Here is a 55309-nt window from a genome sequence, read left to right as displayed (position 1 = left end):
ATCCGAGGGTCTGCGGAAAGAGGTGAAACCCTACAATATCCGTACCACGGTGATCTCGCCGGGCGCTGTCAGCACAGAGTTGCTCGAGCATATCAGCGAGAAGGATATCCAGCAGGGGACCAGGGACTTCGTGAGCAAGATCGCCGTGGGGCCAGATACGTTTGCCCGAACGGTCGCCTTCGCGATCAACGAGCCCGACGACGTCGATATCAACGAGATCTTGTTCCGGCCGACCGCCCAGCCGGTTTGACTTGGAAGGGGTTATGCTTCGGTATCTTAAGGCGCGGCTCCGCCATTTCCGGGTCGGCTAGACCTTCTTCAGCCCCGCCCTGAACCGCCTGCCGTTTGCCACATAATGCGCGGCCGAGGCGCGCAGCCTGGCGACTGCGTCCTCGTCGAGCATCCTGACGACGCGCGCGGGCGAGCCGACGATCAGCGAATTGTCGGGAAATTGCTTGCCTTCGGTGACCAGCGCGCCGGCACCGACCAGCGAGTTGTTGCCGATCTTCGCCCCATTCAGCACGATGGCGCCCATGCCGATCAGGCTGTTGTCGCCGATCGTGCATCCGTGCAGCAAGGCACGGTGGCCGATCGTGCAGCCTTGGCCGACGGTCAGCGGAAAGCCGGCGTCGGTGTGCATGATTGTGTGCTCCTGCACGTTTGTGTCGGCGCCGACGACGATCGGCTCGTCGTCGCCGCGGACGACGACGCCGAACCAGAAGCCGGCATTGCGGCCGATCCTGATATTGCCGATCAGGGTGGCATCGGGCGCGATCCAGTTGCTGTCGGCGTCCTCGAAGGCGGGCGCTTTTCCGTCAATCGCGTAGATCGGCATTGCTGTCTCCAGATTGTCTCACACCGACAAGCTGCCAGACCCTAGAAGCGAAGCCGCCCAGGACGCAATGGCGATCACCACCATCCCCAGCGCCAGCGCCCAGATGGTCGCCGTACAGCCGCAGGAGATCAGCCCCAGCACCGAGATGCGACGCTCGCGCCAGGCGTCCAGCGCCTCGTTGGCGAACATCAGCGGCCCGGCGCAAGCCGTCGCGGCGAGTGAGCGCAGCATGTGCTTCGACGATACATAGGGCTGGACGAAGGCAAGCCTGCGGCCGGCGATCAGCTCCATCGCCGATCCGGCCAGGCCGCAAGCCGTCAGCCCAGCCATAAAACTGAATATGATTTGTTCGACCGGGCCCATCTTTACCCTCCGTTTACCATGAAATCGCACAGTCGCCCGCAAAGCTGCGAAGCAAGAGCCGTGCCGCGTCGAGATGTGCCGTTCAGGCACACCCGTTGGACGGCAAACGAGGGTCGCGATGAAGCAGGCAGCCACTGAGGGCCCGCAACTCAGCGTCGTCGATTCGACGCTGATGAGGCGGGTGTTTTATGCATTCGCGACGCTGGCGCTGCTTTCGGTGGCGATCAGCCTCGGCGGCAAATGGTTCGGCCGCTCGATCGCCATGGCCGGGTACACCGACGACACCACGGTCCACAGGGTCGTCATCGGCAACAACGTCATCGCCGTGCCGGCCAATGTCATCCGCTTTGCCCAGGCCCGGCGCGACGGCATCGCCTCGCGACTCGACCTCTATCTGCGCTATCCCGAGATGGACGGCTACAGCGAGGCTGCCCGCAACGACTTCAACCACACCGGACCCAGCAAGGACATCGTCTTCCTGTCGTTCGAGCCGCAGCTGATGTCGCGCGACATGAGCGGCCGCTTCGCGCCGATCTACAGCGCACTGATCGCCAAGCCGGGTACGCCCGGCCCTGGCGGCACCACGCTTTACGCCTTCAGCGAAAAATCAGGCTATCTCAACGAAGTGCTGGCGGTCGCCGATCGCCCCGGCAAGGATCCGTTCGTCGCACGCTGCCTGAGCGGCCCGAGCGCGGACGAATCGCTGGCGCCCTGCGAACGCGACATCCTAGTCGGCGACAATCTCAGCCTCACCTACCGCTTCCCCCGGGAATTCCTGGGCGACTGGCAGGGGCTCGACGCGGCGATTTCGGGCGAGGCGGCACGTGTGCAGAAGACCGGGCGATAAGCAACGAAACGAGCCGTTCCGTAGCGATCCTTCGCGCCCCTCTCCGTCCTACCGGACATCTCCCCCACGAGGGGGGAGATCGGCCGTCATCTTGGCTTTCGCCAATCTCCAATGTTGCAGGAAGAGCGCAGCGCCGAGGCTGCCAATCTCCCCCTTCGTGGGGGAGATGGCCGGCAGGCCAGAGGGGGGCGCTGTCCCACCGGCGTCCTGCAAGGTTCCGTATCGCCGCAGCACTTGAGGCGTAGCGGCCAGCTAAACTCCCAGCTCAGGCCAGATCGATGTCGAGGATCGCCATCGAGAAATTATAGTCCCCATCGTCCTCGTCCTTGAAGACGATGCCGAGGAACTCGTCGCCGACATAGACCTCGGCCGAATCTTCCTTGCGCGGCCGCGCCTTCACTTCGAGTTTAGGGTTCTGGAAGGTGCGCTTGAAATAGGCGTCCAGCTTTCTGATTTCGTCCGGCTTCAACAGTCTTCTCCGATCGTCGGCTTCTTCGTTTGAGCGCGCTTCTGGCACGTCGACAATGGCCATGTAAAGGCAAGCCGGCGAGAGAACACGGGCAATCGCCTCAGGTTTGCGCTGCGGCGCCGACATCGATAGTTGGTCCGACGTGACAAGCCCCTGCCCGAGCACTCAGATGTCGAAGCTGACGACGTGGTCCATCGTCTGCGATGGCAACAGCTGGTCCATCTGCCGCGAAGGCTGGTCGCAGCCGGTCTCGCCGACGACGCGGGCCGGCACGCCGGCAACCGTCTTGTTGTGCGGTACCGGCGACAGCACCACCGAGCCGGCCGCGATCTTCGAGCAATGGCCGATCTCGATGTTGCCGAGGATCTTGGCGCCGGCGCCGATCAGCACGCCGTAGCGGATCTTGGGATGGCGGTCGCCGCCGGCTTTGCCGGTGCCGCCCAGCGTCACGCCGTGCAGGATTGACACGTCGTCCTCGATCACCGCCGTCTGGCCGACGACGAGGCCGGTGGCGTGGTCGAGGAAGATGCCCTTGCCGATGCGGGCAGCCGGATTGATGTCGGTCTGGAACACCGAGGACGACCGGCTCTGCAAATACAGCGCGAAGTCCTGACGGCCCTGGTTCCACAGCCAATGCGCCAGCCGGTGCGTCTGGATGGCGTGAAAACCCTTGAAGTAGAGCACCGGCATGATGAAGCGGTCGCATGCCGGATCACGGTCGTAATAGGCCTGGATATCGACGCGCACCGTCGTCGACCAGTCCTTGTCGTCGGCCGCCATCGCCTTGAACGTCTGGCGGATGAGGTCGGAGCCGATGTCCTGGTGGGCGAGGCGCTCGGCCAGCCGGTGAATGACCGCTTCTTCCAGGTTTTCCTGATTGAGGATGGTCGAATAGAGGAACGCCGCCAGCAGCGGATCGCGGTTGACCGCTTCCATCGCTTCGTCGCGGATCGAACGCCAGATCGGATCTACCGGCTGCACCCTGGTGGGACGGGAAATCGTAACGCTGTTCATCTGATGTCTCCGGCCATCCAATGTCTCGGCCATCCAATGTCTCGGTTGGCGGCTTGCCTATTCTCCGGCCGCACCTATAAGCCAGATCATAGCACGGGTGAACTCAATTTTCCTTAGTGCTTGGTGAAATGGATTTGGTTGGCGGAATTTCAAGCAGCCATGGAAAACGCAACCTTGATGGACGAGACCCTGAAGCGCGAGCTTTCCGCGCTCTATGAGGCCGAAGATCGCCACTACCACGACCTTGGCCACATCGAGGCGATGCTGGCACTGGCCAATGATTACAAGGCGTTGCTGCATGATCCTGAAGCAGTCGAGGCAGCGATCTGGTTTCACGACGCGATCTACGACAGCCGCGCCAACGACAATGAGGCGAGGAGTGCCGCACTTGCCGAGGAAAAGCTCGCCGGTCGCGCCGATGCACAACGCCTCGGCCACATCGCGGCGATGATCACTGCCACCGCCGGCCACGAATTGCCGCCCCTTGGCGACCAGCATTCGGTTCGCGACGCGGCGCTGTTCCTCGACATGGACCTGGCGATCCTGGGTGCTGCGCCCGACGTGTTCGACGCCTACGAGCAGGCGGTCCGCCGCGAATATCAGTGGGTCGATGAGCCGATGTGGCGGGCCGGCCGTGCCGCAGTGCTAGAGGGCCTCCTCGCGCGTCCGCATATCTTCCACAGCGAGGAATTCCGCCGGCGCTTCGAAACCCAGGCCCGGCATAACATGGCGCGCTCGCTCAGGGCGTTGGGGCACAGCCCGCGCCGATCGTAGCCCGACGCGTCGGCCACTTGCGTCCGGAAGATTTGCCCGAAATCACGTAAACGCGCCTATGGTCGATGCCATGGCCCACAGCATAAACACCCCGGCGGCAAGCGACGCGCCGTTGACCACGATGCCAGCCAGGCCGAGCAAACGATTGTCGTTTGGACGACCCAGCGCCATCAGCCCGAAGACCGCGCCGGTAAGATGCGCCAATGGCCCGACCAGGAAAAATACCGCCATGAAGAAGCCCGTCACACTGTGCTGGATAAGCACGGACGCGTCGCTCGGCATTGCCATCAACGCGGTGATCGCTATCGCGCCTGCCACCAATGCAGCCAGCCCTAGCGTGGCGGGTTTGAACCGATCCACACGTCACGCTTAGTTACCCCCGTATCGTTGCAAAACCGCTAAGAACCCCAGCTTCAGGCCCGATGGCCGCTTTTTGGGGAGCCATCCATCAGAGCGGATGCTCGGCATAAAACTCCAGCACACGCTGCTTGAAGGTCTTGTCGCCGACCGCCAGCATGTGGTCGCGACCTTCGATGTGAAACGCCCTGGCGCTCGGCATCAAGGCGGCGAGCTCATCCGGCGAGCCGCCGATGTCGTCCTTGGTGCCGACGGCGATCAGCGTCGGCTGGGCAATGCGGGCAAGATCGGCCTCGCTCAGCAATTCGCGGGAGGTGGCGATGCAGGCAGCGAGCGCCCGGCGATCGCTGCGGGTCTGATCGGCGAAGGCACGGAACGAGCGGCCGCGCGGATCGCTGGTGCCTGCCGGATCGTCGGCCAGAAGGGCGTCGGCTATCGGATCCCAGTCGCCGACGCCGTCGACCATGCCGATGCCGAGGCCGCCGAAGACCAGCGTCGCCACCTTGTCCGGGTCGGAGAGCGCCAGGAAGGCCGATATGCGCGCGCCCATCGAGTAACCCATGACATGAGCGCGTTCGATGCCGAGATGGTTCAAAAGCGCTGCCGCGTCCGACGCCATTTTTGCCGGCGTGTAGTCGGCTTCGTCATAGCTCTTCGACGACGAGCCATGGCCGCGATTGTCAAAGGCGATGGCACGGTAGCCGGCATCGTTCAGCGTCTTGAACCAGCCGGGCGACACCCAGTTGACGTAGTGGCTCGAGGCAAAGCCGTGGATCATCAGCACCGGATCGCCCTGCCCCGATGCCGGCTGGCGGTCAAGGAAAGCAAGGTCGAAACCGTCATGGGAGAAGAACTGCATCGGCCGAAGATCCTGCCCGTTCAGTCGGAATCGACATTCGGCGCATCGCCCTTGTCGGGCGGCGGCATGGCCGGCCCCGGCGCCGTGCCGATGGCCGGATGGCGCAGCAGGTCGCCGTCCTCAATGCCCTTTTTGGCGGCCGTGCCCGCCTTGAGCTCGAGCACGAAGCGCACCGGTTCGTCCGGCGAGATGATCGCCTCCGACTGCGGCTCGCCTTGCCTGATCGCCCGGATCCGGCCGTCCTGGCCGACGAAGATCAGGTCGAGCGGCATCGGCGTGTTCTTCATCCAGAAACTCACATCCTGCGGCGCGCCGAACACGAACAGCATGCCGTGATTGTCGGCCATGTGGCGGCGGAACATCAGGCCGGCTTCGCGCTCGGCGGGCGTGTCGGCGATTTCCACGGAAAAAGAACGCTCGCCGGCCTTCGTCACCGCGACCAGCGGCGCCGGGTCGACGGGAAGGATCATCGCCTTGCCGTCGGCGGAACTCGGTTGCTGAAAATAGAAGAAGGCGCTTGCGGCGACGATGAGGAAAATCCCGGCGCAGAGCGCGCCCGCCGTCAGCCGGTTCCTGTGAGCCATATGAAATCCTCGGCCGGAACTAATGCGAGACCGGCAAGGTACCCATATCGGGGTGAATTTCGGCAGCCATAAGGCCTTTGTCGCCGCGTCCGAAGCGGACCAGCACCACCTGGCCCGGCCGGAGTTCGGTGATGCCGTAGCGGCGCAGCGTCTCCATGTGGACGAAAATGTCCTCGGTGCCCTCGCCCCGGGTCAGAAAGCCGAACCCCTTGGTGCGGTTGAACCATTTGACCAGCGCCCGTTCGAGGCCGCTTTCCGGCGTCACCGCGACATGGGTGCGCTGCTCCTGCATCTCCGCCGGATGCACCGCCGTGGTGACATCCATCGAGAGCACGCGGAAGGCCTGCAGCCCGCGCTCGCCCTGCTTGACCAGGCAGACGACACGGGCGCCTTCCAGGGCGGTCTGAAAACCGTCCTTTCGAAGGCATGTCACATGGAGGAGGATGTCGCCCGAAGTACCATCATCGGGAAGGATGAAACCGTAGCCCTTGGCCACGTCGAACCATTTGATGGCGCCGGCGATTTCGACGAGATCGGCCGTATCGGCGCTCTCATCCCGCTTCAACGCATCGTTACCGGCCCCGTCCCGCCCCATGAAAGAGGCCTTTTCCCCCATAAGAACGCCCCCTTTTTCAACAAACACCGCAACTGATTCTTGGTATCAGATTAACACCGCGGCTTCCGGTGTGTGCAAGACCTGACGTGCCTTTTTTCACGGTTCCGTACAGGAATAGCGGATTTGCCGTTTGCCGGCGCCGGCAAGCGTGGCCAATTGCCCTTTGGCCGGGCCGCCCCTATGTTGCGCCGCAACGCAACATAAGGAGGAAATCATGCGCTATCTGCACACCATGGTCCGCGTCGCCGACATCGATGCTTCGCTCGATTTCTACTGCAACAAGCTTGGCCTCAAGGAGGTGCGCCGCCATGAAAACGAGCAAGGCCGCTACACGCTGATCTTCCTCGCCGCCCCCGAAGACGAGCAGAGCGGCATCAGCGAGAAAGCGCCGCTGGTCGAGCTGACCTACAATTGGGACCCGGAAGACTACAAGGGCGGCCGCAATTTCGGCCATCTCGCCTATGAGGTCGACGATATCTACGCCACCTGTCAGCGGCTGATGGACAATGGCGTTACCATCAACCGGCCGCCGCGCGACGGCAACATGGCGTTCGTCAAATCGCCGGACGGCATCTCGATCGAGCTGTTGCAGAAAGGTCCGGCCAAGCCGAAGGCCGAGCCGTGGGCGTCGATGCCGAACACCGGCAGCTGGTAACCGATCACGCCATCTTGAACGGACGCAGGCGGGCCCTGGTTCGGTTTTCGCGTCCGCATTCCCAAGGAGAATTCATTCATGCCGGCCAGCCATGTCGACGTCGCCACCGAACATGCCAGCCGCTATCTGCAGCAGCTGTGCAAACATTGGGCGCACAAGTTTCCCGTCGAATTCGACCCGAACCACGGCACCATCGATCTGACGCTCGGCCGCACGGTTCTCGATGCCGACCCGGCTGCGCTGCACATTGCAGTGACGACCGATGAAGCCGGCTCGCTCGAGCGCCTGGAAACGGTCGTCGCCGAGCACATCAAGCGCTTCGCCTTCCGTGAAGAGCTGGCATTCGACTGGAAACGCGCTCCGACCGCGTAGACGACCTGTCAACCGCCGGCCTTCGCCATGTCCAGCAGCATCAGCACGGTGCGCCAATTGCGCGCCGTGCCCGGCACCTTCAGAACGCGCGGAATTTGATTGGCAAACACGGATTTGCCGAGCCCGTCAGGCGCATGCAGGTAGAGCACGTCGCCCTTGATCTCGAAGCGTTCTGGCCCGGTGCATTTTTCCGCCAGCCGGGCGACCTCCTCGGCGGTCGGCCGGCGCTCCAGCGCATAGGCATGCAGCTTGGTCGGCTCGCCGGCCACTTCCGGATAGGGATTGTCGGCCGCCAGCCGCTCGAGCCAGCCGATATCGCGCACCATGATGCGTGAATGGAACCCCCATTTCTTCTCGAATTCCGCTTCCAACCGCTTGGTCAGCGTCGCCGTATCGCCATCTGGCGACCGGAACACGGCGTTGCCGCTCTGCACATAGGTGGCGACATCGGAGAAGCCGAGCTGCTCCAAAAATGACCTGAGTTCCGCCATCTTGACGATGCGGTTGCCGCCGACATTGATGCCGGAAAACAGCGCGATAAAAACCTTCGCCGGAGCGTTCGGAAGATCGTTGCTGCTCATATGATGAACCCGGCGAGCGTCTCGTTGTCTGTGATGTCCTGGTAATGGACGCTCTCGGCGTCGAAATTCGCCTTGAGCAGGTCGAAATTGCGGCGGTCCTTGGTTTCGATGCCGATCAGCACCGAACCGAAATTGCGCGCCGATTTCTTCAGATATTCGAAGCGGGCGATGTCGTCGTCGGGACCCAGCAATTCGAGGAAATCGCGCAGCGCGCCGGGCCGTTGCGGAAAGCGGATGATGAAGTATTTCTTCAAGCCCTCGAAGCGCAGCGCCCGTTCCTTCACATCCGGCAGCCGCTCGAAATCGAAATTGCCGCCCGACACCACGGCGACGATGGTCTTGCCCCTGATTTCCTTCCTGGAAAAATCCTTGAGCGCATCGATCGCCAGCGCGCCGGCCGGCTCGAGCACGACGCCTTCGACATTGAGCATTTCGATCATGGTTGCGCAGAGCCGGTTTTCCGGGATCAGCCGCACGGTGTCGGCGGCAAACTCCTTCAGGTGGCGCAACGGCTCGCGGCCGATCTCGGCCACTGCTGCGCCGTCGACGAAATTGTCGACCTTGGCGAGCTTGATCCGCTTTCCGGCGGCAAGGCTCTCGCTCAAACTCGGGGCGCCGGCCGGCTCGCAAAAGACGAAGCGCGTTTCGCGGTGCTGGTCGGCGAAATAATGGGTGACACCGGCGGCCAGGCCGCCGCCGCCGACCGGCAGCATGACGATATCAGCCATGCGCGCGCCGGCCATCTGGCCTGATATCTCATAGGCGACGGTCGCCTGCCCTTCGATGATGTCCTTGTGGTCGAACGGCGGCACCATGTGGGCGCCGGCAGTTTCGGTGAATTCAAGTGCCGCGCGGTAGCAGTCGTCGAAGAAATCGCCGACCAGCCTGATCTCGACGAATTCGCCGCCGAACAGCCGCGTCTTGTCGATCTTCTGCTGCGGCGTGGTCACCGGCATGAAGACGACGCCCTTCTTGCCGAAATGGCGGCAGACGAAGGCAAAGCCCTGCGCATGATTGCCGGCCGAGGCGCAGACGAACAGCTCGGCAGCGTTGCCGGCGGCGAGCGTCTTGCGGAAGAAGTTGAAGGCGCCGCGGATCTTGTAGGAGCGCACCGGCGTCAGGTCCTCGCGCTTCAGCAGCACCCGCGCGCCGGTCTTCTTCGACAGATAGTCGTTTTCCTGCAGCGGCGTCTCCGGAAAGATCTCGCGGATCGCGGCAGCGGCGGCAGCGACGCGAGAAGAGAAACTGGTCATGGCTGGAGCACCCCACAGGCTAGGCGAATTCGGTCCCGCTATTGCATATCCGGCCTCGCGAAGCCATTGTCCGGCCACCCGAAAGGGTGTTCCCAAAACCTCGTTGGCCGTTAGGAGCGTGTGTTCATGCCTGTCGCATCGGTGGCCCGGAAAACCGTGTCGCTGCCGGAGTTCGGCGAGCCGACGGCGATGCCGCTGGTTACGCGCGCCACCTATGAGGCCCGTATAGCGGCACTGGTCGCGCGCGGCGGGTTCGATGCCTTCGTCGTCTATGGCGACCGCGAACATGCGGCCAATGTCGCCTACCTCTGCGGCTACGATCCGCGCTTCGAGGAGACGCTGCTGGTCATCGTTCCCGGCAAGCCGCCGAAACTGCTGGTCGGCAATGAGGGCTGGGGCTATGCCGAGATCTGCGACGGGCCGTACGAGCGCGTGCTCTACCAGACGTTTTCGCTGCCGGCGCAGCCGCGCGACCGCTCGCAAGCGCTGGCCGACATCCTCGTCGGTTGCGGCCTGAAAGCCGGCCAGCGCATCGGCGCCATCGGCTGGAAGCCGTTCGGCCCCGGCGATGCGGGTTTTGGCGAAACGACGCTCGACCTGCCGTCCTTCATCGCCGACACGTTGCGCAGCCTTGCCGGCGATAGGGGCGTGATCGTCAACGCGGCGAACCTGTTGATGAACCCTGCCGACGGCCTGCGCGCCATCAACGAGGCCGACCAACTGGCCGCGTTCGAATTCGCCGCGACCTATTCCTCGCAAGGCCTGCGCAATGTCCTGCAAGGCATCGAACCCGGCATGACCGAATTGCAGGCGGCGCGGCTGATGGGCATCAACGGCCTGCCGCAATGCTGCCACCCGATGCTGTCGGCCGGCAGGCGGGCGGCCTATGGCCTGCCGAGCCCGCGTCTTGACGTCATCAAGCGCGGCGACCCGATCACCATGGCCTATGGCATCCAGGGCTCGCTCAATGCCCGCGCCGGTTTTCTGGTCGAGGACGCGGCCGAGCTTCCGAGGGGCATCCAGGACTATGTCGAGAAGCTGGTCGCGCCCTATTTCTGCGCCGTCGTCGACTGGTACGAGACGGTCGGCATCGGCGTTCCCGGCGGCGCGTTGTGGCAAGCTGTGCACGAGCGCATCGGCGATCGGTTCTTCGGCGTAGCGCTCAACCCCGGCCATCTCATCCATGTCGACGAATGGATGCATTCGCCGGTATTTTCCGGCTCCGACATCAGATTGAAGTCGGGCATGGCCTTGCAGGTCGACATCATCCCGGCGACCGGCACCGATTATTTCACCACAAACATCGAGGACGGCATCGCGCTGGCCGACGAGGCGCTGCGCGAAGAGATCGCGGCGCGCCATCCCGAAGCCTGGCGCCGCATCGAGGCGCGCCGCGCCTTCATGACCGACGTGCTCGGCATAAGGCTGAAGCCGGAAGTGCTGCCCTTTTCCAACATTCCGGCGTTCCTGCCGCCGTTCTGGCTTTCGCGCAACAGTGCGATGGCAGTCGCGGGGCGCTGAGCGCATTTCGGGCGCCTGCGACTTACTTCTGCCGCACTTCGCCTGTCCGGGAGGTGCGGCGGAGGTGGATGGGCCTTTGGTCAGGCCGGAGTGGAATTGCTTAAGTGCCCTTGAAGACGATTTGCATCATTGTCCTTGCCGCGCTGCTCGCCGGCTGCGGCGGCCGCCAAACCGAGGAACTGCTCGGCAGCGCCATGATGGCGGTGCCGGTGACGGAAATCGCCGGCAATCACTCGATCTTCATCGCCACGACGCGCAAGCGCTCCGACGATCCCAACAAGGTCTTCGACGGCGAGCGTTCGGCGACGCTGAACTATGCCCGCGTCAACGTCACCGTCCCCGGCATCCACAAGACAGGCCAGATCGAGCGGCGCTCACGCGGCAAGTCGGACGATCCGGCCAAATACTTCATGGCTTCCGAGGTCGTCGGCTACGACACCCAACCGAAATTCTCCAGCGCCCTCAGCGCCGACATCGCGGCGCGCGGCGGCCGTGTCATGGTCTTCGTCCACGGCTACAACACCGGCTTCGACGACGCCGTCTACCGCGTCACCCAGATCACCCATGATTCCGGCTATCCGGGCACGCCGGTGCTGTTTTCCTGGGCGTCGGGCGCCAAGACCACCGACTACGTCTACGACAAGGAAAGCGCCAGCGTTGCCCGCGACCAGCTGGAAGTGACGTTGAGAATGCTGGCGCAGACCGGCGCGCGGCGCATCGACATCGTTGCCCATTCGCTGGGAACCTGGGTCACCATGGAGGCGCTGCGCCAGCTCGCCATCACCGGCGACCGTGATCTGGGCGGCAAGCTCGGCGACGTCGTGCTGGCCTCGCCCGACATTGACGTCGACGTGTTCAAGAGCCAGATGCGCCGCTACGGCAAGCCGGACAAGCCGTTCATCCTGCTGCTCTCCGACGACGACCGGGCGCTGCGGCTCTCCGGCCTGATCGCCGGTGCGCGGCCGCGCGTCGGCGACTACAAGAACGCCGCCGACCTCGCCAGCTATGGCGTGTCGGTCGTCGATCTCTCCAGCGTCAAGGGAACCGACCGCTTCAACCACACCAAATTCGCCGATAATCCGGAATTGGTGCAGTTGATCGGCCAGAAGCTGCGCGAGGATGACGGGTTTGCCAGCGACCGCGAAGTGACAGACCGCATCGCCTCGGTAGGACAATAGCTGCATTGCGCGGCAGCGACCGTTGACCATTGCCGCACCATCGGAACAGTTTGAACTGGACCGTGCCGGCCTCTGCCTCTATCGAATAGGCCAAGACGTCTCCGGCTCGACGTCGCCTTTGCGGGAGCCCGCGTGATCGTGCCTTCGAAGATCTTTCTCGTCGTTGCGTTCACGCTCGCGGTTACCGGCTGCGCCGGCCAGAACACGCACGATCTGCTCAACAAGACGACGATCATCGTGCCTGCTTCGGACATTGCGGCGACGCACAAGATCTTCGTCGCCACAACCCGGCAAAAGGCAATGAAAGAGCCCCGGCAGGTGTTCGACGGCGACCGTTCGCCGACCACCAGCTTTGCCAGCGTCGAGGTGACGGTGCCCAAAATCCACCAGCTCGGCGCCATCGAGCGGGTCAAGGGCTCGGCCAACAGCAATCCGGCGAAGGATTTCACGGCGACCGGCGTCACCTTCTACGAAGGCGCCCCGCAATTCGCCAAGGCGGTCGGCGCCGACATCGCCATGCGCGGCGACCGCGCGCTGGTTTTCGTGCACGGCTTCAACAACGGCTTCGATGACGGTATCTATCGGCTGACGCAGATCGCGCACGACACGAAATACCCAGGCACGCCGGTGCTGTTTTCGTGGGCGTCGAGCGGCAAGACGACCGGCTACATCTACGACAAGGAAAGCGCCAATGCGGCGCGCGACGATCTCGAAGCGACGCTGCGCATGCTCGCCAGGAGCCGCGCCAAGAGCATCGACATCATTGCCCATTCGATGGGGACCTGGGTGACCATGGAAGCGTTGCGCCAGCTTGCCATCACCGGCGACCGCGACCTCGGCGGCAAGCTCGGCTACGTCATCCTGGCCTCACCCGATATCGACGTCGACGTGTTCAAGAAGCAGATGATCCGCTACGGCAAGCCCGACAAGCCGTTCGCCGTGCTGCTTTCGGGCGACGACCGGGCGCTCAGGCTGTCGACCCTGATCTCCGGCGACAAGCCACGCGTCGGCGACTATGGCGACGCGGCCGACCTCGCCAGCTATGGCGTCTCGGTGGTCGACCTGACCAAGACCAAGGGCGGCGACCGGCTGAACCACGCCAAATTCGCCGACAACCCGTTCCTGGTGCAGCTGCTCGGCGACCGCCTGCGCGCCCCGGCGGGCCTCGCCTCCGAAGAGACCGCGCCGGCCCAGCTCGACAATCTTGGCCAGGGCCTCGGCAAGGCCGTCGGTTCGGTCGCCGAAATCGTCATCACCACGCCGTTCAAGGTGCTGACCATCGCCACCGGCGGGTGAGCCGACCTCTGCTGCCAATCGCGCCGGTGATTGGTAGCTGTCAACAAAAACGCTCTGCAGCGATCCTTCGCGCCCCCCTCTGTCCTGCCGGACAGAGGGGGCGCTGTCCCTCCAGGGTTCAGTGATTCTTCAAACGAACAAATCAACCTTCTGAAAAGTCGTCACGTCGATCAGGCCGACGTCGGAAATTCTGAGCTCGGGGATGACGACCAGCGCCAGCAGCGAGTGCTGCATGTAGGCGTTGTTGAGCGAGCAGCCCATCTGCCGCATGGCGTCGCTGAGTTTGTCGGCCTTGGCGGCGACGATTTCGGCGCGCTCGTCCGACATCAGCCCGGCGATCCGCATTTCGACCAGCGCCAGCTCCTTGCCGTTGGAAAACAGCACGACGCCGCCGCCGACCTCGCCCAGCCGGTTCACGGCCAGAGCCATATCCTGCTTGTTGGTGCCGACGACGATGATGTGGTGGGCATCGTGGGCCACGCTCGACGCCATGGCGCAATCGCCGATGTAGCCGAAGCCGGAGACGAAGGCGTTGGTGACGCCACCGGTGCCCTTGTGGCGCTCGACCAGCGCGATCTGGCAGACATCGTTGCGGCGGTCCATGGCGACCAGCCCGTCCTCGACGGCAAGATCGGCCTCCAGCGCCCGCGTCGGCGCCTGATTCTCGATCACGCCGATGACGCGCACCCGCACCTCGTTGGCGCCCATGGGTGCGGCGATGTCGAAGTCGCCGGGCTTGAGCTTCCTGCCGAGCTTGACGGTGTTCTTCGCCGTCTTCGGATAGTCGTAGGCCGGAATGTCGATTTCGAGCTTGCCGCCCTTGGCCAGCCTGACGCCGCGGCCATAGACCTCGTCGATGGTCATTTCGGCGAGGTCGGAGACGATCAGCAGATCGGCGAGCCGTCCCGGCGCGATCGAGCCGATCTCGCGCTCCAGCCGGAAATGCTGGGCGGTGTTGAGCGTCGCCATCTGGATCGCCGTCACCGGCTTCAAGCCCTGGCTGATGGCGTGGCGCACGACCCGGTCCATATGGCCTTCGTGCACCAGCGTGCCGGAGTGGCTGTCGTCGGTGCACAGGATGAAGTTGCGCGGGTCGAGCCCGCTCTCCGTCACCGCCTTGATCTGCGAGGCCACATCATACCAGGCCGAGCCCAGCCGCAGCATCGCCTTCATGCCCTGGCGGACGCGGGCGATGGCATCCTCGGCGCGCGTGCCTTCGTGATCGTCCTCGGGGCCGCCGGCGACATAGCCGTGGAACGGCAGGCCGAGATCGCGCGAGGCATAATGCCCGCCGACCGTCTTGCCGGCCCTCACCGTCGCGGCGATCTCGCCCGACATCACCGGATCGTTGGCGGCGACGCCCGGAAAATTCATCACCTCGCCGAGCCCGATGATGTTTTCCCAGCTCATCGCTTCGGCAACGTCGGCGACGGTCAGCTCGGCGCCGGCATGCTCCAGCCCCGGTGCCGAAGGCACGCAGGACGGCATCTGCACGAGTACGTTGACCGGCATGGCGACGGCCTCGTCATGCATCAGCCGCACGCCCGGCAGGCCGAGCACGTTGGCGATCTCATGCGGATCGATGAACATCGAGGTGGTGCCGTGCGGGATCACGGCGCGGCAGAATTCCGTCACCGTCACCATGCCGCTCTCGACATGCATATGCGCGTCGCAAAGCCCCGGCACCAGATAGCGGCCGCCGGCATCGACCACCTTGGTGCCCTGGCCGATGGCATGGCCGGCGTTCGGCCCGCAATAGGCAAAGCGGCCGCCGGCAATGGCGATGTCGGTGCCGGCGATGATCTCGCCCGAATGGACGTTGACCCAGCGCCCGTTGCGGATGACGAGATCGGCGGGCTTGCGGCCCATGGCGACATCGACCAGATGCGTCGCCATCTCGGCCCAGGGTTTTGGTTTCGTCGCATTGGCGGTCTTCGGCATCAACAGGCTCCTCTTTGCCCGACTGTGCCAAGCCGCGAGGATTTTGACCAGCGGGGAAGTAAGCGCGGACGGCGAAGTTGCGGATCTCCCCCCTCGAGGCAGGGCTATCGCATTTGGATTCTTACGAAGATGGACCCCCACCCTAACCCTCCCCACAAGGGGGAGGGAATGCTGCCGCGCGCCCTTACTTCCCCTTTTGGCGCCGAAAGGCAGGCAAATTTGCCGAGGTCAGCGCCAACGGAAGTCTCCCTCCCCCTTGTGGGGAGGGGTTAGGGGTGGGGGTACGTCGTAGAGCGAAAGCCTCGGCGTTCCATCTGCGATAGCCCTGCCCTCGAGGGGGAGATGTCGCCGAAGGCGACAGAGGGGTCGCCTATCCACGCGCGACGACCCCCTCTGGCCTCCCGGCCATCTCCCCTCAAGGAGGGAGATCGATGCGCCATGGCCTTCGCCAATCGCCAAGGGCATTTTGTGCCGGCCGCAGCAACTTTGTTCTTGCTTTGTGCCGGCAGCTATGCTACTAATTTGGGTATGGTGCCAATTGGCTCCAACGACCCGCCTCCCGAGGCGGGTTTTTCTGTTATGGCGCCATTCATGGCAAATGGCCCAGGCGGAATACGATTCCGTTGCGGCCAATCAGCTTTCGTCTCGTTAGAGGATCCTTCTGAATCGACGGTCGCGGCGTTCGACGCACTCGTTCGAGCCTTCAGCCGGTTCAATCAATTCGATCCCGAACTGTCATTTCTTGCTCGGATCGTCTGCCGGGTTAACGTAGGTGATCTTGAATGGCCCCTCGCCATGAACCTGGACGATCGTATCGCTTGTCGTCCAGGCGAAGTGATTCATTCCGGCCGGTGCGACGCCGAAGCCGCCAGCAGTCAGTTCGACGCCTTTCGCCTCGTCGAGCTTATCGCCCATTCCGATATGGAAGTTGCCGGAAAGCACCGTTATGTATTCCGCGGTGGGATGACTATGTGCGGCAATTTTGTAGCCGGCGGGTGTCTTCAACCGCAGCACAAAGGCGCCGTCCTTTGAGGGATCTCCAGAGACAACGGCCATTTCCGCGCCAGCGGGAATGACAGCAGGAGCAGGACCCCATTTGATATCGGCGGCGTTCATCGGCATGTCATCGGCAAACAGAGGCGCCGTCCCAACAAGCAGCAGTGCCAGGGCAGAGGCAAGCTTGAGCATGACAATCTCCCAGTGTTTCGTAGAGGACGGCGTCGAGTATCGGCGCGCCGATCCACTTGCCGATTGGAGTCTATCAGGGCAGAGCGCCCGAACGCATCCTGCGAACGGGGGACGCGCATTCGCGGTAGCCGCGGAAGCTGCCGCTAAAAACATTTCCAGGTGAAACGATTTTGTTTGTATCACTGTAGGTGATCGGCCTCGCTAGCTTCCAGATTTCTCTACGGCAGAAGACGGCTTGACGGGCCCTGCCCGGCATCTGAAAAGGACTGGCCTGCGGACGTGGCGGAATTGGTAGACGCAAGGGACTTAAAAAGGCAGGGCTGAGGAGCCATGGCAAATCAACGGCTTAGCGGAGCCAAGGTTGCATCGCAAATTTGATCTATCTTTAGTCGCGCTGTTAAGTTGTTCTTACTGGCTTTTCACAGTCACCAGCGGGAAAGTTTCACGTAGCAACTCTTGCAGCGCGCAAGGGAAGATGTAAGAAAATTCTGTGGGAACATTCCATTGTCGCGCAAAAACAGACATCTTGCTTAGACGAGTTAAGCTACCGTTGCGTTGCATCGGCAGCTAACGCCCCTATCCTTAGATAATTGTAATCACAGGACAACAATACAATGGCAGCCATTCTGCGATGGATAAACGCGTTGACACTAACCTCAAGGGCGTACACCTGCGGCCATTGCGGCAACCCCGTTGCGTCCAATGTTGGCTACGTCCGCGGTAGCTACCAAGATGGTAGCGGGTCGCCTGACGCTTTCGTGTACATCTGTCACCACTGCTACGCACCAAGTTACTTTGGCCAGCAGGGACAGGTTCCCGGCATCCGCTTCGGTGCAGACGTAAAAGGTATAGACGAAGCGACTGTTCAACAGTTGTATGATGAGGCTCGCGACTGTTTTTCAAAGAACGCGTTTACAGCGGCGGTTTTGTGCTGCCGTAAGCTGCTCATGCATATCGCTGTTTCAAAGGGAGCCGACAAAAATAAGAACTTCATGGAGTATGTGGAATTCATCTCTGCAAAGGGATACGTCCCGCCTGACGCGAAAACGTGGGTTGATCACATCCGAACCAAGGGCAACGAGGCAAACCACGAAATCGTAGTGATGTCAGAGGAAGAAGCTACAGACCTCCTCGCCTTCGTCGAAATGCTGCTCAAGTTGGTCTTCGAGTTCCCATCCGCTTCTAAAAAATACTCTCTGGCTCCTCGACCCTGAAATTGGTGTGAGCTATGGTGCGGGCGGCGGGACTTGAACCCGCACGGCCTAAGGCCTCCGGATTTTAAGTCCGGTGTGTATACCAGTTTCACCACGCCCGCAGCAGGCTCATCTAAAATACGAACTCGGACTTTGCAAACCGCAATGCGGCTCATCTACCCAAGCCAGCGCGAGAGAAAATTCGTGGGAATTCCCACAGCTGTGGCAGGAAAAGTTCAGAGCAGAAAGCGGAGAGCCTTGCTCAGCAAGGCTTTCGCTGTCGGCGGGTAGTCATTTACATGACTTAAATCCCTCGATCTCTGATCGTACGGGTTCGATTCCCGTCGTCCGCACCAGATTGGCTCTCGTTCGTATCTTTCGTATTTTGACGACCGGCACGCTCAACCCACTTCCAGTTCCGGCACGGGTTCAAGTTCCAATCGGGTTCAGCTTCAGGTGCTGGATCAAAATAATCGTCTTGGCGTCGATGATCCGACCGTCGTGGATGCCGGCCAGCGCCTCGTCGAGCGGCATTTCGAGAACTTCGATGTCTTCGCCTTCGTCATGCGCGCCGCCGCCGTCGGAAATGCGGTCGGCGGGCGAATAGCGGGCGACGAAGAACCAGAGCCGCTCGGTCACGCTGCCGGGGCTCATATAGGGCGAAAACAGCCGCTGCACGTCCTTCAAGCGGTAGCCGAGTTCCTCCTCGGCCTCCTTGCGGATGCAGGTTTCGGGATCGTCTTCGTCGAGCAGGCCGGCGCAGGCCTCGATCAGCGGCTCCTTGTGGCCGGTGACATAGGCCGGATAGCGGAACTGCCGCACCAGAAGCACCGTCGAACGCTCGGGATCGAAAGGCAGGATCACCGCGCCGTCGCCGCGATCGTAGGTCTGGCGGGTGTGCGTTTCCCATTTGCCGTCGCGCCGGCGGTAGTCGAAGACGGTCTTTTTCAAAACCGCCCATTCGTCGGAAAGGACTTCCTCCGAGCGGATGCGAATGCGATCTTCCATGGTGGACTCCCTGCTGCCGCGGCAAGGCGTAGCCGCGAACGCCCGTTCGTGCAATCCGGCCAGCTATTGGTCCAGAGCACCGGTTCACCGTCTCGTGTCTGGCGCTGGCACAATCGGCTGCATAAATAGCGGCAACCCTTCGCGGAGTTTTTTTATGACCTCATCGCTTTTCCAGCCGATCACCCTCGACGGACTGACCTTCCCCAACCGCATCGCGGTCGCGCCGATGTGCCAGTATTCGGCCGACGACGGCTCGGCCAGCGATTGGCACCTCTATCACTGGATGAACCTGGCAATGTCGGGTGCCGGCATGATCACCGTCGAGATGACCGAGGTCGAACGGCGCGGCCGCATCTCGCATGGCTGTCTCGGCCTCTATTCCGAGGACAATGAGGCGGCGGCGCGACGCACGCTGGATGCAGCCAAGCGTGTCGCCGCACCGGGCACGAAATTCGGCACGCAGCTTGCCCATGCCGGCCGCAAGGCCTCGAACCGCAAACCCTGGGAGGGCGGCGGCCCGCTGCATGCCGATCAGGATCCGTGGCCGATCGTGTCCGCCTCGGCCATCGCCTACGACACCGGCTGGCAGGTGCCGCGGGCGCTGGAGGATGACGAGATCCTGCAAATCATCGAACGCTTCGCAGAAGCGGCACGGCGGGCCGAGCGCGCCGGCTTCGACTTCATCGAGCTGCATGCCGCGCATGGCTATCTGATCTTCCAGTTCCTGTCGCCGCTCTCCAACCGGCGCACCGACCGCTGGGGCGGCTCGCTGGAAAACCGCATGCGTTTCGCCGTCGAGATCGCCAAGGCGGTGAAGAAGGCGGTGCCCAGGCTGATGCTGGGCGCGCGTCTGTCGATCAAGGAATGGGTCGATGGCGGCTTCGATGTCGAGGATGCGATCGAAGTGGCAAAAGCACTGAAGGAAGCCGGCGTCGCCTATCTCTGCTGCTCGAGCGGCGGCAATTCACCGTTGCAGAAGCTGCCCTCCGGGCCCGGCTACCAGGTTCATCTGGCCGAAGCGGTGCGCAAGGCCGTCGGCATCCCGACGCGAGCCGTCGGTCTGATCGACGATCCGAAACAGGCCGAGGCGATCGTCGCCGACGGCCGCGCCGACATGGTGGCGCTGGCGCGCGCCTTTGTTGCCGATCCGCGCTGGGGCTGGCGCGCCGCGGCCACCTTCGGTGAAAAAATCCACCCGGCGCCGCAGCTTGCCCGCTCGGTGACGACGATGCAGCACTGGATGAAGGCGGCGAACTGACGGCGGGTTCGTCTCGCTGGACGGGCCAGCACAGCTTCGCATGGATCCTCTGCCGGTGTAGAGTGGCCGGGGGCCGCGGCTGGGCGCGGCGGGTTGGGGGAGCAGAGACATGTCGTTCAGGGGGATTTCCATTGCGGCCGCCGCCGCGGTTGTGGCCGAGCTGTCGTTCGCCGCGCCGACGCCGGCCGGGGCGCAATATTGCGAAGGCACGGTGCACGGACTTTCCAGGCACTACAATCTGGCGACGGGAAGCGGCTTTCTCGCCGTTCGGGCCCGGCCGAACTCGTCGTCGCGCATGGTCGGGCAATTGTTCAACGGCGACCAAACCGAGATCTTCGACCGCCGCGGAAACTGGTACAAGGTCGATTTCGGCGGCCGCACCGGCTGGGCGAATGCACGCTGGCTGCGCAACGACTGCGGCTATTGAGCTATTTTCGCCTGAGCTAAAAAGCAGTTGCAACCAAATCGGCCGCTCCGCGTTGGCGGCGATGATGGACAGCAAGCCATTTGAAAAGCCGGTCGTGGTCGAACTCGGCCATGTCGGCAAATATCGGCAGATCCGCAGCGCCCAGGAGGCGGCGGAGTGCCTGATGACGATCTGGCCACTCAACCGCGGGCCGCGTCATCGTGATGCCCTCGACACTTGCCTAAAAGTGCTGGAAGGTTATCGTTCGACGGCGGATGCGCGCCGGGCACTGATCGAAGCCGCCAGGGAATCGGACGTGCTGGTCGCAGACGACAGGCTGCTAGACGACAGACTGGCCGACGACAGGCTGCATTGAGGCAACGGGCTTTCAACCGGAGGGTTTCATGGCGAAACTGACCTACAAGATCGTCGAGCATGACGGAGGCTGGGCCTACAAGGTCGGCTCGACATTCTCCGAAACGTTCCCCACCCATCAGGACGCGTTGCGCGCCGCGGAGATCGCTTCGGCCGAACAGCAGGTCGCCGGCAACACCGACGGCATCCAGTACGAGGACGCCGACGGCAAATGGCACGACGAGCTCGCCGACGGCCGCGACCGGCCGCAGACCGAGGTTTCGGATTAGAGTGTGCGCCGATATCCAGGTGATGCCGGCGTGCTTTACAGGTCGGTTTGGTAGCGCTACCGTCTCACATCGCGCGTGACCGGGGAGGAGCCTGGGCGCCGTCGCGGGCCAGGCAGGAAAGCGGTTTCCTTCGAAGTCGTTGCAGGAATCAATCGGGAGGAGATCGATGGCGTCTGTCGCAATCGGCGATGTCTACAAATCATTTGGGACCGTCGAGGTCCTGCACGGGGTCAGCGTCGATATAAACGACGGCGAGTTCGTCACGCTGGTCGGTCCTTCGGGTTGCGGAAAGTCGACCCTGCTCAGGATGATCGCCGGCCTGGAAAAGATCTCGCGCGGCCAAATCCTGATCGGCAAACGTGTCGTCAATAACGTTGCGCCAAAGGAGCGCGACGTCGCCATGGTCTTCCAGAACTATGCGCTCTACCCGCATATGACGGTCGCCGAGAACATGGCGTTCTCGCTGATGCTCAAGGGCGTTCCCAAGACGGAGAGCGATGCCGGCGTGCGGCGCGCGGCCGAAATCCTGGGACTGGTGCCGCTGCTCGACCGCTATCCGCGCCAGCTTTCCGGCGGGCAGCGCCAGCGCGTTGCCATGGGCCGGGCGATCGTGCGCGACCCGCAGGTTTTCCTGTTCGACGAGCCGCTATCCAATCTCGATGCCAAGCTCCGGGTGCAGATGCGCGCCGAGATCAAGGAACTGCACCAGCGCCTGAAGACGACGACGGTCTACGTCACCCACGACCAGATCGAGGCGATGACAATGGCCGACAAGATCGTCGTCATGCATGACGGCATCGTCGAGCAGATCGGGCCGCCGCTCGAACTCTACGACCGGCCGAACAATCTTTTTGTCGCCAGCTTCATCGGCTCGCCCGCCATGAACATGCTCAGGGGCGAGATCGTAAGCGACGGCTCGCCGTCATTTCGCGGCGCCGGAGGGATTTCGGTCCCGTTGGCCTCGGCACTTTCCATCGGCAATGGTGAGCCGGTCGTGCTGGGGATACGGCCCGAGCATTTACGGCTGTCCGACCATCAGGGCATCCCGGTCACCGTCGTGGTGGTCGAGCCGACAGGGTCCGAAGTGCAGCTCATCGGCCGCACCGCCGGCGGCGAGGAGATCGTCGCAAATTTCCGCGAACGCCATTCCTTCACGCCAGGCGAAACCATCCGGCTTACGGCCGAGCCTGGCCTCATCCATCTCTTTCACGGCAAAACCGGACAGCGGTTCGAAACACCCATCGAGCAGTAGGACGGCAATGACAATAAGCAGGAGGAAGCGAGCATGAAATTCACCAGACGCGACGTGATCCGCACCACCGCCGGTGCGGCGGCGGGAGCCTTGGGAAGCCGGCTCATCGGCTCTCCCGCCTTTGCCCAGGAGGGGTTGAAATACAAGCCCGAGGACGGCGCCAAGCTCAGGCTGTTGCGCTGGTCGCCTTTCGTGAAGGGCGACGAGGACCAATGGCTGGCCAACACCAAGCGCTTCACCGAAGCGACCGGTGTCGAGGTTCGCGTCGACAAGGAAAGCTGGGAGGACATCCGCCCCAAGGCGGCGGTCGCCGCCAATGTCGGCTCCGGCCCGGATCTCATGTTGGTCTGGTTCGACGACCCGCATCAATATCCCGACAAGCTGCACGACGTGACGGAATTGGGTGAATATCTCGGCTCGAAATATGGCGGCTGGTACGACGGACCGCACCAGTATGCGACGCGGGAGGGCAAATTCCTCGGCCTGCCTCTCGCCACCATCGGCAATGCCATCGTCTACCGCGAGAGCTGGGTGAAAGAAGCGGGTTTTTCGGAGTTTCCCAAGGAGACTCAAGGCTTGCTCGAACTTTGCAAGGCGCTGCAGGCGAAGGGACATCCGGCCGGCTTCACGCACGGCCACGGCGTCGGCGACGGCAACAACTACGCTCACTGGCTGCTGTGGAGCCACGGCGGCCAGATGGTCGACGAGAGCGGAAAGGTAACGATCAACAGCCCGGAGACGCTCAAGGCGATCGAATACGCGCAGCAACTCTACAAGACCTTCATTCCCGGCACCGAAAGCTGGCTCGACGTCAACAACAACCGCGCCTTCCTGGCCGGCGAAGTCAGTGTCATCGCCAATGGGATTTCCGCGTACAACACGGCCAAGATCAACAAGGACAATGATCCGAAGCTGGCTGAAATAGCCAAGGACATTCGCACCACCAACCTGCCGATCGGCCCGGTCGGGAAATCCGTCGAGCTGTTCCAGGTGACCACGGCCGTGATCTTCGACTACACGCCCTATCCCAACGCCGCCAAGGCCTACCTGCAGTTCATGTTCGAGGATCCGCAAATGTCGCAGTGGATCACGTCGTCGGCAGGCTATTGCTGCCAGACGCTCAAAGCCTTCGACAACAACCCGGTGTGGACGGCCGATCCGAACAATGCCGCCTACGCCAAGGCCTCGGCGACGCTGCGGCCCAACGGCTATGCCGGCCCGCTTGGCTATGCCTCGGCAGCGACCATGGCCGACTATGTGCTGGTCGACATGTTCGCCAAGGCGGTGACAGGCCAGGCGACACCGCAAGAAGCGATGGAAGAGGCCGAGAAGCGCGCAAACCGCTACTATCGCGTTTGAGCCGGGTTCAGCCGGGCAGCCATGCTGCCCGGCTTCGAATCGCGCATGGCCGCCCGCCGTTCAATGAGACCTTAGAGGAGCCGACCCATGGCCGTGACCTCCACTGCCGCTCAGCCACGCCGGTCGGCGCTGTCGCGCATTATGACGTTCGTGTCCGAAAGTCATAACGCGCTTGGCTTCGGCTTCATGCTGCCGGCGGCGGCGCTGCTACTGGTCTTCCTGACCTATCCGCTCGGGCTCGGCGTCTGGCTCGGCTTCACCGATGCCCGCATCGGCCGCCCCGGCATCTTCATCGGTATCGAGAACTACGAATATCTGTGGGATGACGCCGTCTTCTGGCTCTCGGTCTTCAACACCTTGCTCTACACGATCAGCGCCTCGGTCCTGAAGTTTGTGCTCGGCCTGTGGCTGGCGCTTATCCTCAACCAGAACCTGCCGTTCAAGTCGTTCTTCCGCGCAATCGTCCTGCTGCCCTGGGTGGTGCCGACGGTGCTGTCGGCGATCGCCTTCTGGTGGATCTACGATTCGCAATTCTCGATCCTGTCCTGGGCGCTTATGGAAATGGGCCTGATCGACCATCGCATCAACTTCCTCGGCGATCCCGAGAATGCGCGGGCTTCGGTTATCGCCGCCAACGTCTGGCGCGGCATTCCTTTCGTGGCGATCACGCTGCTTGCCGGCCTGCAGACGATTCCGCAGTCGCTCTACGAGGCCGCCACGCTCGACGGCGCCAGCCGCTGGCAATTGTTCCGCTATGTGACGCTGCCGCTGCTGACGCCGATCATCGCCATCACCATGACGTTTTCGGTGCTGTTCACCTTCACCGACTTCCAGCTGATCTATGTGCTGACACGCGGCGGGCCGGTGAACGCCACGCATCTGATGGCGACGCTGTCGTTCCAGCGCGGCATTTCCGGAGGCCAGCTTGGCGAAGGCGCCGCAATCGCGGTCGCCATGATCCCGTTCCTGCTGGCGGCGATCCTGTTCAGCTATTTTGGCCTGCAGCGCCGCAAATGGCAGCAGGGCGGCGGAGATTGACATGACCGCGATCGAAACGAGCAAACGCCCGGAACTCGACGAAGGCGGCATGGGCTACCTGCAGAGTTTGCCGCGCCGCGTGGTGACGGTCTACCTGCCGTTGCTGATCTTCGTCATCGTGCTGTTGTTTCCGTTCTACTGGATGACGATCACGGCGGTTAAGCCCAACCTCGAGATGACCGACTACGCCAATTTCAATCCGTTCTGGGTGGTGCATCCGACGCTCGAGCATATCCGCTACCTGCTCTTCGAGACGTCTTATCCGGGCTGGCTGCTCAACACGATCATCATCTCGACCGCCGCCACGTTCCTGTCGCTGCTGGCTGCGGTGTTCGCTGCCTATGCGATCGAACGCTTGAGGTTCTCCGGGGCGCGGCAGGTCGGCCTCGCGGTGTTCCTCGCCTATCTCGTGCCGCCCTCGATCCTGTTCATTCCGCTGTCGGTGATGGTGTTCAACCTTGGGCTTTACGACACGCCGTTCGCGCTCATCCTCACCTATCCGACCTTCCTGATCCCGTTCTGCACATGGCTGCTGATGGGTTATTTCCGCTCGATCCCGTTCGAGCTGGAAGAATGCGCGCTGATCGACGGGGCGAGCCGTTGGCAGATCCTCACCAAGATCGTGCTGCCGCTATCGGTGCCGGGGCTGATTTCCGCCGGCATCTTCGCATTCACGCTGTCATGGAACGAGTTCATCTACGCCTTGACCTTCATCCAGTCGTCCGAAAACAAGACTGTGCCGGTCGGCGTGCTCACCGAGCTGGTGCGCTCGGACGTCTATGAATGGGGGGCGCTGATGGCGGGAGCGCTGATCGGCTCGCTGCCGGTGGTGGTGCTCTATTCGTTCTTTGTCGAGCATTATGTTTCCTCGATGACCGGAGCCGTGAAGGAATAGCCGACGTGATTAAGTTCGGAGGTATTCCCGGCGGCCGGGATGCCCGGGGCGGGCACCCGGCCGGCCGAGACCGCGTTCCGGGAGGGTGTCAGCTGCTGGTGTCGGACTTCGGCGCAAATGCGCGGTCGGCAATGCGTTCGATGAAAGCGACGACCCGTTCCGGCTCGACGAATTGCGGCATGTGGCCAAGCCCCTCGACAGGTTCGAAATCGAGCCCGCTGATCTTTTCCATCAGCGGCCAGCCGTGGATATCGATGCCCAGCACGCGATCGGAAGCACCAAACAGAATGCCGGCCGGCAAGGTGATCTCGCCATAGCGTTGCTCGATGCGGCCAAGGTCGTGCGCGATCGCCACGACATCGGTCGATGTCGCGTAGAAATGGCTTGGCCTGAGCCCGCACCAGCCGCCGCCCTCGACCATATAGTCGGCCGGCGCCGTCTGCGGCGCGAAAATGAAGGCAAGCGTCGCTTCGGCATATTTGAGAGCCGCCGGGATCGCCACCGTACAAGCCATGATCCGGCGCCGCAGCGGCGACTTAATGTACAGCGGGCCGAACTTCTCGCGCGCGTCCGGCTCCAGATGGGTCAGCGGTGCCAGCAAGGCGATGCCGGAAATCGCCTCTGGATGCTCGACAGCCAGCGTCAGCGCGATGGCGCCACCCAGCGAATGACCGACGACCAGCGGCTTTTCCAGCCCAAGCGCGTCGATAAAATGCCGCACGACCTCGGCCTGCTCGGACAGCCGTCCGCTGGCGGCCCTGGCCCGCACCGAATAGCCGGAGCCCGGACGGTCGAGCGCGATCAGCCGATAGTTCGGGCCGAACCGTCCGAACAGCGTGTGGCCGAATTGATGAAGCTGCGCGCCGAGGCCGTGCAGGAAGACGATCGGCCGCCCCTCGCCCGTCTCGACATAATGGATGCGGTTGCCGTCGATCTCGATGAATTTGCCACTGGCCGGCACCAGCCTTTCGGCCTTCGCCGCGATCCGCAGTGTCGCCAGCAGCGGATAGGCTGCCACGACGAGCGCCAGCAGAAACAGCGCGCCGGGTAGCCATAGCAGAATTGATACCGGCATTTTTCACTCAGCGCCCAAACCAGCGCGCAGCATCACCCGCCGACGGCTCCACTGCAAGGGAGGTGGCACAGGTGGATCCGTCGTTTGGCGGCATTGCCGCCGGCCGTTTGCCGCGCTATCTCAGGCGACCCGTTTTCCGGAGCCTGCCATGACCGAAATCGTCACCGCCGCCATGCTCGTCATCGGCGACGAGATTCTGTCCGGCCGCACCAAGGACAAGAACATCGGCCACCTCGCCGAGATCATGACGGCGATCGGCATCGACCTGAAGGAAGTGCGCATCGTTGCGGACGAGGAAGACGAGATCGTCGCTGCGGTGAATGCGCTGCGCACCCGCTATACTTATGTCTTCACCACCGGCGGCATCGGCCCGACGCATGACGACATCACCGCCGATTCGGTTGCCAACGCCTTTGGCGTGCCATGCGAATACAACGCCAAGGCCTACGCCCTGCTTGAGGCAAGCTACGCCGCCCGCGGCATCGAATACACCGAAGCGCGCAAGCGCATGGCGCGGATGCCGCGCGGGGCAGACCACATCGATAATCCAGTGTCGGTTGCGCCGGGCTTTCGCATTGGCAACGTCCATGTCATGGCCGGCGTGCCGGCGATTTTCCAGGCGATGCTCGACAATGTCGTGCCGACATTGCGGGCCGGCACCAAAATGCTGTCGGCAACCGTGGAATGCCCGTTCGGCGAAGGCCTGATCGGCGGGCCGCTGGGCGACATCCAGAAGGCGCATCCGGACACGATCATCGGCTCCTACCCGAAATATGGCGACGGCAAGTTCTGGACGGAACTGGTGGTGCGCGCCCGCAGCCAGCAGGCGCTGGACTCCGCACGCGCCGACGTAGAGGCTATGGTGGCTGGCTTGATCAAGGAAAGCCGAGTGGGCTGATCGGCCGGCCTGACGGAACCAGCATCGCGCAGTGACGTTTGTCACGAGTGGGATCGCCGTATGAAGTGAGGGACTGCCATGCGCTTCAAGACCATCGTCGCCATATTGCAGAATGAACCGGATGCCGAGCGCGTCCTCGACTGCGCGATCCCGCTGGCCAGCCGATTCCAGAGCCATCTGATCGGCATCCATGCCGAGGCGCTGCCCGTGCCCTACACCTCTGCCACCGGCTTTCCGGACACCGAGTTCCTGCAGGTTTCCGCCGATATGAACCGGGAGCGCGCCGAGAAGTTGCAGGCCGCCTTTCACAAGCGCATCGAGAATTCCGGGCTGTCGTTCGAGTGGCGCAGTCTCGAGAGTTTTTCCGGCGACAGTGCGCTGACCGGCATCTCGACCGTTCGCACCGCGGACCTGATCATCGCCGCGCAGCGCGAATCGGGCAGCGACCCGAGCGCCGACGTCGACACCCTGGTCTACGATGCCGGCCGGCCGGTGCTGGTGGTGCCGCATTCGGGTCCGCTGGTGACCAGCTTCAAGCACGTGCTGCTCGCCTGGAACGGCAGCAAGGAAGCCGCGCGCGCGGCCTTCGATGCCCTGCCCTTCATCATCGAGGCCGAGAAGACGGACATCGTCGTCATCGACCCGCCAGATACGCTGGACGAGGCGCCGGAAACAGCCGGCGCCGAGATCGCCGCCTCGCTGTCCAGGCATGGCGCGACCGTCAGCGTCTCGGTGCTGAGGTCCGGCGGCGCCTCGGTCGACGACATCATTCAGACCAGGGTCGCCGAGTCGGGTGCGGACCTGCTCGTGCTCGGCGCCTACAGCCATTCCTGGCTGCGCCAGCTGCTGTTCGGCGGGGTGACGCGAACGGTGCTGCGCACCGCCCCGGTGGCGGCTTTCCTGTCGCGGTAGGTTCACAGGGATAGCTGGCAGGACAATAGCTTTGCCGCGCCCTTGCCAAGGCCAAGCCTTTCCAGTTAATTCCGCGCGCATTCCATAGTGTCTGCGCGCGATGCGCGCTTTGCGGAGTGCGCGAAAGATGTCCCTGCCCGAAAAAGCCTTCCCGGTCTCCTGGGACCAGTTCCACCGCGATGCGCGCGCGCTCGCCTGGCGGCTTGCCGGCGCCAACAAGGGGCAATGGAAGGCGATCGTCTGCATCACGCGCGGCGGCCTGGTTCCGGCGGCTATCATTTCGCGCGAACTTGGCATCCGCATCATCGAGACGGTCTGCGTCGCCTCCTACCACGATTATACCAGCCAGGGGCAATTGCAGGTGCTGAAGGAGGTCACGCCGGCGCTGCTCGCCGATGACGGGGCCGGCGTGCTGATCATCGACGACCTCACCGACACCGGCAAGACGGCGGGCATCGTGCGCGCGATGATGCCTAAGGCGCATTTCGCCACCGTCTATGCCAAGCCGAAAGGCAGGCCGATGGTGGACACTTTCGTTACCGAGGTCAGCCAGGACACCTGGATCTATTTCCCCTGGGACATGGGCTTCACCTACCAGAAGCCGATCGCCGACGATCACGCCGGCTGATTCGCGGCAACGCCGCTTGATGCACCGAGTCCGCCCAGGGGACCTCCGCACACCGATAAAGGCGTGGCGCGACGCTGTTGCAGTCGCGCCATTAGGCTGAGATCGGCGCAGATTGACGGAATCTGGCCGATCCGTGAAACATTTTTTACTTTCATTGCTTATAATTAGCCGTAAGATTCGTGAGACGGCAAATGATTCTGGAAGCTGGGGCAAGCTTCTCCGATGTTGACGAGGCCAACGACGCACAACCACAAGGCCGAAAGGGTCCGGCGACTCTTCGGCGCGGTGCCGTACCGCCTTCAGGTTGCAGCGTTGCCTTGGCGCGATAGCGGCGACGGCGTGGAAATCATGCTGATCACCAGCCGCGATACCGGCCGTTGGGTGCTTCCCAAGGGCTGGCCGGAAGCGAAGGAGCCGCTTTGCGAAGCGGCGGCACGCGAAGCCGGCGAGGAGGCCGGCCTGAGCGGCACAATCTCGCATCACGAGGCCGGCCGCTATTTCTATGCCAAGCTGCTGGCTACCGGCGAGGAAGTGCCGTGCGAGGTCCTGGTGTTCCCGCTGCAGGTCGACAAGGTCGCCGACCGGTGGAAGGAAAAGCGGGCACGCACCCGCAAGTGGGTCAGCGCCGCCGAGGCCGTGGGCATGGTGCATGAACCGGATCTTCGCCAGATCATCGCCCATTTCTGCGCCGATCCACGCCGGTTCTCCTGAGCCCGAGCGGCGCATAGCCGCGGTCAGGTCCGGCGAACGCCATCGCCGAAGCACCTCCGCGCGGCGCCGAACCTTCCTCGCCGCGCTCCGCTTCTATCCCCGTTATCCACATATGTGACACACAAGATGTTGGGGTCATAAAAGCTACGCAAACGAATCCTTGACGGCGCAAAACGAGTCGCCTTTTATAGGCCATGCGCTCTTGTTGAGAGTGCGACCGGAAAAGTTTCGAGGCCGGTCTTTTTCCCGGAATATGTGCGTTTTGATCCGCATTCCCGCCTGTTTACGAGGCCGGCGAAGGCGTGGGATTTTGAAGCCTTGGGGGGCGAAAGGGGAGGATTGTCGGACTTGAATAAATTGTCTGTTAATACTATATTTAGTGTTTGCAGGTAGGTTCGACGCTAGATAATGTGAAGCTCCCTCGACCGAGGGCGTTACAAAAAGTTTTCAGTTTTGAGGGACCACAGGGTCCGTGAGCGCGTTGGACAGCGGCCTCGCAAGAGGTTCGACCGGCACGGCGGCGGAGACTGTGACGATGAGAGCCGGCGGTTTTCGAACGCCGGCAGATGGCGGACATGCGCGTTTCCTCAAGAGGGCAGAAATCCTCTGGGAAAAGCGCTATATGTAGACAAAAGGGACCGGACCAATGCGCATCGAGCGTCGTTTCACCAAGCCAGGACAATCTGCCTATGCGGAGATCGAATTCCGCAAGGCGCTTTCCGAGATCAAGAATCCGGATGGGTCGGTGGTGTTCCGCTTGGACAACATCGACGTGCCGGCGCAGTTCTCCCAGGTTGCCGCCGATATCCTGGCGCAGAAATATTTCCGCAAGGCGGGCGTCCCGGCACGGCTGAAGAAGGTCGAAGAGACGCAAGTCCCCTCCTTCCTGTGGCGCTCGGTCGCCGACGAGGCTGAACTGGCCAAGCTGCCGGAAGCCGAGCGCTACGGTTCCGAGACCGACGCCCGCCAGGTCTTCGACCGGCTTGCCGGTACCTGGACCTATTGGGGCTGGAAGGGCGGCTACTTCAAGTCGGAGGAAGACGCGCGCGCCTTCCGCGACGAGCTCGCCTATATGCTGGCCACCCAGCGCGTCGCGCCGAACTCGCCACAATGGTTCAACACCGGCCTGCACTGGGCCTATGGCATCGACGGTCCGAGCCAGGGCCACTTCTATGTCGACCCGTTCACCGGCAAGCTGACCAAGTCGAAGTCTTCCTACGAGCATCCGCAGCCGCATGCCTGCTTCATCCAGGGCGTGCAGGACGACCTCGTCAACGAGGGCGGCATCATGGATTTGTGGGTGCGTGAGGCGCGCCTGTTCAAATACGGCTCCGGCACCGGCTCCAACTTCTCGTTCCTGCGCGGCGAAGGCGAAAAGCTGTCGGGCGGCGGCCGCTCGTCGGGGCTGATGAGCTTCCTCAAGATCGGCGACCGCGCGGCGGGCGCCATCAAGTCGGGCGGCACGACGCGTCGCGCCGCGAAAATGGTCATCGTCGACGCCGATCATCCCGATATCGAGGAATTCATCGACTGGAAGGTCAATGAGGAGCAGAAGGTCGCCTCGCTGGTCACCGGCTCGAAGATCGTCAAGAAGCATCTCGAAGCGATCATGAAGGCCTGCATCAACTGCGAAGGCAATGGCGACGATTGCTTCGATCCGGCGGTCAACACCGCGCTGAAGCGCGAGATCAAGGCGGCCAAGAAGGACGCGGTGCCGGAGAACTACATCTACCGCGTCATCCAGTTCGCCAGGCAGGGCTACACCTCGATGTCGTTCAAGACCTACGACACCGACTGGGATTCGGACGCCTATCTCACGGTTTCCGGCCAGAATTCCAACAATTCGGTGTCGCTGAAGGACGATTTCCTGCGCGCCGTCGAGCAGGACGGCGACTGGCATCTCACCGCCCGCAAGGACGGCAAGGTGCTGAAGACGCTGAAGGCGCGCGATCTCTGGGAAAAGATCGGCTATGCCGCCTGGGCGTCGGCCGATCCGGGCCTGCATTTCAACACGACGATGAACGACTGGCACACCTGCGCCTCGGCCGGTGCGATCCGGGCCTCCAACCCGTGCTCGGAATACATGTTCCTCGACGACACCGCCTGCAACCTGGCCTCGATCAACCTTCTGCCCTATCGCAACGCCGACGGCACCATCGACATATCAGCCTACGAGCACACGGTTCGGCTGTGGACCATGGTGCTGGAAATCTCCGTCATGATGGCGCAGTTCCCGTCGAAGGAGATCGCCAAGCTTTCCTACGAGTACCGCACGCTCGGCCTCGGCTACGCCAATATTGGCGGCCTGCTGATGACCTCGGGTATTCCCTATGATTCCGACGAGGGCCGCGCCATCTGCGCCGCCCTCACCGCGATCATGACCGGCACGGCCTATGCCACTTCGGCCGAAATGGCCGCCGAACTCGGCGCCTTCCCCGACTACGACCGCAATGCGCAGAACATGCTGCGCGTCATGCGCAACCACCGCCGCGCGGCCTATGGCGAAAGGGACGGCTACGAGAAGCTCGCCGTCAACCCGGTGCCGCTGGTCGCCTCGGATCTCAAGCAGCAGGAGCTTGCCGACCACGCCAAGGCCGCCTGGGACCGCGCCATCGAGCTTGGCGAGGAGCATGGCTACCGCAACGCGCAGGCAACGGTGATCGCACCGACCGGCACGATCGGCCTGGTGATGGATTGCGACACCACCGGCATCGAGCCCGACTTCGCGCTGGTGAAATTCAAGAAGCTGGCCGGCGGCGGCTATTTCAAGATCATCAACCGCGCGGTGCCCGAAGCGCTGCGCACGCTCGGCTATTCCGAGGCCCAGATCGCCGAGATCGAGGCCTATGCCGTCGGCCACGGCAATCTCAACCAGGCGCCGGGCATCAACCCCGGCTCGCTCAAGGCAAAAGGCTTTACCGACGAAAAGATCGCGGCGCTCAATGCGGCGCTGAAGTCGGCCTTCGACATCAAGTTCGTCTTCAACCAGTGGACGCTGGGTGCCGACTGGGTGAAGGAGACGTTTGGCTTCACCGATGAGCAGCTCAACGATTTCTCGTTCGAGATGCTGCCGGCGCTGGGCTTTTCGAAGAAGGACATCGAGGCCGCCAACATCCATGTCTGCGGGGCGATGACGCTGGAAGGCGCGCCGTTCCTCAAGGCCGAACACCTGCCGGTGTTCGACTGCGCCAGCCCGTGCGGCAAGATCGGCAAGCGTTCGCTGTCGATCAACAGCCACATCATGATGATGGCGGCGGCGCAGCCCTTCATCTCCGGCGCCATCTCCAAGACCATCAACATGCCGAACGACGCGACGGTGGAAGACGCCAAGGGCGCCTATATGCTGTCGTGGAAGCTGGCGCTGAAGGCCAACGCGCTCTATCGCGACGGCTCGAAACTGTCGCAGCCGCTCAACGCCTCGTTGCTTGCCGACGTCGAAGACGACGAGGACGAAGCCATCGAGCAGCTGATCGCGGCGCCGGCCGCGCAGCGCGCGGTGCAGGTGACCGAGAAGATCGTCGAGCGCGTCGTCGAGCGTCTCTACCGCGACCGCGAGAAACTGCCGAACCGCCGCAAGGGCTATACCCAGAAGGCGGTCGTCGGCGGCCACAAGGTCTATCTCAGGACCGGCGAATTCGATGACGGTCGCCTCGGCGAGATCTTCATCGACATGCACAAGGAAGGTGCCGCCTTCCGGGCGATGATGAACAACTTCGCCATCGCCATCTCGCTCGGTTTGCAATATGGCGTGCCGCTCGAGGAATTCGTCGAGGCCTTCACCTTCACCAAATTCGAGCCGGCTGGCATGGTGCAAGGCAACGACGCCATCAAGAACGCCACGTCGATCCTCGACTATGTCTTCCGCGAACTCGCCGTCTCCTACCTCAGCCGCCACGACCTCGCCCATGTCGACCAGTCGGACTTCGACAAGACCGCGCTCGGACGCGGCATCAACGAAGGCAAAGCGACGCCCTTCTCCAAGGGGCTGACCCGCGGTGCCTCGCCGGTCAAGCTGGTGTCGGGTGCCGAGCCGAAAGGTTTTGCGGGTTCCGGTTCCGGAACTCCAGCCCGTACCGCCCCGACCGCCTTCTCCGGCTCCAACGTGCTGACGCTGAAGCCCGCCAGCGACGAAGCCATCGCCTACAAGCGCGACTACGAGGAGCGCGCCAGGGAACTGGTCGAGGACATCGTCTACGCGGAAGCCTCCGACCCGACGGAGCTGTTCACCGACGAGGCCGCGAAAGAAGCAGCCGAAGCCAAAGCGCTCGCCGCCAACCGGCGCCAGCAATCATTGATGCAGGGCTACACCGGCAACGAATGCTCGGAATGCCATAACTTCACGATGGTGCGGAACGGGACTTGCGAGAAGTGCGATACTTGTGGGGCTACGAGCGGGTGTAGCTGAGTTCAGACCAGCAACCGATGATTCGCATTCTAACTTAGAGCTCCGACAAAATGTCGGAGCTCTTTGGATTTTCCGATGACACACCGCACTGCTGCCGAGGCTCTTGCTAACGAAATAACTGTGCTGGGCAACGATTATGGGCTTGCCTTCCACCATTGCTGCCAAGAGCTTTGGCGGGTTTCATCCTCATGGGACCGCTATGAGGCGCTATTTGGTAGCCAGGAGCGAGTTAACCTTCTGAATGACAGTAGCGGGAGCTTCTGGCATGCGATGCAGAGCGTATTGCTCGAACATGTCTTGTTGGGCATTTGCCGATTGAGCGACACGGCCGGAACCGGGCAGCGACGGAACCTCAGCATTTGGACCTTGGTTCACCTTGATCCATCAAGATATAAGGGCAGATTGAAACAACGCGCTGAAACAGCGGCCAAAAAAACGTCGTTTGCTAGAACTTGGAGAGACAAGCGAATTGCCCACAACGACTTAGAGCAATCGACGGGTGTTGCTAATAAGCTGGCCCCTGCAACCGGAAAGAGGATAACGAGGGCAATCCTTTCGATTCATGAGGTGCTTCGATGGATCAACGCCAAGCATTTTGATAGCGACATGGGTCTTTTGGAAATGGGAGACTACGACGCTATTGAGTTGATGACGTACATTGACGACGGCAGGAAATATCGAGCTTTGAGGGAGTCAGAATATAATTCTGGAACCCGGGTTAGGTATGAAAATAGCTATGATTGGATTCGCACAGGTACGGAGCCCAGCAAACGCTATACAGTCGATTTTGACCTAAAGCTACCAAAGGCAACTAGCCGATAGACTGCCATCGTCGTCCGACTCCAATATCACTTCCCCTTTGCAGTGCTAAATCAAGCTCAGGTGAGACCGATGCGTTACGCGGTGGTGATTGAAAAAGCCGGAAACAATTTTTCCGCTTATGTGCCGGATCTGCCCGGCTGCATCGCCACCGGTGCGACGGTGCCTGAGGTTGAAGCCGAAATTCGTGACGCAATACGCTTTCATATCGAAGGCCTGCGGGCCAATGGGCTGGATGTACCCAAAGGGGGTCAGCCTGGCGGAATATGTAGAGGCGTAGAAGGTGCGATCTCCCCTTCTACCGTTGTGGGAGAAGGTGGCCTCGCGAAGCGAGGTCGGATGAGGGGTGCTCCAGCTTGGCACCGGCGGCGCTCCGTCCAACACCCCTCAACCGTCTCGGCGCTCCGCGCCGAGCCACCTTCTCCCACAGGGGGAGAAGGGGAGAGCGCGCTACCGCCAAGGCTGCAAACTCTCGTCCCGTACGTAGGCGATGATGGTATCGCAGACGGCGTTCAGATCCCGCAGCACGTCATCGTTCCAGAAGCGCAGCACGCGCCCCTCGCCTTCAATTCGGCATCCCGCTCCCGATCATAGCCCGAATCCGCGTGCTGGCTGCCGTCGATCTCGACAATCAGCCTGCCCTCGGCGCAAACGAAATCGGCGATGAACCGGCCGACCGGGACCTGACGCCGGAATTTGATGCTGTCGAGCTTGCGTCCGCGCAGCTCATGCCACAGGCGGTCTTCCACCTCGGTCGGCTCGCGTCGCATAGAGCGGGGGAAACGACGCTTGGTCGGCGCGACGGGCTGGTGCGGCATGGGACGAGGGTATCCAATCTGGGCATGACGTCCAAGGAATTTGAGACCAAGTGTGGAAAACCGAGCGCTATCCCTTCTCCCCTTGTGGGAGAAGGTGGCCTCGCGAAGCGAGGTCGGATGAGGGGTGCTCCAGCTTGGCACCGACGCACTCCGTCCAACACCCCTCAACCGTCTTGGCGCTGCGCGCCGATCCACCTTCTCCCACAAGGAGAGAAGGCAAGAGCTGCCGCTACTCCGCCTCCGCTACCATCTGCCTTCCATCAACCCAGTCGCGCCACGCCCTCTCATCACCATGGAACACGTTGAGGTCGATGCGGCCTCTTACGCCGTGCGACAGGCCGGAGCCGGAATATTGCCAGAACAGCCATTTGCGGTCGGGATAGACCTTTGATGGGTGCGCCGCCACGGCGCGCAGCCAGAACGGATAATCGGGGAAGGCGCCCCTGAGATTGTCACGGTAGAAGTCGGGCGCGGTGTAGATGATCGGGCGCTGGCCGTAATGGCGCTCCAGCCTGTCCATGAACACCTGCATCTTCTCCAGCACCTTTTGCCGCGACGGGCGACGCTTGCAGCTGGATTCGCCGTTCCACTCGACGTCGATCACCGGCGGCAGCGCGCCCTCGACCCTCGGCACATTGCGGATGAACCAGTCGGCCTGCTCGCCGGCGGTGCGGCACCAGTAGAAGAAGTGATAGGCGCCGCGCTTCAGGCCGGCGGCGTCGGCATTGCGCCAGTTCCTGGTAAACATCGGGTCGAGATGATCGCCCCCGTCAGTCGCCTTGATGTAGGCGAAATTGGCGCCCTGGGCGCGCAGCTTTCCCCAGTTCACATTGCCCTGCCAGCGCGAGACGTCGACGCCGTGGACGGCGAGGCGTCTGGGCGATGATGCCTTGCCGAAATTGATCGGCTTGGCATCGCGAAAACCATAGCGCGTGACCGGTTCGGCAAGCATTGCTGGTGCCGCGCGTGTCAGCCGCTTCGGCGGCGACATCAGCGCGATCACCTCGGCCGGCGGTTCGACGTCCTGATCGGGTACGTCCATCGCGACCTGTTGTTCGTCCTGCTCCTGTTCCGCGAAGGCGGGCGCAGCATCAGTTTTCGCAGCAGATGCCACCGGCGCGGGTGGCCGCACAACCGAGCTGGTGGTCTCGGTGGACGGCACTTGCAGCGCATCGACGCCGGAGGCCGACGTGCAGCCGGCAAGGCAGAGCGCTGCGATCGAGAAGATGACGACGCCTGATAACCGCATCTGGACCTGTACGCAAAACACAACAGACCGAAGGCAGGACAACGCCGCCGGACAAACCAAGCTGGATTCCTAACAAGAAACTACCAACAAAGTTTGAATCGAATTGTTAGGGCTTTGCAGCGGGACGTTGGCCGGGCGGAGGTGTGCTGTCCCTCCAATGTTCGGCCACCTGGCTGCCTCGCAATCCCACTTGACAACTCACGGCATGAGATTAGTCTCCACTAATCTTACGGTGTAAGGCCATACTTGGGAGGAAGTCATGCAGCCCGCCGCCTTGTCAGAATTGCAGCCCGTGGCCCCGCCCGAGCCACACTCGCCCGCCATCGGGATCGACGAGATATCTGGCGATCTCAGCCGCGTCATCGAACGCGCCGAGGTCGATGCCTGGCTCGATCTCTATCGCGCCGCCCCGGCAGACTTTGCCGCAAGGCAAGGCCTTGCCATTGCCGAAGATGGCGATCTCGTCTGGACCACCTGCACGACGATCCCGTTCATCCATTTCAACTGCGTCAAGAATTTCGGTGTCGATAGCGCAGCCACCGAGAGCCGGCTTGACGCGCTTCTGGCGCATTATCGCGAGGCCGGTATTCTGAGGCCCTGGTTCTACACCAATCCACATACCGAGCCGGCGACGCTCAGCTGCTGGCTCGAGGCGCGCGGCCTGCAGCGTCAGGGCGGGTGGGAACGCATCTTTCGCGACGCCGCGCCATTGCCAACGGAGCCGCTTTTCCCGAAGAAGAATGTCTCGGTCGAGCGGGTGACGCCGGCAACGGCAAGGGAATGGGCCGGGTTCATCGACAGCCAATATCGGTTGCCGACCTCACCGTGGTTGCTGGCGCTGGCCGGCCGACGCGGCTGGCAGCATTACATGCTGCGGCGGGACGGCGCGGTGGCGGCGGTGCGCTCGATGTTCATCGGTGCCGACGGCATGGTCTGGAGCGGCATCGACGCGCCGGTTCCCGGCACCATGGCGCCGAGCTTCGACCTCGATGCAATGCTCGGCGAAGCGATGGTGCGCGACGGACTTGCGGCCGGTGCAAAACTGTTCGTGGCCGACATCGAGGCGCCGCGCGCCGAACGCGACGGGCCGGCCTATCGCAACTATGCACGCCTCGGCTTCAAGCTTGCCTATTTCCGCAGCCATTACAGCTATTTGCCGGCAAATTCCGGCTGACCGTTTCAAGACCCTAGCCGCACAGCCACAGCTTGTGGCAGGTCGTGGCCATCAGGTGGGCCGGCGGTCCAAAACGATCGTTGACCGCCACATCGTCGTCCGCCCGGCGGACCTTTTCCTCGAGCAGCGTACGAAGTTCTGCCGGCTGCACGCGGTCGCGCTCCATCACCAGCTTGATCATCGGATCGCTCAAGAGCTCGTCCAGGGTGTTGATGCTGTCGTTCATTCCGTCGCCTCCTCGACTGCCGCCCGCACGCAATAGATAGGCAGCAATGATGGCCCGCCAATGACGCTTTGCCGGCTATCTCGTGTCGCTTCGGATTAAATTTTGTCCAGATTTCACCTCAAGCCGGAGGTGGCGCGCCTTCATATTGCGGCAGGCCGTCATCGATCTGCACCCAGGGCTGCTTCGAGGCGGTCCAGATATGCATCTCAGGCCTGAACACCGAGGGATCATCGAGGGAGCCGGTGGTGATGCCGATGATGCCGGCGGAATCGCGTCGGGAAAACATCGTCGTGCCGCAGCGGGGACAAAAGCCGCGCTTGAGATCGGGCGAGGAATTCACCGTCGCCAGCGGTCCGTCGACTGTCACATCGTCGATGCGGAACAGCACGCGCGCGTTGAAGGCGGCACCCAGTGCCTTCTGGCAGAGCCGGCAATGGCAGACGCGCTCATTGATCGGTGCCGCCTCGGCACGGTAGCGCACCGCACCGCACAAACACCCGCCCTGATATCTTGCCATCGCCCGTGTCCCTTCCCTGCGAGGATAGGCGATACCTATCGATAGGCGTGGCGGCGTCAATTGAAAAGCTTTGATGGCGCCATCCAAAGCTGTGATCCGGCCGATGGGCGATCGGCTAGATGCGCCGCGCCAAGGCCTCATCAACGAAATGCCGGCCATCGCGCAGGAGACGGCCGGCAGACAATTAACCGGGCGTCAGTTCGTTTGGTTGACGACCTCATCCCAGGTCTTGACCTTGGTCTCGCCATTGAGGAACGGCAGCGTGGCAGCTGTCAGTTCCGGCGCGAAGAACACGTCGTAGTGGGTGCGGTTCGGCAGGATCGCCAGGCGGTTTTGCGACAGGTTCTCGCGCATCCAGCCGGCGTCCTTCAACCCGCCGCCAAGCATCTGGTAGAACTTGATCTCGTGCTCGGGCTGGTACATGTCGCTGTCGCCGAACACCAGCATGACCGGCATTTTCAGCTTCGGCACGTCGGCTGAATAATCGTAGTCCTTGCGCATATAGGCGCCGAGCTGGTCGAGCAGTTTCGGAAAATCCTCCGGATGCGGCGCGACCGCGACATAGGATTTGTACATCGGCGTGTCCTTCATCATGTCGGCCATCGCCGCGCCGACTTGTGCCTGCTGGCCACGCATTTCGGCGTAGAAGCCGTCCGCGGCGTAGCCGGTCGAGACCAGCACCAGGCGGCGCACCGTTTCGGGATGCTGCACGGCCATGCGGAAGGCGACGCCGCCACCCAGCGAATAACCCATGACGTCGACCTTGTCGTAGCCGAGTGCCTTGACGATCGCCGCCATGTCGTCGCCCATCGCCTCCAGGCTGAGCGGCCGGTCGCCGAGCGCGGTGCGGCCATGGCCCTGCAGGTCGACCCCGATCACGGTGCGGTTCTCGGTAAGCTTCGGCAGCATCGGCGCGAACATGTCGATCGTGCCGAGACCGCCATGCAGCAGAAGCAGCGGCTCGCCCTTGCCATAGACGGCGTAATAATAGTTCAGGCCGTTGATCGGCAGCAGGCCGGATTTTTCCGGCGTCGGCAGTGTTGCGGTTGCGGTCGTCATGGCGGGCTTGGCCTCCTCTGCGTTGATGGTGCCCGGCGCGGCAAATAGCGCGGCGGCCGAGGCGAAAATGGCGAAAAATACCGATCTGGACATCAGTCTCCCTCTCCCGTTTGCATCAAAGTCGCTTGGCGACCTCCTCAAGCTGGTCGGCGCACTGGCCCCAGCCCTCGTGAAAACCCATTTTCTCGTGCTGTTCGCGGTCGGCGACCGACCAATGCGCGACGCGGGCAATGTAGCGGGTCTTGCCCTCGCCCTCGTCCTCAAAGGTCAGCGCGACCGTCATGAACGGCTTTTCGGACGGCTCCCACGCCTTCGTATAGGCATCGGTGAAGACGAGCTTTTTGCCCGGTAGGACTTCGAGGAAGATGCCTGGATTCGGGAACTCCTTGCCGTCGGGATCGGCCATGACGACAAGGGTGGAGCCACCGGTCCGCACATCCAATTCGGCGCGCGGCGTCATCCACGGCTTCGGCGAGAACCATTGCGTCAACAGCTTTGGCTCGGTCCAGCAGCGATAGACGTTCTCGTGCGGCGCATCGATGATGCGCGCGAGAACCAGCTCGCGGTCGGAGTTGGGGGCGATGTCGAGCTTGGTGGTCATGGTGTTTCCTCACACGTCGGTTTTGGCTTCCGTGTCTAGGACGAACCGACACGACGCAAGCCGACACGGCCCGCGAAAAAATCCGCGGGACAGGAGATTCGAACGACGGAAATAAGTGGCTTCAGTGGCGCTTGGCTTGCACCAGATAGGCGTCGATCTCGGTCTCGCCGAGCCACTTGGCCGCTTCCAGCCGATGCAACCCTTCGACCAGGATATGGCGCTTGCCGTCATGGCGCACCTGGATCGGCATCTTCATGCCGTTTTCCAGAATGTCCTCGGCCAGATGGCGGACGGTCTCGGGATGCAGCGTCTTTTTGCGCGCCGTCGGTACGTAGATATCGTTGACCCTAACCTTTTGCACTCTCAGCATGTCGGCTCCCGTGGCGGACAAGGCCGCGTTTTGTGAGATAGTCTGTTTGTCCGGCAACGCCAAGGGAGCGCCCGGCAATGGCTGGCCCGATCGTTTCCAATTGACGCTTGGCCGGCGGATGGCCGAAATGGCGGCCTTCGACCTTAGCGGTGTCCATGAACCACCTGCCGACCGAGTTTCCCGATTTCGGACTGACGCCGGAGCAGCGACGCCAGGCGGTGCGCAGCCATTACTGGGAATGGCCCGGTATGGATGGCGGGCGCGGCGAAATCTGGTGCTACAGCGACCGTTTTTCCTACCGTCCTGGCGACATGGTGGCGCTGCATGTCAGTTCGACGGCCGCCAGTTTCGGCATCGCGATCATCCGCGACGGCGGCGCGGAAACGACAATGTTCGAAGGGACCGGAATCGCGGCGCGCTGGCAAGATACGCCGGACCAATGTTCGGTCGAAGGCTGCGGCTGGCAAGCGTCGTTCGAGTTTCGGATCGGCGACGACTGGCCGTCCGGCGCCTATCGCGTGACGCTGACAGCAGATGGCCGGGACGGCAAGCCGATCCGCTGTCATCACCTTTTCATCGTCGCGCCGCAGCCCGGCAAGAAGCCTGGCCGTGTGCTGCAGGTGGCGGCCACCGGCACCTGGCTCGCCTACAACACATGGGGCGGTTCCAACCATTACGAAGGCATCACCGGGCCAGGCCGGGACCAATATGCACGAATGGTGTCGACGCAGCGGCCTTGGTGCCGCGGCTTCGTCGAGCTGCCCAGGGACGCGCCGCGCGTGCCGCTCGAAGTCGCCGTGCCGCCGAAAACCGTGCCGCGCTATCCGCATATGGAATGGGCCTTTGCCACCGGCCATTCGAAGAAATACGCCTCAGCCGGCTGGGCAAGCTACGACAGCCATTTCTTCCGCTTCGCCGAGCGTGCCGGCTACGCCGTCGATCTCGCCAGCCAGCACGATCTCCATTTTTCGCCCGACATTCTCGACGGCTATGACTGCGTCGTCCTGGTCGGCCACGACGAATATTGGACTTGGGAAATGCGCGATGCGGTCGACACCTATGTCGAGCGCGGCGGTCATGCGGCGCGCTTTGCCGGCAATTTCATGTGGCAGACCAGGCTGGAGGACGAAGGCCGCCGGCAGGTCTGCTACAAATACCGCGCCCGTGCCGAGGACCCGGCCTATCGCGGCGGCGATATAAGGCGCGCCACCAATTCCTGGGAAGCGCCGGAAATCGGCCGGCCGGGTGCGGCGTCCTTCGGGCTTAACGCGACAAGAGGCGTCTATGCCGGCTGGGGCGGCTGCGCGCCGCGCGGCGTACGCGGCTTTCCGGTCTACCGGCCGGAGCATTGGGCGTTTGCCGGCACCGGCATCTACTATGGCGATCTGCTCGGCGCCGACAGCCATGTCTATGGCTACGAGGTCGACGGGCTCGATTTCGAGATCCGCGGCGGCCTGCCCTACCCCACGACCACTAGCGGTGCGCCGGACGGCCTGCAGGTGCTCGCGGTCGGCATGGCGAGCCAGGTCGAGGAAAGCGCCGACATTGCGTTCGAGGACCAGTTTCTCGGCGACGAGGACGGACGCTTCACCGCCGAGACGCTGTTCGGCGAGGCAAGCGATGCCAACCTCGACAAGGTCAAACGCGGCAACGGCATGATCGTCAATTTCCCGCGCGGCAAAGGCGAGGTGTTTCACGCCGGAAGCTGCGAATGGGTTGCCGGCCTGCTAAGGCAGGATGCGATTGTCGAGCGCGTCACCAGAAATGTCCTTGACCGCTATCTTGGAAAGCCATGACATGTTGAAGTCTCCTGCCCCGGAAACTCGCGAAGCCTCGCATCTGTTTTATCTATCCAGCCTGCGCCGGCCGCTGATCGACCGCGCCGAAGGCATCTACATGTGGACGCAGGATGGCCGCCGCTTCATCGACGGATCGAGCGGTCCGATGGTTGCCAATATCGGCCACTCCAATCGCAACGTGCTCGACGCGATGAAACGGCAGATGGACCGCGCCACCTTCGCTTACCGTCTGCATTTCGAGAACGAACCGGCCGAGGAGCTCGCGCGGCAGCTGGCCGCCAAACTCCCTGAAGGCATGGACCGCATCTTCTTTGTCTCCGGCGGCTCGGAAGCGACCGAATCCTGCATCAAGCTGGCGCGGCAATGGGCGGTCGCCACCGGCCAGCCCAGCCGTTGGAAGGTGATCTCGCGCTTTCCCTCCTATCATGGTGGCACGCTCGGCGCGCTCGCCGTTACCGGCGACGATGCGCTGTCCGAAACATTTGTGCCGGTGATGCAGATGATGCCGACCGTGCCGGCGCCCATCGCCTGGCGCGACCGCGACAATCTTTCGATGGAACAGCGCGGCATCCGCTACGCCGACATGCTGGAGGAAAAGATTCTCGCCGAGGGACCGCAGAGCGTGCTCGCCTTCATCATGGAGCCGGTCGGCGGCGCTGCCACGGCAGCACTGGTGGCGCCCGACAGCTACTATCCGCGCATCCGCGAGATTTGCGATCGCTACGGCATCCTGCTCATCCATGACGAGGTGATGAGCGGTGCCGGCCGCACCGGAAAATTCCTCGGCGGCGACCACTGGAACTGCAAGCCCGACATCGTCGCGCTGTCGAAGGGGCTGGGCTCGGGCTATGCGCCGCTCGGCGCGCTGGCGGCACCGATGCGGCTGGTGCAGCCATTGCTCGCGTCGGGCGGCTTTCAGCACGGCCACACCTACGCCGGCAACCCGCTCGCCTGCGCCGCCGGGCTCGCCGTACTCGGCGAAATGGACCGTCTCGGCCTGATCGCCAATGCGGCTGACATGGGCGAGCTTTTGATGGACGAGTTGAAGCGATTGGCGAAGCGGTTTCCATTCATCGCCGACGTCCGTGGCAAGGGCCTGCTCACCGGTGCCGAGATGCTTGCGGATCCCGACACTCTGAGGCCGATCGAGCCTGCAAAGAAGGCCACCCAGCGGCTGCTCGACCTCGCCTATGAGCGCGGCCTGATCATCTACGGACGCAAGGTCAAGGGCGGCGTCGACGGCGACAATTTCATGGTCGCGCCGCCGATGATCGTCACCGCCGCGCAGATCGGCGAGATCATATCCATCATCGGCGACTCGCTCGAGGTGCTGGCCGGCGAGCTCGACCTGCCGGTCGAAGGCTGAGAGGCGAACCATGGCGTCGCGAAAAGTCATCATCACCTGCGCCATCACCGGGTCGGTACACACCCCGTCGATGTCGCCGCATCTGCCCGTGACGCCGGACCAGATCGCCGCAGACGCGATCGCCGCCGCCGAGGCCGGCGCTTCGATCCTGCATCTTCATGCCCGCGACCCTAGGGATGGGCGGCCGACCGCCGACCCCGAGGTGTTCATGCAGTTCCTGCCGCGCATCAAGCAGGCGACCGACGCGGTGATCAACATCACCACCGGCGGATCGTCGCTGATGACGCTCGACCAGCGGCTGGCCGCGCCGCTCAGGGCCGAGCCGGAAATGTGTTCGCTCAATATGGGTTCAATGAATTTTGCGCTGTTCCCGATGCTCGAGCGGCCGCGAGAATGGCAGCACGAATGGGAGCCGAAGCTGCTCGAGGCTACCCGCGACACGATCTTCAAGAACACCTTTGCCGATATGGAGACGGTGCTCGAGAAGCTCGGGCGTGGTTGCGGCACGCGCTTCGAATTCGAGTGCTACGATGTCGGCCATCTCTATTCGCTGGCGCATTTTCGCGATCGTGGACTGGTGTCCGGACCTTTATTCATCCAGTTTGTTTTGGGCATTCTTGGCGGCATCGGCGCAGATCCAGAAAACCTGATCCATATGAAGCGCATCGCCGACAAACTGTTCGGCGACAGCTACCGGTTTTCGGTGCTGGCCGCCGGACGCCACCAGATGCCGATGATCTCGATTGCGGCGGCGATGGGCGGCAATGTCCGCGTCGGGCTGGAGGACAGCCTCTACGACGGGCGCCAGCTCGCCAAGTCCAATGCCGACCAGGTGCGCTGCATCCGCAGCGTGCTCGACGGATTGTCGCTGGACGTCGCGACGCCGGCCGAGGCGCGGCAGATGCTGGCGCTCAAGGGCGGCGACCGCGTGGCGTTCTGAGATGCGAACGTGACCAACCCACCGTCAAGAGACATTGTCATCCGGCCCGGGACCGTCGAGGACGTCGAAACGATCCACGCCGCGCTCCTGCGGCTCGGCGCGCATGTCGGCGCACATCAGGAGATCACCTCGACGGCTCAGGATCTCCGCACCTATGGCTTTGGCGAAAAGCCTGCCTTCTCAACCTTGATCGCCGAAGTCGGTGGCGAATTTGCCGGGCTGTGCCTGTATTTCCCGATCTTCTCGACATGGATGGGACGGCCCGGCGTCTATGTGCAGGACCTCTATGTCGAGGACCGTTTTCGTGGCCGCAGGATCGGCGAACGCCTGCTGCGCCGGGTCGCGGCGCAATGCCGGAAGGACGGCGGCGCCTATCTCAGGCTGTCCGTCGATACCGACAACGAGACCGCCAAGGCTTTTTACGAACGATTGGGCATTGCCTGGTCGAGCTACGAGCAGGTGCAGAAGATCGTCGGCGACGCCTTTTTCGCCTTTGCCGATGCACCGGAGGAGCCAACATGAAAGCCTTCTATGCCGAAGAACAGAAGCGCCACGACCCGAAGGCGTTCCTCTCAAGCGGCGCGCCGCAGCCCAATCCGGAAAAGCCGGAACGGGTCGAGCGATTGTTGGCCGGCGCAAAGGCTGCCGGCTGCACGATCGAACGGCCGCGGGATCACGGGCTCGGCCCGATTGCCGCGGTACATACGCCGGAATATCTCGATTTCCTTCACCATATCTTCGCGCGCTGGCAGCGCATCGAGGGCGCCTCGGCTGAGGTCATCCCCAACATCCACCCGATCGCGCGGAACGGCTCCTATCCGGCCTCGGCGGTCGGCCAGGCCGGCTATCACATGGCCGACACCGCCTGCCCGATCTCCGGCGAGACGTGGCAGAGCGCGCTTTGGAGCGCCTGGAGCGCGGTTGAAACCGCCGAGGCGGTGATGTCGGGAGCGCCGGCCGCCTATGCGCTGTGCCGGCCGCCCGGCCATCACGCCTTTGCCGATGTCGCCGGCGGCTTCTGCTTCATCAACAATTCGGCCGTCGCTGCACAGGTTCTGCGCAAGCAGGCGGCGCGGGTGGCGATCCTCGATGTCGACCTGCACCACGGCAACGGCACGCAAGGCATCTTCTATGCCCGGCCGGACGTGCTCACCGTGTCGCTGCATGCCGACCCGGTGCGCTTCTACCCGTTTTTCTGGGGCTATGGCGACGAGCGCGGCGAAGGCGCCGGCCTCGGCTACAATCTCAACCTGCCGCTGCCGCGCAAATCCGGCGATGCAGCGTTCCTCGAAGCGCTGGAGGCATCGTTCCAGCGCGTCAACACCTTCTCGCCCGATGCGCTTGTGGTGGCGCTGGGGCTAGATGCCTTCGAAGGCGATCCGTTCGGCGGGCTGTCGGTGAGCACGCCTGGTTTTTCGCGCATTGGCGAGGTGATCGCCGGGCTCGGCTTGCCAACGGTCATCGTCCAGGAAGGCGGCTATCTCTGCGACGAGCTCGGCGACAATCTCACCGCCTTCCTCACCGGTTTTGGCGGCGCCCACAAGCGATGATCCGCCCGCGAGGGCCGCTCAGGATCGTTCCTGCCTCAGCATGGCGACAACGCGGTGCACGCTCTCCAGCGTCTCGTCGATTTCGGCTGAAGTGTTGTAATGAGCGATGCCGATGCGCACCACCCCCTGCTCGGCCGGAATGCCGAGCTGGTGGACGATCTCCCAGGCGTAGTTGTGGCCGGACCACAGGAAGATGTTTTCGGCATTCATCTGCCGCACGATCGTCTCCGGCACGATGCCTTCGACAGTGAACGACACCGTCGGCACACGCTCATTGATCCGCTTCGGATCGGTGATGCCGTGGATGGTCAGGCCGGCAATATCCGACAGACCGTCGATCAGCTGTTGCGCCAGCGGGTTCTCGTAAGCGATTGAAACTTCGAAGGCCTTGGCGATTTTCAGCCGACGCGATCCTTGCGCGCCGGCTGCCGCGCCCAACTCGGCAAAATAATCGACAGCCGCCGACAGGCCGGCCATCAATTCAATTTGCGGCGTGCCGAGCTCGAAGCGCTCCGGCAAGGCATTGGACGAGCAACGGCATTTATACGGCTTAAGCGCATCGATAACGTCCAGCCTGCCCCACAAAATCCCCATATGCGGGCCGAAGAACTTGTAAGCCGAGCAGATCAGGAAATCGCAGCCGAGGTTTTGGACGTCGATCAGGCCATGCGGCGCGAACTGGACGGCATCGACGTAGACCAACGCACCAGCCCGCCTGGCGATGCCGGTCAACGCCTTCACCCGGTTGATCGACCCGGTGAGATTGCTGGCGTAGTTGAGCGCGACGAGCCGCGTCCTCTCGGAAAGCAGCGCGGCGAGCGCCGCCTCTTCGATCTGCCAGCTCTGCTGGTCGAAGGGCAGCCAGCGCACGACAAGGCCAAGGTCTTCTGCCAGTTGCAGCCAGGGCGAGACGTTGCCCTCATGGTCCATGCGGGTGAGGATGATCTCGTCCCCGGGCTTCATCGTGCGGCCGAGCGTTCGCGACATGTGGTAGGTCAATGTCGTCATGTTGGCACCGATGATAATTTCCTGCGGGCTCGCAGCGCCGAGAAAATCCGCCATCGCCAGATGGGCCTCGTCCCCGATGCCTTGTGCTGCAACGGTGGTGTCGAAGAAGCCGCCGAGGTTGGCATTCGTGGTCAGCAAGCAACGCGATACTGCGTCCCCCACCGCCTGCGGGACCTGCGTGCCGGCAGGATTGTCGAGATAGATGCGCCGGCGGCCCTTGTCGGTCAGCGACAAAGCCGGAAATTTCGCGCGCACCGCGTCGATCCGGAAGTCCACGGCTGTTCCCCTCTCCTTATGACGATCGGACAACCACGTCCCGACGCATCAAGGGCACGGATTGCCGACGCGCTGGTGGATCGCATCAACGGCTTTCTGCATGTCCTCGGTCCAGACCACGTCGGCGGAAGAGAGCGCCATTTCGAGTTGCGAAATGGTGGTGGCGCCGATGATGTTCGAGGTGACCAAGGGCCGGTTCGAGACATAGGCATTGGCAAACAGCGCCGGCTCCATGCCGAAGGTGCGCGCCAACCGGTTGTATTCGAGCTGCACGTCGGCAGCATTCGGAGTCTCGTAGCGCTGGCCGCGGTTGAACAACTGCGAGCGCGAGCCCTGCGGCCGCGCGCCATGATCGTATTTGCCGGTCAAATAGCCTTGCGCCAGCGGCGAATAGGCAAGCAGCGACACCTGCTCGCGCTCGCAGACTTCGGCTAGGTTCACCTCGAAGGTGCGGTTGACGAAATTATAGGCGTTCTGCACGGAGGCGACGCGCGGACCGAGGCCCTTGTCGGCTTCGCCAATGAAACGCATGACGCCCCAGGAATTCTCGTTCGACAGGCCGAAATGGCGGATCTTGCCGGCCTTCACCAGTTCATCGAACACGGCAAGCGTCTCGGCGATCGGCGTCTCGCCCTCCGGCACGCCGGCGGCATCGGAGCGTCGCGGCACGGCGCCGATGCGGTTCGGATTGGCGCCCCACGGCACGTCGCGTTCCGGCCAATGGATCTGATAGAGGTCGATGTAATCGGTGTTGAGCCTGGCGAGTGACTTATCGATAGCGTCGAAGATATCGGCGCGCACCAGCCTAGACGGGCGGTCGCCGCGAAACCAAGTGTTGGCGGTACGACCAACTACCTTCGAGGCGATGATCACCTGGTCGCGATTGCGCTTTTTCTTCATCCAATTGCCGATGAATGTCTCGGTACGGCCTTGTGTCTCCGCCTTGGGCGGGATCGGATAGAGTTCGGCGGTGTCGATGAAATTGACGCCGCGAGCAAACGCCAGATCCATCTGGGCGTGACCGTCCGCCTCGGTGTTCTGCTGGCCCCAGGTCATCGATCCGAGGCAGATTTGCGACACGAAAAGATCGGTCTGGCCGAGACGGCGTTTGTGCATGGAGTTTCTCCGGCGGGAATTTTGCGCGGCTGCGCGAGGAGGAAGCAATAGCATACAGGAAAGCGTCGCCCGCTTCCAAGCCCACCGACGGCAGGCCAGGCGACTTTCCCAGGACGCCGGCGGACGGAGTTTATCCCTGCGGCTAACAAAAAAGCCGGACTGCATGTGAATGCAGTCCGGAATTTCGCCAGGAATGGCGAGGAAAAACCGGCCAAGTGCCGGCACTGACTCTACGGTCGAAGCGCCACAGAAGTTTCGCCGGAACAGCCGAATTATGTCAAAAAAGATCGGGGCAGCATGGCTGCCATGCGGATGCTGCACTGCACAATTGTCATGATCTGCCTATATTGACGGCCGTGGAGGTTCAATAAAGGGGCTTGAATCATGGGATTCTTCACTGAAATGTTCGCCCGTCCGCGTCCGCGGGAACAGCTGCGCTATCGCGCGGCACTGGCGCTGCTCCATTCGATGAGCAATGCCGATCGCGCCGATATCGGCGTCAAGGCGTCCGATTTCCCGCGCATCGCCCGGGAAATGTCGCTGCGCTAAACAGTGCACCGCGAGATATCCCGGCGCGGCCGGGATATCTCCCGAGCGAATCTCAACGCAATCCGAGGAAAATCGACTTGCCCAATGGCACGCCGTTGTGACGCAGGATGTCATAGGCGGTGGTCAGGTGGAAATAGAAATTGGGCATGGCGGCATGCAGCAGATACTGCATTCCCGGCATCGACACCTCGCGCCCCGCAAGCCTCAGTTCGACCATTCTGTCATCTGAACCATCGAATTCGGCCGCCGAGAACGTGGCGAGTAGATCGAGCGTCTTGGTTATGCGCGCCTGCAGCTCGGGGAAGCTCGCCTCATTGTCCTCGTATTTTGGCACCTCGCGCCCGGCAAGCCGCGACGGCGCGCCCTTGGCGTGATCGGTGGCAATCTGTACCTGCCTGGTCAGGGCGAACATGTCCGGCGCCAGCCTCGCCGTGAGATACACCTGCGGGTCGATCTTGCGGTCAGCCGCATTTTGCTCGGCAATGTTCAGCACATTGGCTAGTGCCTTCAGCCTCGCCGAAAATACCGGCACGGATGCTTCATACATTGATATGGTCACAAGAAATCTCCACGCGGCCCGACTGCCCACGGCGAGAGGTAGCGCTTTCGCAGGCGATTGTTCAAGCGTCACCACGCCGCCGCAATCGATATGATAGGATTTTTCATCGAGTGGAGGTTCCCGATGAGACGCGCCTTGTTCGCAGCGACCGCTTTTTTCTCCCTTGCCGCTACCAGCCAACCGGTGCTCGCCGCCGACGCGCCTTACATAGACGACAGGTCGGATGCCGAAGCGGTCATCCGGTCGCTCTACAGCGCCATCAGCCGGCACGAGTTCGCGCGCGCCTGGGACTATTTCGGCGACACCAAGCCGGCTAAAGATTTCAACTCCTTCGTCAAAGGCTATGACGGCACCGACACGGTCGAAGTCAAAACCGGCGGCGTATCCGAAGACGGTGCTGCCGGCAGCATCTACTACAGCGTTCCCGTCGCCATCCGGGCGACGGCCAAGGACGGCAGCGAAAATGTCTTTGCCGGTTGCTATACGCTGCGCCAGATCAATGCCTCGATCCAGGAACCGCCATTTCGCGCAATCTTCATCGACAAGGGTGCGCTGAAACCCTCAAAGGCCGATTTCGAAGATGCCGTGCCGGCAAGCTGCGGCGAAGGACAGCCGCCGCCGAAGAAGGACGCAGCGCTTGAGCAGGCCAACAAGGCGTTTGCCGCGACTTATGGCGACCAGTGCGACAAGGACATGCCCGGCGGCGATCCGCGAGGAGAGCCGGACGCCTACTCGCTCCGCTACAAGGATGCGGGGGCGGCCGAAAACGAGCCCGAACGCGAGACACGGCTGTTTCGCTTTTTCTGCTCGATGGCCGCCTACAATGAGAGCGCAGTCTATTACATCTACGACGACGTATCGGGCGTCCGGCAATTGCAATTCGCGTCACCGGAACTCGATATTCGCTATGAGAACAACAATAGCGAAGGCAAGGTCGAGGGCATCAACATCATCGGCTTCCAGACTGACGACCAGTTGGTCAACTCCGAATATGACGAGGCCACCAAAACGATTTCATCCTTGAACAAGTGGCGCGGCGTCGGCGACGCCTCGTCGGCCGGCACCTACCTGTTTCGCCACGGCAATTTCTCGCTGGTGCAGTATGAGGTCGATGCCTCTTATGACGGCGAGATCAACCCGCAGACCGTGCTCGACTACAACACCGCGCCCTAAGGGACGTTCGATAACATCCAGTTGAGTGTGCCTCGCCAGTCGGTCATGCGGATCGGCGTGCCATGTGTGCCGGTCTCGAAGCGGACAAAGCGGGTCGGGTAGGCTTTCGATTTGCCCAGAATCGATCGGAAGAAGGCTTCCTGTTTCTCGATTGGAAACACCGGGTCTTTGCTGCCCTGGCCGAAGAAGACCGGCACACGGCGCTTGAATGCGGAGCTTGAGAAGAAACTCTCGTCCCACAGCGAGCCGAGCAGCAGCAGCCCGTCGATGCGCCCGCCGGTGTCCTTGCGGGCGGCCAGCTTCCAGCACAACGCGCCGCCCATAGAGCCGCAGGCGACGAAGATTTTTGCGCGCGGCGACTGTTCGGCATAGTGGCCGATCAATGCGGCGATCTGGGCGGCACCGGTGTCGCCGAAATCGGAAAAATCCGGCGACAGATAGAGGCCGCCATTACCGGCCATCAGGTTCTTGATACGGTTGAAATTGCCACCGAAAGTGAAATCGTCAGCACCCTGCTTACGGCTGCCGCCCTGCCCGTGCAGATAAAGCACGATGATGCTGGCGCCCCCGGTCTTGCCGACAGCAATGTGGCGGACATCGCCTGCATCGGTCGGCAGCAAGAGATCCTGCTGCACCTTACGCACGCCGGTGTCGGTGTATTGCGCGTGCACACGACGCTCAGGCACTTCGTCACGAGCGTTGATGTCGCGCAGCTCACGATAATCGACAACCGTATAGGCGCCGTTGTTTTCGGACGAGAGCGTGCCCGGGTAGGCGAACAGATCGTCCTTGAAGGGTTTGAGTTCGAGAGCGTTGGCGTAGGCGGCACAAGAGAGCGACAAAAGAATCGCCATCAGCAGGGCCGGGAGGCCGAAGGGAGGCAAGCGGAACCGGAAGCAGGAACGAAAGGCCATCCCTCAGCCATGCGTTTTTCGGCTTCGGTTTGTCAATCCTGCAGCACGCCGCCGACGCCTTCCAGCGCCTCGCGCGTGTCGACGTCGACGGCTGCCCCTTCGCCGATCTCGACATCGATGACGTCTAGCCCTTCGGCCTCGACCAGATGGCGGGCGCCGGTATCGCCTTCGAGGTGAGCGATCGCGGCAAACAGCGAACGCGGCAGCAGCACCGGATTGCCGCGCCGCCCGTCGTGCGAGGCCCGCACCACCGATCGGCCTTCGGACCTGCGGAACGCCTCAATCAGCCTGTCGAGGTCGGCCGAGGCGACGCCGGGCATATCGCCGAGGACAATCATGGCGCCGGCGGCGTCGCCGGAAATCTTGGCGATGCCGGCCTTCAGCGACGAAGACAGACCCTCGCCGAAATCCGGATTGTCGGCGAAGGTCACATCGAGGCCAGACAGTGCATCGCGCACGCGCTCGCGCTGGTGGCCAGTGACGACGATAGTGGCCCCGGCTTTCGAACCGACCGCGCGTTCGGCAGTGCGACGGACCAGCGGCTTGCCATCGAAGAGCGCCAAGAGCTTGTTCGGCCCGCCCATGCGGCTGGAGCGGCCGGCGGCCAGAAGCACGATCTCGACCTTTGGTTCGGCTTTGGCCGGCAATGGCTCGCGCGGCTGCGGCCGCGTCGGAATTTCCATCAACAGCCCGCCGACACCCATGCCGGCAATATCCCTGGCGGTCACGTCGAGACCGGCGATCAGCCGGTCAAGCACCCAGTCGAAGCCGTTCTCCTTGGGACTGCGGGCGCAGCCCGGCGCACCGATGATGCGCTTGCCGCCTAGAGTGCCTAGCACCAGCAGATTGCCGGGATCGACCGGCATGCCGGCGCGGATGACAGTGCCGCCTGCCTTTTCGATGGCAGCGGGAACGACGTCGCCGAAATCGGCCATCGCCGAGGCGCCGAAGATAACCACCATATCGTTGTCGCGGATCAGCGAGGCCGCAGCCTCGGCGACGGGGATAATTTCATGCAGGGTTCGACGCTCCGCCGTCAGCCTGCCGCCCGAACGCGCCAGGCGCGCTTCGGTGACGCGCAGCGTCTTGTCGAGCACGCTGGGTTTGATGCCGGGCAGCACCGTCTGGATGACGCCGACGCGCACCGGCTGATAGGCGTTGACCGCAAATATCTCGCCGCCGGCGCAGATCCTTGCCACGGCATCGACCAAAGCGGAGGCGACCGCAAATGGGATGATCTTCACCGTTGCTACCATCTGACCTTTTTCGACCGGCGCATGCTGCGCGAGCGTGGCGATGGTGATCGTCGGATCGACGGCGTTGATGGCGTTGATCATCGCCGCGTCGACGGTGAACATGCCGGCAGCCTGCGCGTGGAGGTTGACCCTGCCGGTCGCGGCGGGCTTCGCCTCGATGTTGCGATGGATCATGGATGCGGCGATCTTTTCGGCAGCGACGTCCTCGCTGAGATCATCGGGCGCCAACACCGCCGCTACGACCTCGGAAATGCCAGCGGCCTTCAACAGGGACACATCCCCGGCGCTTAGCCTGTGCGCCTTGCGGAAGCGGCGCTCTCCGACTGTGGTGGCGTGCGCAAGCACTGCCCCTTCGGCCGTATCGATCGCAACGGGACCAAATTTCACGCGACCGCGCCTTTGGATTCGAGGCCGCGGGAGCGAAAGGCGTGGATCGCTTGCGCCAACACCGCGACGGCGATCTCGGCCGGGCTGGCAGCCCCAATGTCGAGGCCGATCGGGGCATGAATGCGGGCGATCTGGTCGGCGGTCGCTCCCGAAGCCAGCAGGCGTTCCACACGTTTGGCGTGGGTCTTGCGGCTGCCGAGCGCGCCGACATAAAAGCAGCCGGCGTCGAGCGCCGCCTTCAGCGCGAAATCGTCGATCTTCGGATCGTGGGTGAGAGCAGCCAGCGCCGTATAGCTATCGAGCGGCTGACGCGTCAGCACATCCTCTGGCCATTCGGCATGCAGCGCGATATCGGGAAAACGATCGGGCGTGGCAAAGGCCGTTCGCGGATCGATGATCTCGACAGGATAGCCGGCGATCCTGGCCATCGGTGCCAGCGCCTGGCTGATGTGGACGGCGCCGATGACCACCAGGCGAGGCTGCGGCAGATGTGCGTTGAGGAAGAAGGTCCGTCCCTCAGCTTCGACCGAACCGGAATTGCCCGTGCGAAATGCCTTGGCGACGGCCGCCCCGAGTTCGCCGGCTACCCGGTCGCCCTCGCGCACGACACGGTCGCGGCCGTCGCCGAGATCGGTGACCAGGATTGCCGCGCGGCGGGCGCGGCGTTCGGCGTTGAGTGTCTTCAGCGCATAGGGATCCATTCGAGATCAACCCAATCTTTCTACATAGACCTTGATGCGGCCGCCGCATGACAGGCCGACTTGCCAGGCGGTCTCGTCTGCGACGCCGAATTCGAGCATTTTGGCCTTGCCGCTATCGATAACATCGACCGCCTCGGCGACCACGGCGCCTTCGACGCAGCCGCCCGAGACGGAGCCGTGGAAATTGCCTTCGGCGTCGATGACCAGGTGGCTGCCGACCGGGCGCGGCGCCGAGCCCCAGGTCTCGACCACGGTGGCAATGGCGACATCCTTGCCGTCCTTCATCCAGCCCTCCGCGATGATCAGCGGGTCGCGGGCCTCATCGAGATAGATACTGCGTTCCATGATTTTCTCCCTGGCAGACATGTGGTTATGCGACGCGCTTCACGCCAGCCTCGATCCACGGGCGCGCGTCGACCGAACGCATAAAAAACAGCACGGTTGCCAGCGACCGGTCCGCCACATAATCCGCACGGGTCAACAGATCGAGCGTCTCG

The 55309-nt window shown here is 62.8% G+C and carries 60 protein-coding genes, 1 tRNA gene and 1 pseudogene (2 of these 62 only partly in view); 32 read left to right on the top strand and 30 right to left on the bottom strand.

Translation table 11 applies throughout. The features are described 5' to 3' along the window. Window positions 1-250: the final stretch of an SDR family oxidoreductase gene (locus NKH28_RS05220; RefSeq protein WP_352541386.1), read on the top strand. 497 nt of this gene lie to the left of the window's left edge; only the last 250 of its 747 coding nucleotides appear in the window; its start codon lies beyond the left edge, outside the window; it ends in the stop codon at window positions 248-250. 57 nt (window positions 251-307) lie between these two features. Here the strand turns inward: NKH28_RS05220 and NKH28_RS05215 are convergent, their stop codons facing one another. Together NKH28_RS05215 and NKH28_RS05210 are read right to left on the bottom strand one after the other, a co-directional pair. After that, window positions 308-835, bottom strand: a complete 528-nt coding sequence (locus NKH28_RS05215) for a gamma carbonic anhydrase family protein (RefSeq protein WP_352766737.1) — start codon at window positions 833-835, stop codon at window positions 308-310. Between the two features lie 18 nt (window positions 836-853). After that, window positions 854-1198: a DUF6949 family protein gene (locus tag NKH28_RS05210; RefSeq protein ID WP_254817711.1), complete on the bottom strand. Its 345-nt coding sequence runs from the start codon at window positions 1196-1198 to the stop codon at window positions 854-856. A 118-nt stretch (window positions 1199-1316) separates the two neighbouring features. On the opposite strand from NKH28_RS05210, the gene NKH28_RS05205 reads away from it, so the two are divergent. After that, the gene (locus NKH28_RS05205; protein ID WP_352978061.1) at window positions 1317-2045 is read left to right on the top strand and encodes a hypothetical protein; all 729 of its coding nucleotides are present in this window, start codon (window positions 1317-1319) and stop codon (window positions 2043-2045) included. Window positions 2046-2310: 265 nt separating this feature from the next. Here NKH28_RS05205 and NKH28_RS05200 read toward each other — a convergent pair whose 3' ends face one another. Both NKH28_RS05200 and cysE read right to left on the bottom strand, forming a co-directional pair. Next, on the bottom strand, window positions 2311-2514 hold the full coding sequence (locus NKH28_RS05200) for a DUF3126 family protein (protein ID WP_023674799.1): 204 nt from the start codon (window positions 2512-2514) through the stop codon (window positions 2311-2313). A gap of 165 nt (window positions 2515-2679) precedes the next feature. Continuing rightward, window positions 2680-3528 carry a serine O-acetyltransferase gene (gene cysE, locus NKH28_RS05195; RefSeq protein WP_023717455.1) on the bottom strand — a complete coding sequence of 283 codons (849 nt, stop codon included), beginning with the start codon at window positions 3526-3528 and terminating at the stop codon, window positions 2680-2682. A gap of 159 nt (window positions 3529-3687) precedes the next feature. On the opposite strand from cysE, the gene NKH28_RS05190 reads away from it, so the two are divergent. After that, window positions 3688-4302, top strand: coding sequence for an HD domain-containing protein (locus NKH28_RS05190; protein ID WP_352978059.1), 615 nt, complete (start codon window positions 3688-3690; stop codon window positions 4300-4302). Between the two features lie 42 nt (window positions 4303-4344). Here the strand turns inward: NKH28_RS05190 and NKH28_RS05185 are convergent, their stop codons facing one another. The 4 genes from NKH28_RS05185 to NKH28_RS05170 form a co-directional block, all read right to left on the bottom strand. After that, window positions 4345-4662 (bottom strand): hypothetical protein, encoded by a 318-nt coding sequence (locus NKH28_RS05185; protein ID WP_352978058.1) that lies wholly within the window; start codon window positions 4660-4662, stop codon window positions 4345-4347. Between the two features lie 88 nt (window positions 4663-4750). Further along, window positions 4751-5518: an alpha/beta fold hydrolase gene (locus tag NKH28_RS05180; RefSeq protein WP_352451114.1), complete on the bottom strand. Its 768-nt coding sequence runs from the start codon at window positions 5516-5518 to the stop codon at window positions 4751-4753. 20 nt (window positions 5519-5538) lie between these two features. Next, window positions 5539-6102 (bottom strand): DUF192 domain-containing protein, encoded by a 564-nt coding sequence (locus NKH28_RS05175; RefSeq protein WP_352451115.1) that lies wholly within the window; start codon window positions 6100-6102, stop codon window positions 5539-5541. A 19-nt stretch (window positions 6103-6121) separates the two neighbouring features. Beyond that, complete coding sequence (locus NKH28_RS05170; protein WP_502893739.1) at window positions 6122-6718, bottom strand: cold-shock protein; 597 nt, start codon at window positions 6716-6718, stop codon at window positions 6122-6124. A gap of 214 nt (window positions 6719-6932) precedes the next feature. On the opposite strand from NKH28_RS05170, the gene gloA reads away from it, so the two are divergent. Both gloA and NKH28_RS05160 read left to right on the top strand, forming a co-directional pair. Then, window positions 6933-7373, top strand: a complete 441-nt coding sequence (gene gloA, locus NKH28_RS05165; RefSeq protein ID WP_023674793.1) for a lactoylglutathione lyase — start codon at window positions 6933-6935, stop codon at window positions 7371-7373. 78 nt (window positions 7374-7451) lie between these two features. Then, window positions 7452-7745: a DUF2218 domain-containing protein gene (locus NKH28_RS05160; RefSeq protein ID WP_352472739.1), complete on the top strand. Its 294-nt coding sequence runs from the start codon at window positions 7452-7454 to the stop codon at window positions 7743-7745. Between the two features lie 8 nt (window positions 7746-7753). Here the strand turns inward: NKH28_RS05160 and NKH28_RS05155 are convergent, their stop codons facing one another. Together NKH28_RS05155 and ilvA are read right to left on the bottom strand one after the other, a co-directional pair. Then, window positions 7754-8326 carry a DUF1697 domain-containing protein gene (locus NKH28_RS05155; protein ID WP_352684877.1) on the bottom strand — a complete coding sequence of 191 codons (573 nt, stop codon included), beginning with the start codon at window positions 8324-8326 and terminating at the stop codon, window positions 7754-7756. Further along, window positions 8323-9579 (bottom strand): threonine ammonia-lyase IlvA, encoded by a 1257-nt coding sequence (ilvA, locus tag NKH28_RS05150; protein WP_352978056.1) that lies wholly within the window; start codon window positions 9577-9579, stop codon window positions 8323-8325. Before ilvA ends, NKH28_RS05155 begins: the two co-directional genes overlap by 4 nt. Window positions 9580-9705: 126 nt before the next feature. Between ilvA and NKH28_RS05145 the strand changes: the two genes are divergently transcribed. The 3 genes from NKH28_RS05145 (at window position 9706) to NKH28_RS05135 (ending at window position 13574) form a co-directional block, all read left to right on the top strand. Continuing rightward, window positions 9706-11100, top strand: coding sequence for a hypothetical protein (locus NKH28_RS05145; protein WP_352978054.1), 1395 nt, complete (start codon window positions 9706-9708; stop codon window positions 11098-11100). 104 nt (window positions 11101-11204) lie between these two features. Continuing rightward, a complete protein-coding gene (locus NKH28_RS05140) occupies window positions 11205-12278 on the top strand; it encodes an alpha/beta hydrolase (RefSeq protein ID WP_352451120.1) in 1074 nt (357 codons plus the stop codon). Window positions 12279-12410: 132 nt separating this feature from the next. Further along, complete coding sequence (locus tag NKH28_RS05135) at window positions 12411-13574, top strand: alpha/beta hydrolase (RefSeq protein WP_352934302.1); 1164 nt, start codon at window positions 12411-12413, stop codon at window positions 13572-13574. A 129-nt stretch (window positions 13575-13703) separates the two neighbouring features. On the opposite strand, the gene ade is transcribed toward NKH28_RS05135, so the two are convergent. Both ade and NKH28_RS05125 read right to left on the bottom strand, forming a co-directional pair. Next, entirely contained in the window at window positions 13704-15515 is a 1812-nt protein-coding gene (gene ade, locus NKH28_RS05130) for an adenine deaminase (RefSeq protein ID WP_352541395.1), read from the bottom strand. Between the two features lie 735 nt (window positions 15516-16250). Next, window positions 16251-16703 (bottom strand): cupin domain-containing protein, encoded by a 453-nt coding sequence (locus NKH28_RS05125; RefSeq protein WP_352978052.1) that lies wholly within the window; start codon window positions 16701-16703, stop codon window positions 16251-16253. Between the two features lie 614 nt (window positions 16704-17317). Here NKH28_RS05125 and NKH28_RS05120 point away from each other — a divergent pair. Further along, window positions 17318-17917, top strand: coding sequence for a DUF4145 domain-containing protein (locus NKH28_RS05120; RefSeq protein ID WP_352874804.1), 600 nt, complete (start codon window positions 17318-17320; stop codon window positions 17915-17917). A gap of 15 nt (window positions 17918-17932) precedes the next feature. Here NKH28_RS05120 and NKH28_RS05115 read toward each other — a convergent pair. Beyond that, window positions 17933-18018, bottom strand: a tRNA-Leu gene (locus NKH28_RS05115). Window positions 18019-18325: 307 nt separating this feature from the next. Beyond that, window positions 18326-18904: an NUDIX domain-containing protein gene (locus NKH28_RS05110; protein ID WP_352874803.1), complete on the bottom strand. Its 579-nt coding sequence runs from the start codon at window positions 18902-18904 to the stop codon at window positions 18326-18328. A 154-nt stretch (window positions 18905-19058) separates the two neighbouring features. On the opposite strand from NKH28_RS05110, the gene NKH28_RS05105 reads away from it, so the two are divergent. The 8 genes from NKH28_RS05105 to NKH28_RS05070 all read left to right on the top strand — a co-directional run bounded on the left by NKH28_RS05105 (window position 19059) and on the right by NKH28_RS05070 (window position 25756). Further along, on the top strand, window positions 19059-20162 hold the full coding sequence (locus NKH28_RS05105; RefSeq protein ID WP_352978050.1) for an NADH:flavin oxidoreductase/NADH oxidase: 1104 nt from the start codon (window positions 19059-19061) through the stop codon (window positions 20160-20162). Window positions 20163-20271: 109 nt separating this feature from the next. After that, complete coding sequence (locus tag NKH28_RS05100) at window positions 20272-20589, top strand: SH3 domain-containing protein (RefSeq protein ID WP_352541400.1); 318 nt, start codon at window positions 20272-20274, stop codon at window positions 20587-20589. 61 nt (window positions 20590-20650) lie between these two features. Further along, window positions 20651-20944, top strand: coding sequence for a DUF982 domain-containing protein (locus tag NKH28_RS05095; protein ID WP_352474053.1), 294 nt, complete (start codon window positions 20651-20653; stop codon window positions 20942-20944). A 28-nt stretch (window positions 20945-20972) separates the two neighbouring features. Next, entirely contained in the window at window positions 20973-21212 is a 240-nt protein-coding gene (locus tag NKH28_RS05090; protein ID WP_023674770.1) for a DUF2188 domain-containing protein, read from the top strand. A 166-nt stretch (window positions 21213-21378) separates the two neighbouring features. Continuing rightward, window positions 21379-22464 (top strand): ABC transporter ATP-binding protein, encoded by a 1086-nt coding sequence (locus NKH28_RS05085; protein WP_352978047.1) that lies wholly within the window; start codon window positions 21379-21381, stop codon window positions 22462-22464. A 33-nt stretch (window positions 22465-22497) separates the two neighbouring features. Further along, window positions 22498-23823, top strand: coding sequence for an ABC transporter substrate-binding protein (locus NKH28_RS05080; RefSeq protein ID WP_352749383.1), 1326 nt, complete (start codon window positions 22498-22500; stop codon window positions 23821-23823). Between the two features lie 141 nt (window positions 23824-23964). Next, window positions 23965-24861 carry a carbohydrate ABC transporter permease gene (locus NKH28_RS05075; protein WP_352978102.1) on the top strand — a complete coding sequence of 299 codons (897 nt, stop codon included), beginning with the start codon at window positions 23965-23967 and terminating at the stop codon, window positions 24859-24861. 1 nt (window position 24862) lies between these two features. Next, the gene (locus NKH28_RS05070) at window positions 24863-25756 is read left to right on the top strand and encodes a carbohydrate ABC transporter permease (RefSeq protein WP_023674766.1); all 894 of its coding nucleotides are present in this window, start codon (window positions 24863-24865) and stop codon (window positions 25754-25756) included. An 88-nt stretch (window positions 25757-25844) separates the two neighbouring features. On the opposite strand, the gene NKH28_RS05065 is transcribed toward NKH28_RS05070, so the two are convergent. After that, window positions 25845-26831 carry an alpha/beta fold hydrolase gene (locus tag NKH28_RS05065; RefSeq protein WP_352923591.1) on the bottom strand — a complete coding sequence of 329 codons (987 nt, stop codon included), beginning with the start codon at window positions 26829-26831 and terminating at the stop codon, window positions 25845-25847. Window positions 26832-26979: 148 nt separating this feature from the next. Here NKH28_RS05065 and NKH28_RS05060 point away from each other — a divergent pair, with 148 nt between their 5' ends. From NKH28_RS05060 to NKH28_RS34435, 7 genes are all read left to right on the top strand, one after another. Further along, window positions 26980-27729 carry a competence/damage-inducible protein A gene (locus NKH28_RS05060; RefSeq protein WP_352978045.1) on the top strand — a complete coding sequence of 250 codons (750 nt, stop codon included), beginning with the start codon at window positions 26980-26982 and terminating at the stop codon, window positions 27727-27729. 78 nt (window positions 27730-27807) lie between these two features. Further along, a complete protein-coding gene (locus tag NKH28_RS05055) occupies window positions 27808-28641 on the top strand; it encodes a universal stress protein (RefSeq protein WP_352614077.1) in 834 nt (277 codons plus the stop codon). A 127-nt stretch (window positions 28642-28768) separates the two neighbouring features. Beyond that, window positions 28769-29269 (top strand): xanthine phosphoribosyltransferase, encoded by a 501-nt coding sequence (gpt, locus tag NKH28_RS05050; protein WP_023674762.1) that lies wholly within the window; start codon window positions 28769-28771, stop codon window positions 29267-29269. 222 nt (window positions 29270-29491) lie between these two features. Continuing rightward, window positions 29492-29980 (top strand): NUDIX hydrolase, encoded by a 489-nt coding sequence (locus NKH28_RS05045; RefSeq protein WP_352978043.1) that lies wholly within the window; start codon window positions 29492-29494, stop codon window positions 29978-29980. Window positions 29981-30626: 646 nt separating this feature from the next. Then, complete coding sequence (locus NKH28_RS05040) at window positions 30627-34385, top strand: vitamin B12-dependent ribonucleotide reductase (RefSeq protein WP_352978041.1); 3759 nt, start codon at window positions 30627-30629, stop codon at window positions 34383-34385. Between the two features lie 75 nt (window positions 34386-34460). Continuing rightward, window positions 34461-35207 (top strand): AbiU2 domain-containing protein, encoded by a 747-nt coding sequence (locus tag NKH28_RS05035; protein ID WP_352474039.1) that lies wholly within the window; start codon window positions 34461-34463, stop codon window positions 35205-35207. 69 nt (window positions 35208-35276) lie between these two features. Continuing rightward, window positions 35277-35798, top strand: a complete 522-nt coding sequence (locus NKH28_RS34435) for a type II toxin-antitoxin system HicB family antitoxin (protein WP_502906605.1) — start codon at window positions 35277-35279, stop codon at window positions 35796-35798. Here NKH28_RS34435 and NKH28_RS05025 read toward each other — a convergent pair. Together NKH28_RS05025 and NKH28_RS05020 are read right to left on the bottom strand one after the other, a co-directional pair. Then, complete coding sequence (locus tag NKH28_RS05025; RefSeq protein WP_502906604.1) at window positions 35717-36022, bottom strand: endonuclease domain-containing protein; 306 nt, start codon at window positions 36020-36022, stop codon at window positions 35717-35719. The two genes, NKH28_RS34435 and NKH28_RS05025, sit on opposite strands and share 82 nt — an antisense overlap. Before the next feature lie 229 nt (window positions 36023-36251). Beyond that, a complete protein-coding gene (locus tag NKH28_RS05020) occupies window positions 36252-37271 on the bottom strand; it encodes a GH25 family lysozyme (RefSeq protein ID WP_352978038.1) in 1020 nt (339 codons plus the stop codon). A gap of 259 nt (window positions 37272-37530) precedes the next feature. Here NKH28_RS05020 and NKH28_RS05015 point away from each other — a divergent pair, with 259 nt between their 5' ends. Beyond that, the gene (locus tag NKH28_RS05015; RefSeq protein ID WP_352978036.1) at window positions 37531-38445 is read left to right on the top strand and encodes a hypothetical protein; all 915 of its coding nucleotides are present in this window, start codon (window positions 37531-37533) and stop codon (window positions 38443-38445) included. 13 nt (window positions 38446-38458) lie between these two features. On the opposite strand, the gene NKH28_RS05010 is transcribed toward NKH28_RS05015, so the two are convergent. From NKH28_RS05010 to NKH28_RS04990, 5 genes are all read right to left on the bottom strand, one after another. After that, window positions 38459-38671, bottom strand: a complete 213-nt coding sequence (locus NKH28_RS05010; protein ID WP_352978035.1) for a hypothetical protein — start codon at window positions 38669-38671, stop codon at window positions 38459-38461. A 118-nt stretch (window positions 38672-38789) separates the two neighbouring features. Further along, the gene (locus NKH28_RS05005; protein ID WP_023674754.1) at window positions 38790-39188 is read right to left on the bottom strand and encodes a GFA family protein; all 399 of its coding nucleotides are present in this window, start codon (window positions 39186-39188) and stop codon (window positions 38790-38792) included. A 195-nt stretch (window positions 39189-39383) separates the two neighbouring features. Next, window positions 39384-40340, bottom strand: a complete 957-nt coding sequence (locus NKH28_RS05000; protein ID WP_352978032.1) for an alpha/beta fold hydrolase — start codon at window positions 40338-40340, stop codon at window positions 39384-39386. 22 nt (window positions 40341-40362) lie between these two features. Then, window positions 40363-40848 carry an SRPBCC family protein gene (locus NKH28_RS04995; protein WP_352978030.1) on the bottom strand — a complete coding sequence of 162 codons (486 nt, stop codon included), beginning with the start codon at window positions 40846-40848 and terminating at the stop codon, window positions 40363-40365. Window positions 40849-40969: 121 nt separating this feature from the next. After that, entirely contained in the window at window positions 40970-41218 is a 249-nt protein-coding gene (locus NKH28_RS04990; RefSeq protein WP_023674751.1) for a ParB N-terminal domain-containing protein, read from the bottom strand. Window positions 41219-41373: 155 nt separating this feature from the next. Between NKH28_RS04990 and NKH28_RS04985 the strand changes: the two genes are divergently transcribed. The 5 genes from NKH28_RS04985 to NKH28_RS04965 are packed head-to-tail and all read left to right on the top strand — an operon-like array spanning window position 41374 to window position 46873. After that, a complete protein-coding gene (locus NKH28_RS04985) occupies window positions 41374-43014 on the top strand; it encodes a N,N-dimethylformamidase beta subunit family domain-containing protein (protein ID WP_352978028.1) in 1641 nt (546 codons plus the stop codon). Between the two features lies 1 nt (window position 43015). Then, window positions 43016-44383 (top strand): aminotransferase family protein, encoded by a 1368-nt coding sequence (locus NKH28_RS04980; protein ID WP_352978026.1) that lies wholly within the window; start codon window positions 43016-43018, stop codon window positions 44381-44383. Between the two features lie 10 nt (window positions 44384-44393). Next, a complete protein-coding gene (gene kce, locus NKH28_RS04975) occupies window positions 44394-45323 on the top strand; it encodes a 3,5-dioxohexanoate:acetyl-CoA acetone transferase (RefSeq protein ID WP_352978024.1) in 930 nt (309 codons plus the stop codon). A gap of 9 nt (window positions 45324-45332) precedes the next feature. Further along, window positions 45333-45845 (top strand): GNAT family N-acetyltransferase, encoded by a 513-nt coding sequence (locus tag NKH28_RS04970; protein WP_352978022.1) that lies wholly within the window; start codon window positions 45333-45335, stop codon window positions 45843-45845. Beyond that, window positions 45842-46873 (top strand): histone deacetylase family protein, encoded by a 1032-nt coding sequence (locus NKH28_RS04965; RefSeq protein WP_352978020.1) that lies wholly within the window; start codon window positions 45842-45844, stop codon window positions 46871-46873. Before NKH28_RS04970 ends, NKH28_RS04965 begins: the two co-directional genes overlap by 4 nt. An 18-nt stretch (window positions 46874-46891) precedes the next feature. Here NKH28_RS04965 and NKH28_RS04960 read toward each other — a convergent pair whose 3' ends face one another. Further along, a complete protein-coding gene (locus NKH28_RS04960; RefSeq protein WP_352978018.1) occupies window positions 46892-48157 on the bottom strand; it encodes a cysteine desulfurase-like protein in 1266 nt (421 codons plus the stop codon). Between the two features lie 48 nt (window positions 48158-48205). Next, the gene (locus tag NKH28_RS04955; RefSeq protein ID WP_352978016.1) at window positions 48206-49273 is read right to left on the bottom strand and encodes an aldo/keto reductase; all 1068 of its coding nucleotides are present in this window, start codon (window positions 49271-49273) and stop codon (window positions 48206-48208) included. A gap of 384 nt (window positions 49274-49657) precedes the next feature. Between NKH28_RS04955 and NKH28_RS04950 the strand changes: the two genes are divergently transcribed. Next, window positions 49658-49822, top strand: a complete 165-nt coding sequence (locus tag NKH28_RS04950) for a hypothetical protein (protein ID WP_352978014.1) — start codon at window positions 49658-49660, stop codon at window positions 49820-49822. A gap of 52 nt (window positions 49823-49874) precedes the next feature. Here NKH28_RS04950 and NKH28_RS04945 read toward each other — a convergent pair whose 3' ends face one another. After that, window positions 49875-50381, bottom strand: a complete 507-nt coding sequence (locus NKH28_RS04945) for a DUF1993 domain-containing protein (RefSeq protein ID WP_352821321.1) — start codon at window positions 50379-50381, stop codon at window positions 49875-49877. Window positions 50382-50504: 123 nt separating this feature from the next. On the opposite strand from NKH28_RS04945, the gene NKH28_RS04940 reads away from it, so the two are divergent. Further along, the gene (locus NKH28_RS04940; protein WP_352838452.1) at window positions 50505-51554 is read left to right on the top strand and encodes a DUF1176 domain-containing protein; all 1050 of its coding nucleotides are present in this window, start codon (window positions 50505-50507) and stop codon (window positions 51552-51554) included. On the opposite strand, the gene NKH28_RS04935 is transcribed toward NKH28_RS04940, so the two are convergent. From NKH28_RS04935 to NKH28_RS34430, 5 genes and pseudogenes are all read right to left on the bottom strand, one after another. After that, window positions 51551-52408 carry an alpha/beta hydrolase gene (locus NKH28_RS04935; protein WP_352978012.1) on the bottom strand — a complete coding sequence of 286 codons (858 nt, stop codon included), beginning with the start codon at window positions 52406-52408 and terminating at the stop codon, window positions 51551-51553. The two genes, NKH28_RS04940 and NKH28_RS04935, sit on opposite strands and share 4 nt — an antisense overlap. A 92-nt stretch (window positions 52409-52500) precedes the next feature. Beyond that, window positions 52501-54111: an NTP transferase domain-containing protein gene (locus NKH28_RS04930; RefSeq protein ID WP_352978011.1), complete on the bottom strand. Its 1611-nt coding sequence runs from the start codon at window positions 54109-54111 to the stop codon at window positions 52501-52503. Beyond that, window positions 54108-54812 carry an XdhC family protein gene (locus NKH28_RS04925; RefSeq protein WP_352474019.1) on the bottom strand — a complete coding sequence of 235 codons (705 nt, stop codon included), beginning with the start codon at window positions 54810-54812 and terminating at the stop codon, window positions 54108-54110. The genes NKH28_RS04930 and NKH28_RS04925 overlap by 4 nt, the downstream gene beginning before the upstream one ends. Before the next feature lie 6 nt (window positions 54813-54818). Next, a complete protein-coding gene (locus NKH28_RS04920; protein ID WP_352474017.1) occupies window positions 54819-55157 on the bottom strand; it encodes an XdhC family protein in 339 nt (112 codons plus the stop codon). 85 nt (window positions 55158-55242) lie between these two features. Continuing rightward, window positions 55243-55309, bottom strand: a pseudogene (locus NKH28_RS34430) (AAA family ATPase) (its annotated part continues 42 nt past the right edge of the window); the annotation flags it as partial.

This window comes from Mesorhizobium sp. M1227 (assembly GCF_040318315.1).
Lineage (GTDB): Bacteria > Pseudomonadota > Alphaproteobacteria > Rhizobiales > Rhizobiaceae > Mesorhizobium.
The sequence above is the reverse complement of the archived record's forward strand: the minus strand, read 5'-3'. Positions and strand labels throughout refer to the sequence as shown.

Coding starts and splice junctions, on each gene's coding strand:
- NKH28_RS05215 (WP_352766737.1), bottom strand. CDS start 835: ATGCCGATCTACGCGATTGACGGAAAAGCGCCCGCCTTCGAGGACGCC.
- NKH28_RS05210 (WP_254817711.1), bottom strand. CDS start 1,198: ATGGGCCCGGTCGAACAAATCATATTCAGTTTTATGGCTGGGCTGACG.
- NKH28_RS05205 (WP_352978061.1), top strand. CDS start 1,317: ATGAAGCAGGCAGCCACTGAGGGCCCGCAACTCAGCGTCGTCGATTCG.
- cysE (WP_023717455.1), bottom strand. CDS start 3,528: ATGAACAGCGTTACGATTTCCCGTCCCACCAGGGTGCAGCCGGTAGAT.
- NKH28_RS05190 (WP_352978059.1), top strand. CDS start 3,688: ATGGAAAACGCAACCTTGATGGACGAGACCCTGAAGCGCGAGCTTTCC.
- NKH28_RS05180 (WP_352451114.1), bottom strand. CDS start 5,518: ATGCAGTTCTTCTCCCATGACGGTTTCGACCTTGCTTTCCTTGACCGC.
- NKH28_RS05175 (WP_352451115.1), bottom strand. CDS start 6,102: ATGGCTCACAGGAACCGGCTGACGGCGGGCGCGCTCTGCGCCGGGATT.
- NKH28_RS05170 (WP_502893739.1), bottom strand. CDS start 6,718: ATGGGGGAAAAGGCCTCTTTCATGGGGCGGGACGGGGCCGGTAACGAT.
- gloA (WP_023674793.1), top strand. CDS start 6,933: ATGCGCTATCTGCACACCATGGTCCGCGTCGCCGACATCGATGCTTCG.
- NKH28_RS05160 (WP_352472739.1), top strand. CDS start 7,452: ATGCCGGCCAGCCATGTCGACGTCGCCACCGAACATGCCAGCCGCTAT.
- NKH28_RS05155 (WP_352684877.1), bottom strand. CDS start 8,326: ATGAGCAGCAACGATCTTCCGAACGCTCCGGCGAAGGTTTTTATCGCG.
- ilvA (WP_352978056.1), bottom strand. CDS start 9,579: ATGACCAGTTTCTCTTCTCGCGTCGCTGCCGCCGCTGCCGCGATCCGC.
- NKH28_RS05145 (WP_352978054.1), top strand. CDS start 9,706: ATGCCTGTCGCATCGGTGGCCCGGAAAACCGTGTCGCTGCCGGAGTTC.
- ade (WP_352541395.1), bottom strand. CDS start 15,515: ATGCCGAAGACCGCCAATGCGACGAAACCAAAACCCTGGGCCGAGATG.
- NKH28_RS05125 (WP_352978052.1), bottom strand. CDS start 16,703: ATGCTCAAGCTTGCCTCTGCCCTGGCACTGCTGCTTGTTGGGACGGCG.
- NKH28_RS05120 (WP_352874804.1), top strand. CDS start 17,318: ATGGCAGCCATTCTGCGATGGATAAACGCGTTGACACTAACCTCAAGG.
- NKH28_RS05110 (WP_352874803.1), bottom strand. CDS start 18,904: ATGGAAGATCGCATTCGCATCCGCTCGGAGGAAGTCCTTTCCGACGAA.
- NKH28_RS05105 (WP_352978050.1), top strand. CDS start 19,059: ATGACCTCATCGCTTTTCCAGCCGATCACCCTCGACGGACTGACCTTC.
- NKH28_RS05100 (WP_352541400.1), top strand. CDS start 20,272: ATGTCGTTCAGGGGGATTTCCATTGCGGCCGCCGCCGCGGTTGTGGCC.
- NKH28_RS05095 (WP_352474053.1), top strand. CDS start 20,651: ATGATGGACAGCAAGCCATTTGAAAAGCCGGTCGTGGTCGAACTCGGC.
- NKH28_RS05090 (WP_023674770.1), top strand. CDS start 20,973: ATGGCGAAACTGACCTACAAGATCGTCGAGCATGACGGAGGCTGGGCC.
- NKH28_RS05085 (WP_352978047.1), top strand. CDS start 21,379: ATGGCGTCTGTCGCAATCGGCGATGTCTACAAATCATTTGGGACCGTC.
- NKH28_RS05080 (WP_352749383.1), top strand. CDS start 22,498: ATGAAATTCACCAGACGCGACGTGATCCGCACCACCGCCGGTGCGGCG.
- NKH28_RS05075 (WP_352978102.1), top strand. CDS start 23,965: ATGACGTTCGTGTCCGAAAGTCATAACGCGCTTGGCTTCGGCTTCATG.
- NKH28_RS05070 (WP_023674766.1), top strand. CDS start 24,863: ATGACCGCGATCGAAACGAGCAAACGCCCGGAACTCGACGAAGGCGGC.
- NKH28_RS05065 (WP_352923591.1), bottom strand. CDS start 26,831: ATGCCGGTATCAATTCTGCTATGGCTACCCGGCGCGCTGTTTCTGCTG.
- NKH28_RS05060 (WP_352978045.1), top strand. CDS start 26,980: ATGACCGAAATCGTCACCGCCGCCATGCTCGTCATCGGCGACGAGATT.
- NKH28_RS05055 (WP_352614077.1), top strand. CDS start 27,808: ATGCGCTTCAAGACCATCGTCGCCATATTGCAGAATGAACCGGATGCC.
- gpt (WP_023674762.1), top strand. CDS start 28,769: ATGTCCCTGCCCGAAAAAGCCTTCCCGGTCTCCTGGGACCAGTTCCAC.
- NKH28_RS05045 (WP_352978043.1), top strand. CDS start 29,492: ATGTTGACGAGGCCAACGACGCACAACCACAAGGCCGAAAGGGTCCGG.
- NKH28_RS05040 (WP_352978041.1), top strand. CDS start 30,627: ATGCGCATCGAGCGTCGTTTCACCAAGCCAGGACAATCTGCCTATGCG.
- NKH28_RS05035 (WP_352474039.1), top strand. CDS start 34,461: ATGACACACCGCACTGCTGCCGAGGCTCTTGCTAACGAAATAACTGTG.
- NKH28_RS34435 (WP_502906605.1), top strand. CDS start 35,277: ATGCGTTACGCGGTGGTGATTGAAAAAGCCGGAAACAATTTTTCCGCT.
- NKH28_RS05025 (WP_502906604.1), bottom strand. CDS start 36,022: ATGCCGCACCAGCCCGTCGCGCCGACCAAGCGTCGTTTCCCCCGCTCT.
- NKH28_RS05020 (WP_352978038.1), bottom strand. CDS start 37,271: ATGCGGTTATCAGGCGTCGTCATCTTCTCGATCGCAGCGCTCTGCCTT.
- NKH28_RS05015 (WP_352978036.1), top strand. CDS start 37,531: ATGCAGCCCGCCGCCTTGTCAGAATTGCAGCCCGTGGCCCCGCCCGAG.
- NKH28_RS05010 (WP_352978035.1), bottom strand. CDS start 38,671: ATGAACGACAGCATCAACACCCTGGACGAGCTCTTGAGCGATCCGATG.
- NKH28_RS05005 (WP_023674754.1), bottom strand. CDS start 39,188: ATGGCAAGATATCAGGGCGGGTGTTTGTGCGGTGCGGTGCGCTACCGT.
- NKH28_RS05000 (WP_352978032.1), bottom strand. CDS start 40,340: ATGTCCAGATCGGTATTTTTCGCCATTTTCGCCTCGGCCGCCGCGCTA.
- NKH28_RS04995 (WP_352978030.1), bottom strand. CDS start 40,848: ATGACCACCAAGCTCGACATCGCCCCCAACTCCGACCGCGAGCTGGTT.
- NKH28_RS04990 (WP_023674751.1), bottom strand. CDS start 41,218: ATGCTGAGAGTGCAAAAGGTTAGGGTCAACGATATCTACGTACCGACG.
- NKH28_RS04985 (WP_352978028.1), top strand. CDS start 41,374: ATGAACCACCTGCCGACCGAGTTTCCCGATTTCGGACTGACGCCGGAG.
- NKH28_RS04980 (WP_352978026.1), top strand. CDS start 43,016: ATGTTGAAGTCTCCTGCCCCGGAAACTCGCGAAGCCTCGCATCTGTTT.
- kce (WP_352978024.1), top strand. CDS start 44,394: ATGGCGTCGCGAAAAGTCATCATCACCTGCGCCATCACCGGGTCGGTA.
- NKH28_RS04965 (WP_352978020.1), top strand. CDS start 45,842: ATGAAAGCCTTCTATGCCGAAGAACAGAAGCGCCACGACCCGAAGGCG.
- NKH28_RS04955 (WP_352978016.1), bottom strand. CDS start 49,273: ATGCACAAACGCCGTCTCGGCCAGACCGATCTTTTCGTGTCGCAAATC.
- NKH28_RS04950 (WP_352978014.1), top strand. CDS start 49,658: ATGGGATTCTTCACTGAAATGTTCGCCCGTCCGCGTCCGCGGGAACAG.
- NKH28_RS04940 (WP_352838452.1), top strand. CDS start 50,505: ATGAGACGCGCCTTGTTCGCAGCGACCGCTTTTTTCTCCCTTGCCGCT.
- NKH28_RS04935 (WP_352978012.1), bottom strand. CDS start 52,408: ATGGCGATTCTTTTGTCGCTCTCTTGTGCCGCCTACGCCAACGCTCTC.
- NKH28_RS04925 (WP_352474019.1), bottom strand. CDS start 54,812: ATGGATCCCTATGCGCTGAAGACACTCAACGCCGAACGCCGCGCCCGC.
- NKH28_RS04920 (WP_352474017.1), bottom strand. CDS start 55,157: ATGGAACGCAGTATCTATCTCGATGAGGCCCGCGACCCGCTGATCATC.